The sequence below is a fragment of the Sediminimonas qiaohouensis DSM 21189 genome, assembly GCF_000423645.1.
GTDB lineage: Bacteria > Pseudomonadota > Alphaproteobacteria > Rhodobacterales > Rhodobacteraceae > Sediminimonas > Sediminimonas qiaohouensis.
Genome location: NZ_AUIJ01000004.1, coordinates 109,110 through 165,500, shown reverse-complemented (window position 1 = coordinate 165,500; position 56,391 = coordinate 109,110). Strand labels below are relative to the sequence as shown.

General features: G+C 63.6%; 53 protein-coding genes and 1 tRNA gene (2 of these 54 running past the window's edge). 30 read left to right on the top strand and 24 right to left on the bottom strand.

Annotated features, from left to right (window positions below; all coding sequences use genetic code 11):
* The 3 genes in view from G568_RS0105900 to amaB are tightly spaced (each overlapping or abutting the next) and all read left to right on the top strand, a layout consistent with a single transcriptional unit that may run on beyond the window.
* Positions 1–904, top strand: the final stretch of a protein-coding gene (locus G568_RS0105900; RefSeq protein WP_026757159.1) for a thiamine pyrophosphate-dependent enzyme. The gene continues 1,286 nt to the left of window position 1, outside the view; 904 of the gene's 2,190 nt are visible here — the last part of the coding sequence; the start codon falls outside the window, past its left edge; its stop codon occupies positions 902–904.
* Entirely contained in the window at positions 901–1,950 is a 1,050-nt protein-coding gene (locus G568_RS0105895; RefSeq protein WP_026757158.1) for an ACP S-malonyltransferase, read from the top strand. The genes G568_RS0105900 and G568_RS0105895 overlap by 4 nt, the downstream gene beginning before the upstream one ends.
* A complete protein-coding gene (gene amaB, locus G568_RS0105890; RefSeq protein ID WP_026757157.1) occupies positions 1,940–3,442 on the top strand; it encodes an L-piperidine-6-carboxylate dehydrogenase in 1,503 nt (500 codons plus the stop codon). The genes G568_RS0105895 and amaB overlap by 11 nt, the downstream gene beginning before the upstream one ends.
* Before the next feature lie 87 nt (positions 3,443–3,529).
* Here the strand turns inward: amaB and G568_RS0105885 are convergent, their stop codons facing one another.
* The 3 genes from G568_RS0105885 to G568_RS0105875 are packed head-to-tail and all read right to left on the bottom strand — an operon-like array spanning position 3,530 to position 7,253.
* On the bottom strand, positions 3,530–5,722 hold the full coding sequence (locus tag G568_RS0105885; protein ID WP_026757156.1) for a polysaccharide biosynthesis tyrosine autokinase: 2,193 nt from the start codon (positions 5,720–5,722) through the stop codon (positions 3,530–3,532).
* A gap of 19 nt (positions 5,723–5,741) precedes the next feature.
* The gene (locus G568_RS0105880) at positions 5,742–6,188 is read right to left on the bottom strand and encodes an arsenate reductase/protein-tyrosine-phosphatase family protein (RefSeq protein WP_026757155.1); all 447 of its coding nucleotides are present in this window, start codon (positions 6,186–6,188) and stop codon (positions 5,742–5,744) included.
* A gap of 3 nt (positions 6,189–6,191) precedes the next feature.
* A complete protein-coding gene (locus tag G568_RS0105875) occupies positions 6,192–7,253 on the bottom strand; it encodes a polysaccharide biosynthesis/export family protein (RefSeq protein ID WP_037373745.1) in 1,062 nt (353 codons plus the stop codon).
* Positions 7,254–7,680: 427 nt separating this feature from the next.
* On the opposite strand from G568_RS0105875, the gene neuC reads away from it, so the two are divergent.
* Positions 7,681–8,829, top strand: a complete 1,149-nt coding sequence (gene neuC / locus G568_RS0105865) for a UDP-N-acetylglucosamine 2-epimerase (protein ID WP_026757153.1) — start codon at positions 7,681–7,683, stop codon at positions 8,827–8,829.
* A complete protein-coding gene (locus tag G568_RS0105860; RefSeq protein ID WP_026757152.1) occupies positions 8,826–9,521 on the top strand; it encodes an acylneuraminate cytidylyltransferase family protein in 696 nt (231 codons plus the stop codon). The genes neuC and G568_RS0105860 overlap by 4 nt, the downstream gene beginning before the upstream one ends.
* Before the next feature lie 36 nt (positions 9,522–9,557).
* On the opposite strand, the gene G568_RS0105855 is transcribed toward G568_RS0105860, so the two are convergent.
* Positions 9,558–10,490, bottom strand: a complete 933-nt coding sequence (locus G568_RS0105855) for a hydrogen peroxide-inducible genes activator (protein WP_026757151.1) — start codon at positions 10,488–10,490, stop codon at positions 9,558–9,560.
* A gap of 174 nt (positions 10,491–10,664) precedes the next feature.
* On the opposite strand from G568_RS0105855, the gene katG reads away from it, so the two are divergent.
* Positions 10,665–12,839 carry a catalase/peroxidase HPI gene (katG, locus tag G568_RS0105850; RefSeq protein WP_026757150.1) on the top strand — a complete coding sequence of 725 codons (2,175 nt, stop codon included), beginning with the start codon at positions 10,665–10,667 and terminating at the stop codon, positions 12,837–12,839.
* A 37-nt stretch (positions 12,840–12,876) separates the two neighbouring features.
* Here the strand turns inward: katG and G568_RS0105845 are convergent, their stop codons facing one another.
* Entirely contained in the window at positions 12,877–13,320 is a 444-nt protein-coding gene (locus tag G568_RS0105845) for an Lrp/AsnC family transcriptional regulator (protein WP_026757149.1), read from the bottom strand.
* Between the two features lie 133 nt (positions 13,321–13,453).
* On the opposite strand from G568_RS0105845, the gene G568_RS0105840 reads away from it, so the two are divergent.
* The 11 genes from G568_RS0105840 (at position 13,454) to G568_RS0105790 (ending at position 29,509) form a co-directional block, all read left to right on the top strand.
* Entirely contained in the window at positions 13,454–16,870 is a 3,417-nt protein-coding gene (locus tag G568_RS0105840) for an indolepyruvate ferredoxin oxidoreductase family protein (protein WP_026757148.1), read from the top strand.
* A gap of 78 nt (positions 16,871–16,948) precedes the next feature.
* Positions 16,949–18,124, top strand: a complete 1,176-nt coding sequence (locus G568_RS0105835; protein ID WP_037373743.1) for an amidohydrolase — start codon at positions 16,949–16,951, stop codon at positions 18,122–18,124.
* A 178-nt stretch (positions 18,125–18,302) separates the two neighbouring features.
* Positions 18,303–20,372: a CocE/NonD family hydrolase gene (locus G568_RS18370; RefSeq protein WP_051202787.1), complete on the top strand. Its 2,070-nt coding sequence runs from the start codon at positions 18,303–18,305 to the stop codon at positions 20,370–20,372.
* 59 nt (positions 20,373–20,431) lie between these two features.
* Positions 20,432–21,256: a helix-turn-helix domain-containing protein gene (locus tag G568_RS18365; protein WP_051202786.1), complete on the top strand. Its 825-nt coding sequence runs from the start codon at positions 20,432–20,434 to the stop codon at positions 21,254–21,256.
* Positions 21,257–21,375: 119 nt separating this feature from the next.
* A complete protein-coding gene (locus G568_RS0105820) occupies positions 21,376–22,950 on the top strand; it encodes an ABC transporter substrate-binding protein (protein ID WP_026757146.1) in 1,575 nt (524 codons plus the stop codon).
* 80 nt (positions 22,951–23,030) lie between these two features.
* Positions 23,031–23,975 (top strand): ABC transporter permease, encoded by a 945-nt coding sequence (locus G568_RS0105815; RefSeq protein WP_026757145.1) that lies wholly within the window; start codon positions 23,031–23,033, stop codon positions 23,973–23,975.
* The gene (locus G568_RS0105810; RefSeq protein WP_026757144.1) at positions 23,972–24,820 is read left to right on the top strand and encodes an ABC transporter permease; all 849 of its coding nucleotides are present in this window, start codon (positions 23,972–23,974) and stop codon (positions 24,818–24,820) included. Before G568_RS0105815 ends, G568_RS0105810 begins: the two co-directional genes overlap by 4 nt.
* Positions 24,817–25,788 carry an ABC transporter ATP-binding protein gene (locus G568_RS0105805; protein WP_026757143.1) on the top strand — a complete coding sequence of 324 codons (972 nt, stop codon included), beginning with the start codon at positions 24,817–24,819 and terminating at the stop codon, positions 25,786–25,788. The genes G568_RS0105810 and G568_RS0105805 overlap by 4 nt, the downstream gene beginning before the upstream one ends.
* Positions 25,785–26,780, top strand: a complete 996-nt coding sequence (locus G568_RS18360) for an oligopeptide/dipeptide ABC transporter ATP-binding protein (RefSeq protein ID WP_026757142.1) — start codon at positions 25,785–25,787, stop codon at positions 26,778–26,780. Before G568_RS0105805 ends, G568_RS18360 begins: the two co-directional genes overlap by 4 nt.
* Complete coding sequence (locus G568_RS0105795; RefSeq protein WP_026757141.1) at positions 26,777–28,204, top strand: C69 family dipeptidase; 1,428 nt, start codon at positions 26,777–26,779, stop codon at positions 28,202–28,204. Before G568_RS18360 ends, G568_RS0105795 begins: the two co-directional genes overlap by 4 nt.
* Positions 28,205–28,528: 324 nt before the next feature.
* Positions 28,529–29,509, top strand: a complete 981-nt coding sequence (locus tag G568_RS0105790) for an NAD(P)H-quinone oxidoreductase (protein ID WP_026757140.1) — start codon at positions 28,529–28,531, stop codon at positions 29,507–29,509.
* A gap of 91 nt (positions 29,510–29,600) precedes the next feature.
* Here the strand turns inward: G568_RS0105790 and G568_RS0105785 are convergent, their stop codons facing one another.
* Positions 29,601–31,193, bottom strand: coding sequence for a GMC family oxidoreductase (locus G568_RS0105785; protein ID WP_026757139.1), 1,593 nt, complete (start codon positions 31,191–31,193; stop codon positions 29,601–29,603).
* A gap of 81 nt (positions 31,194–31,274) precedes the next feature.
* Positions 31,275–31,733, bottom strand: a complete 459-nt coding sequence (locus tag G568_RS0105780; RefSeq protein WP_026757138.1) for an Lrp/AsnC family transcriptional regulator — start codon at positions 31,731–31,733, stop codon at positions 31,275–31,277.
* A 149-nt stretch (positions 31,734–31,882) separates the two neighbouring features.
* On the opposite strand from G568_RS0105780, the gene ald reads away from it, so the two are divergent.
* A complete protein-coding gene (gene ald, locus G568_RS0105775) occupies positions 31,883–33,001 on the top strand; it encodes an alanine dehydrogenase (RefSeq protein ID WP_026757137.1) in 1,119 nt (372 codons plus the stop codon).
* Positions 33,002–33,097: 96 nt separating this feature from the next.
* On the opposite strand, the gene G568_RS0105770 is transcribed toward ald, so the two are convergent.
* The 8 genes from G568_RS0105770 to pyk form a co-directional block, all read right to left on the bottom strand.
* Complete coding sequence (locus tag G568_RS0105770) at positions 33,098–33,895, bottom strand: mechanosensitive ion channel family protein (RefSeq protein ID WP_037373742.1); 798 nt, start codon at positions 33,893–33,895, stop codon at positions 33,098–33,100.
* Between the two features lie 165 nt (positions 33,896–34,060).
* The gene (locus G568_RS0105765) at positions 34,061–34,513 is read right to left on the bottom strand and encodes a YtoQ family protein (protein ID WP_026757135.1); all 453 of its coding nucleotides are present in this window, start codon (positions 34,511–34,513) and stop codon (positions 34,061–34,063) included.
* Positions 34,514–34,543: 30 nt separating this feature from the next.
* Positions 34,544–36,943 (bottom strand): phenylalanine--tRNA ligase subunit beta, encoded by a 2,400-nt coding sequence (gene pheT, locus G568_RS0105760; protein ID WP_026757134.1) that lies wholly within the window; start codon positions 36,941–36,943, stop codon positions 34,544–34,546.
* A 112-nt stretch (positions 36,944–37,055) separates the two neighbouring features.
* Positions 37,056–38,129, bottom strand: coding sequence for a phenylalanine--tRNA ligase subunit alpha (gene pheS / locus G568_RS0105755; protein ID WP_026757133.1), 1,074 nt, complete (start codon positions 38,127–38,129; stop codon positions 37,056–37,058).
* A gap of 141 nt (positions 38,130–38,270) precedes the next feature.
* Entirely contained in the window at positions 38,271–38,633 is a 363-nt protein-coding gene (gene rplT, locus G568_RS0105750) for a 50S ribosomal protein L20 (RefSeq protein ID WP_026757132.1), read from the bottom strand.
* Positions 38,634–38,645: 12 nt separating this feature from the next.
* Entirely contained in the window at positions 38,646–38,846 is a 201-nt protein-coding gene (rpmI, locus tag G568_RS0105745) for a 50S ribosomal protein L35 (RefSeq protein ID WP_026757131.1), read from the bottom strand.
* A gap of 114 nt (positions 38,847–38,960) precedes the next feature.
* Entirely contained in the window at positions 38,961–39,185 is a 225-nt protein-coding gene (locus G568_RS0105740) for a hypothetical protein (protein ID WP_026757130.1), read from the bottom strand.
* Between the two features lie 35 nt (positions 39,186–39,220).
* Complete coding sequence (gene pyk, locus G568_RS0105735) at positions 39,221–40,666, bottom strand: pyruvate kinase (RefSeq protein ID WP_026757129.1); 1,446 nt, start codon at positions 40,664–40,666, stop codon at positions 39,221–39,223.
* Positions 40,667–40,922: 256 nt separating this feature from the next.
* On the opposite strand from pyk, the gene G568_RS0105730 reads away from it, so the two are divergent.
* Both G568_RS0105730 and G568_RS0105725 read left to right on the top strand, forming a co-directional pair.
* Positions 40,923–41,096 (top strand): hypothetical protein, encoded by a 174-nt coding sequence (locus tag G568_RS0105730; RefSeq protein WP_211222239.1) that lies wholly within the window; start codon positions 40,923–40,925, stop codon positions 41,094–41,096.
* 18 nt (positions 41,097–41,114) lie between these two features.
* Complete coding sequence (locus tag G568_RS0105725; protein ID WP_026757127.1) at positions 41,115–41,432, top strand: DUF1244 domain-containing protein; 318 nt, start codon at positions 41,115–41,117, stop codon at positions 41,430–41,432.
* Positions 41,433–41,440: 8 nt separating this feature from the next.
* On the opposite strand, the gene G568_RS0105720 is transcribed toward G568_RS0105725, so the two are convergent.
* The 3 genes from G568_RS0105720 to G568_RS0105710 form a co-directional block, all read right to left on the bottom strand.
* On the bottom strand, positions 41,441–42,295 hold the full coding sequence (locus G568_RS0105720; protein WP_026757126.1) for a universal stress protein: 855 nt from the start codon (positions 42,293–42,295) through the stop codon (positions 41,441–41,443).
* A 14-nt stretch (positions 42,296–42,309) separates the two neighbouring features.
* Complete coding sequence (locus tag G568_RS0105715) at positions 42,310–43,800, bottom strand: SulP family inorganic anion transporter (RefSeq protein ID WP_026757125.1); 1,491 nt, start codon at positions 43,798–43,800, stop codon at positions 42,310–42,312.
* Between the two features lie 182 nt (positions 43,801–43,982).
* A complete protein-coding gene (locus G568_RS0105710) occupies positions 43,983–44,444 on the bottom strand; it encodes an Lrp/AsnC family transcriptional regulator (protein ID WP_037373760.1) in 462 nt (153 codons plus the stop codon).
* Between the two features lie 64 nt (positions 44,445–44,508).
* On the opposite strand from G568_RS0105710, the gene G568_RS0105705 reads away from it, so the two are divergent.
* Positions 44,509–45,108: a LysE family translocator gene (locus tag G568_RS0105705; protein WP_026757123.1), complete on the top strand. Its 600-nt coding sequence runs from the start codon at positions 44,509–44,511 to the stop codon at positions 45,106–45,108.
* 97 nt (positions 45,109–45,205) lie between these two features.
* A complete protein-coding gene (locus G568_RS0105700; RefSeq protein ID WP_026757122.1) occupies positions 45,206–46,168 on the top strand; it encodes an acetyl-CoA carboxylase carboxyltransferase subunit alpha in 963 nt (320 codons plus the stop codon).
* A 19-nt stretch (positions 46,169–46,187) separates the two neighbouring features.
* Here the strand turns inward: G568_RS0105700 and G568_RS0105695 are convergent, their stop codons facing one another.
* From G568_RS0105695 to G568_RS18355, 3 genes are read right to left on the bottom strand one after another with little or no spacing between them, the layout of a single operon-like run.
* On the bottom strand, positions 46,188–47,375 hold the full coding sequence (locus tag G568_RS0105695) for a cation:proton antiporter (RefSeq protein ID WP_026757121.1): 1,188 nt from the start codon (positions 47,373–47,375) through the stop codon (positions 46,188–46,190).
* Positions 47,372–48,019: a GntR family transcriptional regulator gene (locus tag G568_RS0105690; RefSeq protein WP_026757120.1), complete on the bottom strand. Its 648-nt coding sequence runs from the start codon at positions 48,017–48,019 to the stop codon at positions 47,372–47,374. Before G568_RS0105690 ends, G568_RS0105695 begins: the two co-directional genes overlap by 4 nt.
* Positions 48,020–48,052: 33 nt before the next feature.
* Positions 48,053–48,745, bottom strand: a complete 693-nt coding sequence (locus G568_RS18355; RefSeq protein WP_037373740.1) for a M48 family metallopeptidase — start codon at positions 48,743–48,745, stop codon at positions 48,053–48,055.
* A gap of 114 nt (positions 48,746–48,859) precedes the next feature.
* Between G568_RS18355 and G568_RS0105675 the strand changes: the two genes are divergently transcribed.
* Both G568_RS0105675 and G568_RS0105670 read left to right on the top strand, forming a co-directional pair.
* A complete protein-coding gene (locus G568_RS0105675; RefSeq protein ID WP_026757117.1) occupies positions 48,860–49,183 on the top strand; it encodes a TIGR02300 family protein in 324 nt (107 codons plus the stop codon).
* Between the two features lie 109 nt (positions 49,184–49,292).
* A tRNA-Ala gene (locus G568_RS0105670) sits at positions 49,293–49,368 on the top strand.
* Positions 49,369–49,450: 82 nt separating this feature from the next.
* Here the strand turns inward: G568_RS0105670 and G568_RS0105665 are convergent.
* Both G568_RS0105665 and G568_RS0105660 read right to left on the bottom strand, forming a co-directional pair.
* Positions 49,451–50,308: a branched-chain amino acid aminotransferase gene (locus tag G568_RS0105665; protein WP_026757116.1), complete on the bottom strand. Its 858-nt coding sequence runs from the start codon at positions 50,306–50,308 to the stop codon at positions 49,451–49,453.
* Positions 50,309–50,327: 19 nt separating this feature from the next.
* Entirely contained in the window at positions 50,328–51,005 is a 678-nt protein-coding gene (locus tag G568_RS0105660; protein ID WP_026757115.1) for a COQ9 family protein, read from the bottom strand.
* Between the two features lie 116 nt (positions 51,006–51,121).
* On the opposite strand from G568_RS0105660, the gene rpsU reads away from it, so the two are divergent.
* Positions 51,122–51,328, top strand: a complete 207-nt coding sequence (rpsU, locus tag G568_RS0105655; RefSeq protein WP_009806335.1) for a 30S ribosomal protein S21 — start codon at positions 51,122–51,124, stop codon at positions 51,326–51,328.
* A gap of 148 nt (positions 51,329–51,476) precedes the next feature.
* Here rpsU and G568_RS0105650 read toward each other — a convergent pair whose 3' ends face one another.
* Positions 51,477–52,085 (bottom strand): TlpA disulfide reductase family protein, encoded by a 609-nt coding sequence (locus G568_RS0105650; protein ID WP_026757114.1) that lies wholly within the window; start codon positions 52,083–52,085, stop codon positions 51,477–51,479.
* Between the two features lie 21 nt (positions 52,086–52,106).
* Between G568_RS0105650 and argH the strand changes: the two genes are divergently transcribed.
* The 5 genes from argH to G568_RS0105625 all read left to right on the top strand — a co-directional run.
* Positions 52,107–53,498, top strand: coding sequence for an argininosuccinate lyase (gene argH, locus G568_RS0105645; RefSeq protein ID WP_026757113.1), 1,392 nt, complete (start codon positions 52,107–52,109; stop codon positions 53,496–53,498).
* A complete protein-coding gene (locus tag G568_RS20485) occupies positions 53,495–53,671 on the top strand; it encodes a hypothetical protein (protein WP_169576944.1) in 177 nt (58 codons plus the stop codon). Before argH ends, G568_RS20485 begins: the two co-directional genes overlap by 4 nt.
* Complete coding sequence (locus G568_RS0105635; protein ID WP_026757112.1) at positions 53,671–53,985, top strand: DUF2834 domain-containing protein; 315 nt, start codon at positions 53,671–53,673, stop codon at positions 53,983–53,985. Before G568_RS20485 ends, G568_RS0105635 begins: the two co-directional genes overlap by 1 nt.
* Before the next feature lie 69 nt (positions 53,986–54,054).
* Entirely contained in the window at positions 54,055–55,320 is a 1,266-nt protein-coding gene (lysA, locus tag G568_RS0105630) for a diaminopimelate decarboxylase (protein WP_026757111.1), read from the top strand.
* A gap of 33 nt (positions 55,321–55,353) precedes the next feature.
* Positions 55,354–56,391: the start of a TIGR02302 family protein gene (locus G568_RS0105625; protein WP_026757110.1), read on the top strand. The gene runs 1,539 nt beyond the window's last position; 1,038 of the gene's 2,577 nt are visible here — the first part of the coding sequence; its start codon is at positions 55,354–55,356; its stop codon lies beyond the right edge, outside the window.

Sequence of the window (56,391 nt, the reverse complement as noted above, 5' to 3'; positions counted from 1 at the left end):
CGTGACCCAGAAGCTGCATCAACGGTTCGGCCCGGACCGGATGATCGACACGCTGCTGGACGAGCAATCGATCCTGGGGCTGGCCATCGGTATGGCGCAGAACGGCTTTGTCCCGATGCCCGAGATCCAGTTCCTGGCCTACCTGCACAACGCAGAGGACCAGATCCGGGGCGAGGCGGCGACCTTGCCATTCTTCTCGAACGGTCAATACACCAACCCGATGGTGCTACGGATTGCCGGCCTGGGCTACCAGAGGGGGTTTGGCGGGCATTTCCACAACGACAACTCGGTCGCGGTGCTGCGCGATATTCCGGGCGTGATCCTGGCGGTGCCATCGAACGGCGCGGATGCGGCGCGGATGCTGCGCGAATGCGTGCGCCTGGCCCGCGAGGAGCAGCGCGTCGTTGCGTTCCTGGAGCCGATCGCGCTCTATCCGATGCGCGATCTGCACGAGGCCGGTGATGGCCAGTGGATGCGCACCTACCCCGACCCGTCCGAGACGATCCCGCTGGGCGAGGTCGGTATCGACGGGGATGGCACAGACCTGGCCATTGTCACCTTCGGCAACGGCGTTTACCTGTCAAAGCAGGCAATGCCGCAGATCGAAGCGGCCGGGATACGTGCCCGTATAGTCGACGCAAGGTGGCTGTCGCCACTACCCAAGGGGGCGCTGAGCGCAGCCGTCGAAGGGTGCAAGCGTATCCTGATCGTGGACGAGACCCGCCATTCGGGCGGGGTCGCCGAGGCGCTGATGGCGCATTTCACCGAGACGTCGCGCGCCGCGCTGTCGCGGCTGACGGCCGAGGACAGTTTCATCGCCACCGGCCCCGCCTATGGCGCCACGATGCCATCGAAAGACAGCATCGCCGCGGCGGCGCTGAAGCTGGCGGAGGGGGGCACATGAAAACCGCTGTTGTAATCTGCCCCGGACGGGGCACCTACAACGCCGCCGAGCTGGGCTATCTGGCGCGGCATTTTCCCGATCCGGGGCTTTTGTCGCGGCTCGACGCCATGCGCCGCGATCTGGGGCAGGAGCCGCTTTCCGCGCTGGACGGCGCGGCGCGGTTTTCGCTGTCGAAGCACAGCAGGGGGGATAACGCCTCGGGCCTGATCTATGCCGCGACTTACGGCGATTTCCTGTCGATTGACCGCGACGATATCAAGGTCGTCGCGGTTACCGGCAATTCGATGGGCTGGTATTCGGCGCTGGCCTGTGGCGGCGCGTTGTCTGCGGAAGACGGGTTTCGCGTCACCAACACGATGGGCACGCTGATGCACGAGACCCTGATCGGCGGTCAGTTGATCCATCCCTGGATGGACGATGATTGGGCGCCGCAACCGGCCCGGCGCGCGGCGCTTCTGTCGCTGATGGCGCAGATCGACGGGAGGCGCGACCATACCCTGAGCCTGTCGATTGACCTGGGCGGGATGCTGGTGCTTGCCGGGAACGAGGCGGGTCTCAGTGCGTTTGAGGCGTCGGTTGACCCGGTGCAGGGGCGCTTCCCGATGCGGCTGGGCAACCATGCGGCGTTTCATACCGCGCTACAGGCGCCGGTGGCCGAGCGTGGCCGGGAAAAGCTGCCGCAAGACCTGTTTGCGCAGCCGGACCTGCCAATGATCGACGGGCGCGGCGCGGTCTGGTGGCCGGGGGCGTCAAACCTTGCCGATCTCAGGCACTACACATTGGGCGCGCAGGTGACAGAGCCCTACGATTTCACCCGCGCCATCACCGTGGCGGCGCGCGAGTTTGCGCCCGATCTTTTCATTGTCACCGGCCCGGGCACGACGTTGGGCGGCGCTGTCGCGCAATCCCTGATCCTGGCCGATTGGAAGGGCATGTCCGACAAGGCTGCCTTCAAACACCATCAAGAGAAACAGCCGCTGCTGGTGTCCATGGGACTGGACGAGCAGCGCGGCTTGGTAACCCAAGGAGAATCTCATGTCTCATAACAAGATACTCGCCGATACCGCCCTGACCGATGCGGATCTGACCGGCGGCAACCTGCCGGTTTTCACGCCGGTGGACGGCTCGGAAATCGCGCGGCTCAAGACCCACTCGCCGGCCGAGGCGGATGCCATGATCGACACCGCGCATCAGGCCTTTCTACATTGGCGCGAGGTGCCCGCACCCCGCCGGGGCGAGTTCGTGCGCCTGCTGGGCGAGGAACTGCGCCGCCAGAAAGACGCGCTTGGCGCGCTGGTGTCGCTGGAGTGCGGCAAAATCCTTCAGGAGGGACTGGGCGAAGTGCAGGAGATGATCGACATCTGCGACTTTGCCGTTGGCCTGTCGCGGCAACTCTATGGCCTGACCATCGCGTCGGAACGCCCCGGCCACGCCATGCGCGAAAGTTGGCACCCGATGGGGGTTTGCGGTGTCATCACCGCCTTCAACTTCCCCGTTGCGCCGTGGTCGTGGAACACGGCGCTGGCGCTGGTGTGCGGCGATCCGGTGATCTGGAAGCCGTCCGAGAAATCGCCGCTGACGGCGTTGGCTGTGCAGAAGATATGCGAGCGTGTGCGCGAGGCATTCGGCAAGGATGCGCCTGAGGGCCTGATGCAGGTGCTGGTCGGTGAGCGCGAGTTGGGCGAGGCCCTGACCGCCAACCCCAAGGTGGCCATCGTGTCGGCCACCGGGTCGGTGCCGATGGGGCGCGCCGTCGCTGCCAGCATGTCGCAACGCCTTGGCCGGACGATCCTTGAGCTGGGAGGCAACAACGCGATGATCGTGGCTTCGTCGGCGGACCTGGAAATGGCGCTCAGGGCGATCGTGTTCTCGGCCGTGGGCACCGCCGGACAGCGCTGCACCTCGCTGCGCCGGGTCATCGTGCACGAGGATATCTACGACGCGCTGATCCCGCGGCTGGTGAGTGCCTATGAGGGCTTGCCCATAGGCGATCCGCTGGCCGATGGCACGCTTGTCGGGCCGCTGATCGACAAGGATGCGATGGCAGGAATGGACCGCGCCCTGGAGCAGGCCAAGGCCGAAGGCGGCACCGTGCATGGAGGTGGCCGGGCGCTAAGCGACAGCTACCCCGATGCGGCCTATGTGCACCCCGCCATCGTGGAGATGCCGGAGCAAAGCGCCATCGTGCACAAAGAGACCTTTGCGCCGATCCTATACGTGATGAAGTATCGCGATCTGGACGACGCCATCGCCATGCATAACGGGGTGCCGCAGGGCCTGTCGTCCTGCATCTTCTCGACGGATCTGCGCGAGACGGAATATTTCCTGTCGGCGGTCGGGTCTGATTGCGGCATCGCCAACGTCAACATCGGCCCCTCCGGCGCCGAGATCGGCGGTGCCTTCGGCGGTGAAAAGGACACCGGCGGCGGGCGCGAGAGCGGTTCGGACGCGTGGAAGGGCTACATGCGCCGGCAGACCAACACGATCAACTACTCGCGCGAGCTACCGTTGGCGCAGGGGATCAAGTTCGACATCTGACAGGCAAGGCGGGGCCCATGGCAAAGTGATATGAGCCCTACCGCCCATTGCTGTCTACATCAGCACGAATGAGCGCGCCGACCGGGGTCAGGTCCGCGCCTTGTACTCGTAGCGATAGTTGTAATTGTAGTTATAGCTGTAGCCCGCCTTGGCCTTGCGCGGGTCGAACCCGTTGAGGATCACACCCGACAGCTTGATCCCGGAGGTGGCAAGCGTGCGCTTCATCGCCTCGACCTCGGCCAGGGGCGTGACGTCGAAGCGGACGATGCCGATCGTGGCGCCGGCGGCACGGCCCAGGATGACCGGGTCGGTCACGGCCAGGGTCGGCGGGCAGTCCAGCAGGGCAAGGTCGAACTGCGCGTCAAGCTGTGCCATCAGGTCGGTCAGCGATTGGCGCATCAACAGCTCTGACGGGTTCGGCGGATAGCGTCCGGTCGGGATGAAGGAGAGGCCATCAACGCCGGTGTCATACGTGGCTTGCTCCAGCGTGATTTCCCCCGCCAGGTATTCCGCCAGCCCCGGCGTGTTCTTCTTCAGGCCGAAATACTTGCGCAACTCCCCGCGGCGCAGGTCGGCATCAATCAGGCACACGCGCTGCCCGGCCTGCGCGGCCACCACCGCCAGGTTGGTCGCGGTAAAGCTCTTGCCGGCTTCGGGGGCGGGGGACGTGATCGCGAGCGAACGGGTGTCGGCGTCCAGCATGCCGAAGTGCAGGCTGGTGCGCAGCGAGCGCATCGCCTCGACCGTGATGTCGGCGGGGTTGGTCAGCGCGACAATCGGCCATTTGCCGCCCGCGCGCGTCTTGCGATCGGCATCTTGCGAGAAGTTGATGGTCGCGAACACGGGCAGGCCGGCGCTTTCAAGCTCCTCGCTGCCCTGAACGCCGCGCCGGAGCCAGTGGCGCACCAGCACGAAGCCGATCCCGAACATGGCGCCCAGAATCAAGGACAGCAGGGCAATCATGCTGCGGCGTGGCGCCACGGGGCTTGGCGCGGTGCGGGCACTGTCCAGAATGCGGACATTGCCCACGGTCGAGGCCCGCAGCACCCGCACCTCTTGTGCGCGGGTCAGAAGCTGCGTGTAGATCTCCTGCTTGAGCTTCAGGGTCCGGGTCAGGTTTAGAACTTCGCGCTGCGTTTCGGGCAGGTTGCCCACCTCGCCGCGCAGCTTGGTCAACTGTTCGTTCAGGCGTGCTTTCTGTGTCAGCAATTGCTGATAGACCGGGTGGTTCGAGGTGTATCGCTCGCTGACCTCGTCCTCGCGGGCTTCCAGCGCGCGAAGCTCGGTTTCCACGCGGTTGATCTGCGTCAGCAGGTTCTCGGTCTCGAAGGTCAGGTCAACGGATTGTTGCTCTTGCCGGTAATCGTTGAGTGCGTTTTCCGCCTCGCGCATTTCCGCCTCGGCGGCAGGCAGCTGCTTCTCGATGAAGTCCAGGCTCTTCTCGGCTTCCGCGGCAGAGCGCGCAATGTTCTGGCGCACGTAGACCTGCGTTACCGCATCAAGGACACGTTCGGCGCGGCGCGGATCGCCCGACTTGTAGAGCACCTGGAGAATGCCGGTCTCGCGCCCCTGCTCGGACACCGACAGCGCCGCGCGCAGGGTGCGGATGGCCTTGTCCTCAGGTGTCTGCGCCAGTGTGAACATGCGTCCCGCAGGCGCCCCGATCCGGCCGACTTTCAGGGAGAACCCTGCATCGGGAACGCCAAGCGTTTCGCCGGTTTCGCCGTCATGCACGCTGCCATCGGGAAGCATCACGCGATAGCTGTTCACGCCGGTCACGATCAGCTCCATGTCTTTGCCAATCCAGCGGGGTGGCACCTGCAGTAGGTCGAGCGTCAGGCGTTCGCCCGGGCGCTCATAGGTGTCGAGATACCCGACTTCCGGCACCGGCAGGTCATAGCGGGCAAGGATCGACCCAATCAGCGGGGCCTGGTGCGGCGTGACCGACCAATCCAGGTTCAGCATCCCCACCACCTGGCCCAGCACCATGCGCGACATCAGGATCTGGCGTTCGGTTTCTCCGCGCGGGCTGTTGCTCCCGATCAGGCCGTCGAGTCCCTCGGGCAGGGCCAGCGATCCCTTGCGCTCTTCCAGCTGCAGAAGCGCATCGGCCTGGTAGGTCGGCGGCGTGCCAACGGCGACGAGGACGCCAATCAGCAGGGCCGCTGCGGAAAACAGCGCGATCCAGAGTTTGCCGGACCAGAGCATGACCAGAAGCTGCACAAGATCGATCTCGTCGTCCTGAGTATTGGATGCAGAAACGCCCGGCTGGTCGGTCATGGTGTCATTTCCATTCTCATCAATTCGCGCCGAGCCTGTCTGCCCAAGCGCGTGCCGCCTTGTGGACCGCGTCGAACGTCGCTTCGTGAACCGCGCGCGACCGCTTGTAGGGGTCGGCGATCCCCGTCGCGCCAGTCCATTGGTCGAACAGCATGACGCGCCCTTGCAGGTGCGGTGCCTCGCGCAAGATTTGCCGGCGGTGCCCCGGCTCCATCACTAGGATCAGGTCCTGCTCGGCGCCCATCTCGGGCGTGAACTGCCGCGCGGCATGCCCGTCCAGGGAAAGACCCTTGTCGCTGGCCACGTCGCTGGCGGTCTCATCCGCGGGGTGGCCGACCAACGCCCCGATCCCGGCCGACGTGACCGCGACGCTTTTGGGGAGCGCCTGCTTGAGCAGCCGTTCACCAAGCGGCGAGCGGCAGATATTGCCGACACAAACCACCAGAACCCGTTGTACCGCGGCCATGGCTCAGTTCGCCACGCTGTCAACCAGATCCACCGCCCGCACCGATGGCAAGAGCGCGCTGATCGTGTCGTTCCAGCGCATCAAGGGCGAGCGCACGACATAGACCACGTCGCCCGGCTCCAGGACGAACTGTGTGCCAAGCAGCATGCCCGTCGGCGACGATGTATCGAGCTGGAACACCGTGATGCCGGGGTGCCGCTTGCGGAACACGAAGATGCCGCGCGCGTCGGCGCGTATCTCGTCCAGACCGCCCAGCCGTGAAATCGCCTGGGTCAGGGTGACCGTGTCTTGCGACAAATCGATCACATCCGGCTTCTTGATCTGGCCCAGAAGGAACGCCTCCTGCGCCTGGCGGCGGGGTACGTTGATCACGTCGCCATCCTGCAGCGTGGGGTTGTTGCGGCGCATTCCCTTGTTGAGAAACCCGGCCATATCAACGCGATAGCGTCGGTTGCCGCGCTGTATCGTGATCTCGCGCGCATCGCCGCGCTCGGTCAGCCCGCCCGCTTCGCTGACGGCTGCCGCAAGGGTCAGCGGCGTCGTCGTCAAGGGCTGCCGATTGGGGGTCTTGACCTCGCCGGAAACGACCACTTTTTGCGAGTTGAAGGCGGCAACCCTGACTTCGAGTTGCGGATCGGGGATGTAGGTGGCCAGACGCCCGGTCAATTCGCCGCGAATATCTTCAAGCGTGCGACCTTCTGCCATCACCTGCCCGACATATGGGAAGAAGAAGGTGCCATCGGCCTGCACGCGAAAGCCGCTTTCCTCGGCGGTGCGCTGCGGCCCGGCGGGCAACGTCAGCTCCGGGTGATCGAACACGATGACGCTGATGATATCCCCCACACCAACGCGGTAATTCCAGCCATTGCCAGAGGGAATGCTCGACTGGACATGGCGCCGCGAGGGCCTGGCGAAACTGGTGATGTTGGTTTCGTCCAGGCGAATGATCTCGACATCCTCGGGAACATCCTCCTGCGCGCTTGACGTGACTGGAAAGCTTACGAACCCTTCGGTGCAGGCGGCCAGGCCAAACGCCATAGCCAAGACAAGAATGAAACTTCTCATAATAATCCTTCGACCGCCTTTGCCTAGTCACTAGCCCGATACAACGGTTCCCGCAACCTGGGCTTGGGCATGGCGCGGATAATACATGCAAATGTTGTTTCTAAATGCTTCAACTTCACTCATTAGCGCTATCAGCTGGCCCAATCAACCTTGCGCACAAAGCCGGACAGGGAAAATAGGCGGGCCGTGGAAACCGCGGCGCGCGATGCGCGGTCCCGGGATGATCCGGCACAGATTGCGGCACAGATTGCGGCAATGTGCAATTGCCCATATATCTGGCCCACAAGACAGGCCCACAAGACAGGCGCGCAAGCAAAAAGGACGCCGGCATGCAGACCGCCCTTCGACTATCGGACGTGAATGACGCGACCGCGATCGCCATGACCGGGAACGCGGCAATCGGTGCCCTGTACCGGACGGCCCAGGCATGAACGGGCAGCGCTCGATCCTTTTCGTTACCGGCACGCGCGCGGATTTCGGCAAGCAGGAGGCGCTGGCCGCGCCTGCGCGCGATGCGGGCCACGACGTGACATTTTTCGTCACCGGCATGCACATGCTGGAACGCTATGGCCTGACCAAGCTGGAAGTGCACCGCATGGCCGGCGTGGGCGTTCACGAGTTTCTCAATCAACGTATCGGCGACGCGCAGGATACCGTGTTGGCCAAGACGGTGCTGGGATTTTCCGACTACGTCGCCGAGCATCGCCCCGACCTGGTGGTCGTGCATGGCGATAGGGTCGAGGCGCTGGCCTGTGCGCTGGTCTGCGCGACCAATTACATTCGCTGCGCTCATATCGAGGGGGGCGAGGTGTCGGGCACCATCGACGAGATGTTCCGCCACTGCAACACCAAGCTGGCAAGCCACCATTTCGTAAGCTCCCAGCAGGCCGCGCGCCGGGTCATGGCACTGGGCGAGGCGCGCGAGACGGTCAAGGTGATCGGCTCACCCGAACTGGATTTTCACGCAGGCCCGTCCGGCGTGACGCTTGCGGACGTGCGCGCGCGCTACGAGATTCCGTTCGACAGCTACGGCATTTGCACTTTCCATCCCGTCACCTCCGAGCAAGACAGCATCGGCGCGCAAGCGCAGGCGCTGTTTTCCGCGCTGGCGGCGTCGGGGCGTGAGTTCGTGGTGATCCTGCCCAACAATGACCCCGGCGCCGACGCGATCACGCAGGTGATCGATACGCTGCCGTCTGATCGGTTCCGGGTGCTGCCGTCGATGCGATTCGCGCATTTCTCGGAACTGATGAAAAACGCCGCCTGCATCGTGGGCAATTCATCGGCCGGTGTGCGCGAGGCGCCGTTCCTGGGCATCCCATCGCTGGATGTCGGCACGCGGCAGACCAATCGCGCGCTCAGCGGGTCCGTGCACCACGCGCAAGCCTCGGACAAGGCCGCGATCACCTCCTTTCTGCGCGATACATGGGGGCAGGCCTACCCCGCCAGCACCGCGTTCGGTGGCGGATCGGCGGCGCAGAATTTCCTGCGCGTGATCGAAGATCCGGCTTTCTGGGATCAACCGTTGCAGAAGACCTTCAACGATCCCGATCCCGATCCCGAGGCCGCAACATGAACGCGCGCGCCACCGTTGCCGTCATCCCGCTGCGGGCGGGGTCCAAGGGTCTGCCGGGCAAAAACACGCGCCCCCTCGCGGGGCGGCCGCTTTATGCCCATGCGATTGCGCAGGCGCATGCGGCCGGGATCACACGGGTGGTGATCTCGACCGATATCGAGGAACTGATCGGCCGCGACCTTGCCCCCGGTGTTACGGTTCTGCCGCGCCCGGCCGAGTTGGCCGGTGATGAGGTGCCGATGGATGCGGTCCTGTCTCATGTCTTGTCGCACGGGGTGACGGGCCCGGCGCAGGTCGTTTTGTTGCAGGCCACCTCGCCGCTGCGGCAGGGGGGCGACATCACGGCGGCGATGGATCTGTACGACACGGGCGAGTTTGACTTGGTGCTAAGCGCCACGCAGGCAAATTCCGGGGTTCTGAAATGGGGCCGACGTGGCGAGGGGGGGCAGTTCGTGCCGCTATCGGACCCCGCGCATTGTTTTGCCAACCGCGCCAGCCTGCCGCCGGTGTATCGGCCAAACGGGGCGGTCTACGTGTTCGACGCCGGTTGGTTCCGCCGCAGCGGCACCTTGGCTGGCGGACGCATCGGCATGATCGAAATGCCACCGGAACGCGCGCACGACATCGACACGCTAGCCGATTTCGAAACGGTCGAAGCCCTTCTGGACGGCGGGTCAGCCGCGGACGATTAACGCAGATACGCCTGGCTGCGGACTGACACGGCCCATCTAGGCGGGCAGAGGGGTGGGCGGCGCCGTACCGGTGCTGCCTTCCAGAATTCCGGCCTGCCGGACGATGTCGGCGATATGGCCCAGCTGTTCGGTCAGGGGGTTTGTCTTGCGCCACACCATGCCGATGGTCCGCGACGGGCGCGGGGTTGGCAGGCGCGCGATCGATACGGAGGCCGAGCGGGTTTCGATCGGGACGGCCATCTCGGGGATCAGGGTCACACCGATCCCGGCCCCCACCATCTGCACCAGCGTCGATAAGGAACTGGCCTCCATCAGGCCGCGCGGCGACGACGATGACAGCTTGCAAAACGATAGCGCCTGATCGCGAAAACAATGCCCCTCTTCCAGCAGCAGCAACCGCATCTCGCGCAATGCATCGGCATTGGGCACCGGATCGCCCGCGTCCTCTTGTGGGCGGACGAGCACGAACTCCTCCTGGAATATTGCCACCTCGTTCAACGCCGGCTCGGAAACCGGCAGCGCCACGATCGCGGTATCAAGGCGCCCTTGCAGCAGGTCCTCGATAAGGGTCTGTGTCACCGCCTCGCGCGGGCGCAGGTCGATCCCCGGATATCGCGCGCCAAGCGCCTTGACGAAACGCGGTAGCAGATAGGGTGCCACCGTTGGAATGACCCCGATCCGCAGCCGCCCCACCAGCGGGCTGTGCGAGGCGCGCGCCAGATCGCCCAACTCGTCCACGCCGCGCAGGATGTCGCGCACCCGCAGGGCGAATGCGTCGCCCAGGCTGGTCAGGCGGATCTGCCGCGCGCCCCGTTCCACCAGCGGCGCGCCCAGGATTTCCTCCAGCTCCTTGATCTGCACTGATAGCGCCGGTTGCGAAATCGCGCAGCTATGCGCGGCGCGCCCGAAATGGCCGTGCCGGGCCAGCGCATCGAAATAGCGAAGATGCTTCATGGATATATCTGTCATAACCACAACCTATCGCACTGTTTAGAAAATTCAATTTTCTTTAATGGCTGCGGTTTGGTAGGATTCAGGAAATGAACATGACGCGCTCGCGGATTCGGCCTGCCGCCCGCGTGGGAACGTGCGTCTTGGACTTGCCGCTCTTGGCCAATGTTGCAGCGATAGGAGAGTATCGAAATGGACGGAAACGATGTGAATTCAGCCGGTAAATGCCCGGTTATGCATGGCGGCAATACCGCCACCGGCGCGGACAACATGGAATGGTGGCCGAACGCGCTCAACCTCGACATCCTGCATCAGCACGATACCAAGACCAACCCGATGGGGCCGGACTTCGATTATCGTGAAGAGCTGAAGAAACTGGATGTTGATGCGCTCAAGGCCGACCTGACCGCGCTGATGACCGACAGCCAGGATTGGTGGCCCGCTGATTGGGGCCACTATGGCGGGTTGATGATCCGCATGGCGTGGCACGCGGCGGGGTCTTACCGCCTGGCCGATGGCCGGGGCGGCGGCGGCACCGGCAACCAGCGCTTTGCGCCGCTGAATTCCTGGCCCGATAACGCCAATCTCGACAAGGCGCGTCGCCTGTTGTGGCCCATCAAGAAGAAGTACGGCAACAAGATCAGCTGGGCAGACCTGTTCATCCTTGCAGGCAACGTCGCCTACGAATCGATGGGCTTCAAGACGTTCGGCTTTTCCTTCGGGCGCGAGGATATCTGGCACCCCGAGAAGGACACCTACTGGGGCGCGGAAAAGGAATGGCTGGCGCCGTCGGATAACCGCTACGGCGATGTCGCGAACCCCGCCACCATGGAAAATCCGCTGGCCGCGGTGCAGATGGGCCTGATCTACGTCAACCCCGAGGGCGTGAACGGCACCCCCGATCCGCTCAAGACCGCTGGGCAGGTGCGTGAGACATTCGCCCGGATGGCCATGGACGACGAGGAAACCGTTGCCCTGACGGCAGGCGGCCACACCGTCGGCAAGACCCACGGCAACGGCAACGCCGATGACCTCGGCCCCGAGCCGGAAGCCGCGGACGTGCACGAGCAGGGCCTTGGCTGGATCAATCACGTCTCGCGCGGGGTAGGCCGCGACAGCGTGACCAGCGGTATCGAAGGGGCATGGACGACGCACCCCACCAAGTGGGACAACGGCTATTTCCACCTGCTGCTGAACCACGAATGGGAGCTTAGGAAATCCCCCGCAGGCGCCAACCAGTGGGAGCCGGTGAACATCCGCGAAGAGGACAAGCCGGTCGATGTCGAAGACCCGTCGATCCGTCTCAACCCGATCATGACCGATGCGGACATGGCCATGAAAATGGACCCGGAGTACCGCAAAATCTCCGAGCGGTTCTACAACAACCCGGCCGAATTCGACGATGCCTTCGCCCGCGCGTGGTTCAAGCTGACTCACCGCGACATGGGGCCCAAGTCGCGCTATTTCGGCCCCGAGGTCCCCGAAGAGGACCTGATCTGGCAGGATCCGGTGCCCGCCGGGGCCACGGATTATGACGTGGACGCCGTCAAGGCAAAGATCGCGCAAAGCGGCTTGAGCCAGAGCGAGATGGTCGCAACTGCCTGGGACAGTGCCCGCACTTTCCGTGGCTCGGACATGCGGGGCGGCGCCAACGGCGCTCGCATCCGCCTTGCCCCGCAAAAGGATTGGGAAGGCAATGAGCCTGCCCGCCTGTCCAAGGTTCTGGGTGTGCTCGAAGGGATCGCCGCCGACACCGGCGCAAGCGTCGCGGACGTGATCGTTCTGGCCGGCAATGTCGGGGTCGAACAGGGCGCCAAGGCCGTCGGCTTTGACGTGACCGTGCCTTTCGCGCCCGGCCGCGGCGATGCCACCGACGAGATGACCGATGCAGCGTCCTTCGACGTGCTGGAGCCCGCCGCCGATGGTTTCCGCAACTGGATGAAGAAGGATTACGTCGTCAGCGCCGAAGAGCTGCTTCTCGACCGGGCGCAGCTCATGGGCCTGACCGCGCATGAGATGACGGCGCTGATCGGCGGCATGCGTGCCCTTGGCACCAACCACGGCGGCACTGCGCATGGGCAGTTCACGGATCGCGTGGGCGCGCTGACGACCGATTTCTTCGTCAACCTGACCGATATGGCGAACACCTGGGCGCCGACCGGCGACAACCTCTACGAGGTGCGCGACCGCAAGACCGGCAAGGCCAAGTGGACGGCGACGCGCGTTGATTTGGTGTTCGGCTCCAACTCGATCCTGCGGGCCTATTCCGAGGTTTATGCCCAGGACGACAACGCCGAAAAGTTCGTGCACGACTTTGTCGCCGCATGGACCAAGGTGATGAACGCGGATCGCTTCGACCTGGCGTAACGCGATACCGGCCGCCCCTGACGTGCGTGGGGGCGGCCTATTCCTTGATCGGGCGCAGGATCAGGTTGGTTTGCGCGCTCGCCACCGCGGGGATGCGGAACAGGAAATCCTCAAGAAACCTGTTATACGCGGCCAGATCGGGACAGACCACGTGCAGGTGGTAATCCGATTGGCCCGTCGTGGCATAGCAGGCGCGCACCTCTTCGCGCTCGCGAATGGCGCGGATGAAGGCCGATACCTTGTCGGGGTCATGCCGCGTCAGTTGCACGTGCACGATGGATTTGAACCCGAACCCCATCTTCTCGTCATCCAGCGTGACCGTATAGCCGCGGATCACGCCGCTATCCTCCAGCGCCCGCACCCGCCGCCAGCAAGACGAGGCGGACAACCCCACCTGATCCGCTAGCTCGGCATTCGATATCCGGCTGTCGCGGCTAAGGATGTCAACAAGACGTTTGTCCGTTTCGGTCAGATCTGACATGACGTTGCATTCAATCTTATTTACTCGGAAAATCGTTTCACATTGACCTGCTTTTGGCAAGTATTTTGGCCGGAATTTTCACTGTTAACATGGTAAATTCGTGCCATCGCCACATGATGGGGGAGGCGCGCCAATGACACAGCATGATCGCAATTTCGCAACCTACGACCTGTCCGACCGCTATGCCCGGCAACAGGGTCGCGTCTTCCTGACCGGCACGCAGGCGCTGGCCCGGATCATGCTGGATCAGGCACAGCGCGACCGCCGTGCCGGGCGCAATACCGCCGGGTTCGTGTCGGGCTATCGCGGCTCGCCCCTTGGCGGGCTGGATCAGGAGCTGTGGCGCATCGAGGAGCGCCTGCGCGACGCGCGCGTCGATTTCCTGCCAGCGGTGAACGAGGATCTCGCCGCCACCGCCATCCTGGGCGCGCAGCAGGCGGCGCTTGACCCCGCCTGCGAGGTCGAGGGCGTGTTTTCCATGTGGTACGGCAAGGGGCCGGGCGTCGATCGCTCGGGCGACGCGCTCAAGCATGGCAACGCTTATGGCTCGCACCCAAAGGGCGGTGTTCTGGTCGTGGCCGGTGACGATCACGGCTGCGTCTCGTCGTCGATGCCGCATCAAAGCGACGTTGCCTTCATGTCGTGGTTTATGCCCACGCTAAACCCCGCCACCATTGCAGAATACCTTGAATACGGCGCCTACGGCATCGCGCTGTCGCGGTTTTCCGGCACATGGGTGGGCTTCAAGGCAATTTCCGAGACCGTCGAGGCGGGCCAATCCGTTGAAATCCCGCCCGAGCGCGAGTTCGTGCAGCCCGATTTCACCGCCCCCGAGGGCGGGCTGCATGTGCGCCGCTCCGACATGCCCAGCCCCGAGATTGAAACCCGCATCGCGCACAAGCTGGCCGCCGTTGAAGCCTTCGCCGAAGCCAACCCGATAGACAAGCGGATCTACGACATTGCCGACGCCCGCTTTGGCCTCGTGACCACCGGCAAGGCGCACCAGGACGCGATGGAGGCGCTGCGCCTTCTGGGGCTGGACGAGGCCGCCTGCCGCCGCCTCGGCATCGACATCTACAAGGTCGGCATGGTCTGGCCGCTGGCCCGGCGCGACGCGTTGACCTTCGTCAGGGGCAAGGAAGAGGTCCTCGTCATCGAGGAAAAGCGCGGCATTATCGAGAGCCAGTTCAAGGAATATTTCTACGACTGGCCCGGCGACAAGCCGCGCAAGATGGTCGGCAAGCACCGCGCCGCGGGCGATCCGCTGTTGCCGTGGACGGGCGAGCTGTCCCCGCTGGAACTGGTGCCGGTGATCGCCGAGCGGCTCGAGGCGTTCTTTCCGGATGAGCGGCTGATGGAAAAGGCGCGCGCGCTAACGCAGACCCCCGCGCCATCGCTGAGCCTTCCGGGTGCTGTGCGCACGCCGTATTTCTGCTCGGGCTGTCCGCACAACACCTCGACCAGGGTGCCCGAGGGCAGCACCGCCGCCAGCGGCATCGGCTGCCACGTCATGGCCAGTTGGATGAATCGCGAAACCTACGGCTTTGCCCAAATGGGCGGCGAGGGGGTACCATGGGCGGGCGGCTCGCGCTATCTTGGCAGCCCCCACATGTTCCAGAACCTGGGCGAGGGGACATGGTATCACTCCGGCTCGATGGCGATCCGGCAGGCCATCGCGGCGGGTGCCAACATCACCTACAAGATCCTCTATAACGACGCCGTGGCGATGACCGGCGGCCAACCCGTCGATGGCCCCGTCAGCCCCGCCGCCATCGCGCACTCAAGCCGCGCCGAAGGGGTGGAGCGCATCGCCATGGTCTCGGACACGCCAGAGAAGTTCGACGCGCGCGACCTTCCCGCCGGCGCCACCATTCACCATCGCGACGAGCTGGACGCCGTGCAGCGCGAGCTGCGCGAGGTGCCGGGCGTCTCGGTCCTGATCTACGAGCAGACCTGCGCCACCGAAAAGCGCCGCCGCCGCAAGCGCGGAACGATGAAAGACCCGGCGCGTTTCGCCTATATCAACGACCTGGTCTGCGAGGGCTGCAGCGATTGCTCGGTCGCGTCCAATTGCCTGAGCGTCGAGCCAAAGGACACCCCCCTTGGTCGCAAACGCAAGATCAACCTGTCCACGTGCAACAAGGATTTCTCGTGCCTCGACGGGTTCTGCCCCAGCTTTGTCACCGTCGAGGGCGGCGCGCGCCGCAAACCTGCCCCGGCGGGCCTCGACCTTGAGGCGATGCGCGCGGACCTGCCCGCGCCCGACATGCCGGACCTTGCGCGCCCCTTCGATCTGCTGGTCGCCGGGGTGGGCGGCACCGGGGTGGTGACGGTGGGGGCGCTCATCACCATGGCCGCGCATCTTGAGGGCAAGGGATCGAGCGTTCTGGATTTCACCGGCTTCGCGCAGAAATTCGGCACCGTGCTGGGCTACGTGCGCATCGGCCGCCGCCCCGACGACATCCACCAGGTCCGGATCGAGCGCGGCTCGGCCGACGCGGTGATCGGTTGCGATGCGGTGGTCTGCTCCTCGCCCAAGGCGTCGGCGCATTTCCGGCAGGGGAGCCGCGTCGTGCTCAACCGCGCCGAAATGCCCACGGGCGACGTGGTGTTGAACCGCGACGCCGACCTGCGCATCGACGCGCGCGAGGATCTGGTCAGGCAAACGGTGGGCAAGGACAACGTCCACGCCTTCGACGCCGGCAAGGTGTCCGAGCAGGTGATGGGCGATGCAGTCTTTGCCAACATCATCCTGCTGGGCGCGGCATGGCAGCAAGGGCTTGTCCCGGTCAGCGAGGTTGCCCTGAAACAGGCGATCATCCTCAACGGCGTGGCGACCGAGAAAAACGCGATGGCGTTTGACCTGGGCCGCGTGATGATGGCCACGCCGGACGCGCTGACGCCCTATCTGCGGCCGGATGACGGCGCGCAGGAAACGCTGGACCAGATGATCGCGCGGCGCGCCGATTTCCTTACCGCCTATCAGAACCGCGCCTATGCCCGCCGCTACCGCGATCGCCTCAATGCGTTCCGCGCCGCCCTGCCAGAGGACGCAGGCGATGCGCCGGTCATGGCCGCGGCCAAATCCCTGTTCAAGCTGATGGCCTACAAGGACGAATACGAGGTTGCCCGCCTGTTCACCCAAACCGGGTTCGAGGATGAGTTGGCGCAGGTGTTCGAGGGCGATTACCGCGTCAAGTACCACATGGCGCCGCCCATCCTTCCGTTGGGACGCGACGGGCGCGGGCGCCCGAAAAAGCGCGCGTTCGGGCCGTGGATGCGCCCCGCGCTATCGGTGCTGGCGCGGATGAAGGGCCTGCGCGGCTCGGTCGTCGATCCTTTCGCCTATAGCGCCGATCGCAAGCTCGACAAGCAACTTCTGGTTTGGTTCGAGGGCGTGCTTGCCCATGTCGAGCAGACATTTGACGCCAACGATCCCGACCCCGCGATGGCCCTGCTTGAGGCGCCAATGGAAATCCGCGGCTATGGCCCGGTGCGTCACGAGGCCGCCGAAAAGGTGCTGGAGCGCACACGCGAACAGATGCGGTGACCCCGGCGCCTTTGGGCTTGGGCCGTGCCGCGCAATCGTGCTACGGCATGGGCGTTTCATCGCGCGGGGGACAAACAGATGCCGGGTGCCAAAACGGGCCATAACACGGGCCTGACGCAAACCGATCTCGAGGAACTGACGACATGGCGGCGCGATCTGCACCGCCGCCCGGAACTGTCGGGGCAGGAGATTGAAACCGCCGACACGGTGCAGCGGATGCTGCGCGCCTTCGCCCCTGATACGCTACTGACCGGGCTGGGCGGGCATGGCGTTGCCGCCGTGTTCGATAGCGGCCAGCCGGGGCCGGCGGTGTTGCTGCGCTGCGAGTTGGACGGTCTGCCCATTCACGAGGTCGGCGATCTGCCCTACCGCTCGGAAAAGGACGGGCACGGACACCTGTGCGGCCATGACGGGCACATGAGCTGGCTTGCCGGTATGGCGCGCGTGCTGTCGCGCCAGCGGCCCGCGCGGGGGCGCGTAGTCTTGATGTTTCAACCGGCCGAAGAGGACGGTGCAGGCGCCGCGCGCGTGGTGGCCGATCCCGCCTTTGCGCAGCTCGCGCCGGATTATGCCTTTGCCATCCACAACATGCCGGGCATGCCGCTCGGCCATGTGGCGCTCGATTCCGGGCCGGTGACATGTGCTTCGGCGGGGATGCGCGTGACGTTGACGGGGCGCACCGCGCATGCCTCGTTGCCGGAAACCGGCATTTCGCCCGCCCCCGCGTTGGCGCGGCTTATGCCGGCGCTGACCGCGCTAGGCCATGGTCAACCAAAGGATCACGATTTCACGCTGGTTACCGTCACCCATGCCCGAATGGGCGAGCCCGCCTTCGGCGTCGCGCCGGGAGAGGCGGAACTGTTTGTAACGCTACGCACCCGTACGGACGACGGGATGGAGGCCCTGCGCCAGCAGGCCGAGGCAATGGTTCGGGACGCTGCCGATGCGGGTGGCCTGGCCGTGCGCATCGGGTACGAGGATGTATTCGTGACCTGCAACAACGATGCCACCGCCACCGACATCGCCCGCCGCGCACTGGACAAGCTAGGCACGCATGTCGATGACGCCGCACTCCCCCTGCGCGGGTCCGAGGATTTCGGGCGCTTCGGCGCGGGTGCGAACCTGGCGTTCATGCTGCTTGGCGTGGGCGAGGGGACGGCGACCATCCACAACCCCGACTACGATTTTCCCGATACCCTGATCGCGCCCGGCGTGCGGATTTTTTCGGCGATCGTGGACGAGATACTGGGCTAATGCCGCTATCGGTCGGTTGAACGGGCATATCCGCCCCGGCCGTGGTAAAGCGGCGTGTGTCCTGACCTTTCTTTAGCGTCAAGCCGCGTCACATATCGCAAGCTGCGCAATTGCCCTGCGCAGATATCTCGGGTGCGATGGCCCAACCGAGACACTATTGCGAAGGCCTCAATACCCGATGAATGCACATGACAACCTGACGCCGCCCGACGAAACCGAGTGCGATATCCTCGATCCGGTCTGGATACCCATGCCCGACGGCACGCGGCTGGCCGCGCGCATCTGGCTACCGCGCGGCGCGCATGACGCGCCGGTGCCCGCGGTGCTGGAATACCTGCCCTATCGCCGCCGCGATGGCACCCTTGCCCGCGACGAGATCACCTATCCCTGGCTGGCCGCGCAGGGCTATGCCGGCGTGCGCGTGGATATTCGCGGCAACGGCGATTCCGACGGGCTGATGGAAGACGAGTATTCCGAGGCCGAGCTGGCCGACGGCGAAGCGGTGATCGCATGGATCGCGGCGCAGCCCTGGTGCACCGGCGCGGTCGGCATGATCGGCATTTCCTGGGGCGGGTTCAACGGCCTGCAACTGGCCGCGCGCGCGCCGGAGGCGCTCAAGGCCGCGATCACCATCTGCTTCACCGATGACCGCTATGCCGACGACATCCACTACATGGGTGGCTGCCTGCTGACGGAAAACATGATGTGGTCGTCGCAGATGCTGGCCTATTCCTCGCGTCCGCCCGACCCCGATATCGTCGGCCCCGATTGGCGCGAGATGTGGCGCACGCGCCTGCACGCGCAGCCGCTGCTGATCGAGCCGTGGCTGACCCACCAGCATCGCGATGCCTATTGGCGCCGCGCCTCGGTCTGCGAGGATTTCAACAGCGTCAAGGCGGCGATCATGGCTGTGGGGGGATGGGCCGATGCCTATTCAAACGCGGTGCCGCGCACGTTGGCCGGGCTGTCGTCGCCGGCGTCGGGGCTGGTGGGGCCTTGGGCGCACAAATATCCCAACACCGCGTGGCCCAGCCCGCAGATCGGGTTCCTGTCTGAGTGCAAGGCGTGGTTCGACCGCTACCTCAAGGGCGACACCGCCGCGCCCGAGGCGCCCGCCTACCGCTTCTTCATCAAGGACAGCATCGCACCCTCGCGCGAAGTCGCCGCACAGCCCGGCCGGTGGGCGGCCGAGCCCGCCTGGCCCAGCCCCCGCATAGTGCCGCGCGACTGGTCGCTTGCCTCTGGTGGCCTGCGCGATGGCGCGGGGCAGGGGGGCGATGTCCTAATCGTCGCGACGCCGCAAACCCTGGGCCACACGGCGCAGCGATTCTGTCCCGGCATGCGGAGCCTTGACGAGTTGGCCGCGGATCAGACGCCAGATGACGCCGCCGCCCTGACCCTCGATAGCGCGCCGCTGCGCGAGGGGGTGGATATCGTCGGCGCCGCGCGGCTGCGCCTTCGGTTGACCCCGGACCAACGCAGCGGTTTTGTCGTTGCGCGGCTATGCGATCTGCGCCCCGATGGCACCTCGGCCTTCATCACGATGGGGGTGCTGAACCTGGCGCACAGGGCCGGGCATGACGCACCCGCGCCGATGGAGCCGGGCGCACCCGTGGATGTCGACGTGACCCTGAACGATATCGCCTATCACTTGCCGAAGGGGCATCGCCTGCGTTTGTCGCTCTCGACCAGCTATTGGCCCATGATATGGCCCTCGGCACAGCCGCTTGGCGTGTCGATCGACGGCGAAAACAGCCTTCTGTCGGTGCCCCTGCGCCCCGAATCGGTCGATGCGGACACGCCCGCGCCGAGTTTTGCCGCGCCGGAACAACAGCGCGTCGGCGGACAGGATACCCTACGCCCCGACCAATCCGAGCGTATCGAAGAGGTGCTACCGAACGGCACTCGCCGCCTGCGGCTGATTACCGATGGTGGCAAGCAGCGGCACCATGCCACGGGCATCGAGATCGGGCGCCACGTGACCGAGACATGGGATGTCCACCCCGACGATCCGCTCTCTGCCCGGACCGAGGCGCACTGGATCTACGAGGTTGGGCGCGGCGATTGGCAAACCCGCACCGAAAGCAACACGGTGATGACCTGCGATACCACGCATTTTCACGTGCGCGCCTGGCTCAAGGCCCTTGATGGCGCCGATGTCGTGGCCGAAAGGGCGTGGTCGTTCAGCATCCCTCGCGATGATTTAGGCATGAGGGTGACGCTGACTGATCCTTGCGGGTCCGGATAAATGACGCGAATCCTGCGCGTTGCCTTGCGTCCATTCCACTTGCTGCTAATGCTTGTGGGATGGACGGAAATTTTGCAAAAAATCTGCGCCTCCTGTGCAGCTACACCACCTCGATTTCCGAGGCGTGCCGCGCCATGGGGATCAATCGGCAGCAATTCACCAAGTATCTGAACGGCACCGCGCGCCCCTCGGCGCGCAATCTGCGCGTGATCTGCGATCATTTCGGTGTCGAAGAGGACGAGCTGGCCGTGCCGCATGGCCAGTTCTCCGAAATGGTGTCGTTGCGCCCGCGCGCGCGGCAATTGATCCGCGCACTGGGACCGGCGGCGACGCACATAGATGCGATGATCAGTAGCTCCAGCGATAGCATGAAGCCCTATTGCGGCTACTATTTCTACTACTACTTCACCCCGTCCAGACCCGGAATGATCCGGCGTTCCTTGTTTAGAATCAACGAGTTCAAGGGAGTGTTCTACACCCGCCTTACCGAGCGCATACAGCCCGAGGAAAGCCCCCTGGGCCGGTCCCATTTCGTGCGCTACGTCGGTGTCGCGGTGATGTTGGACGGGCGCATATTCGTGACCGACCACAACCCGGTCAACCTCCGCTCGCTATCGCAAACGGTGCTGTTCTCGGCGCCGGGGGATGACATCACCTTCCTGACGGGCATGACGCTGGGGGTGCAGGGGCGCAGTGCGCGCACGCCCTTTGCCGCGCGCGTGTTCCTTGAATACCTGGGCGATCGGATCGATGCCCGCCCCGCCTTGCACCAGACCGGCATTTTCGAATCCGGCTCGCCCCATATTCCACGACATATCGGGCGGATGCTGGCCTCTAGCGGGTCCGAGCCGCAAATGCTGACCGCTCTTGAGCTTCCCGTCTGACGCGATGTGACGCGCATTATGCGTCAACATCATACAGGTGACTGCCATCCGCGCAATTGCGTGGCGGCGGGGGGCGCAGCAGGCTGAATGCAACAGAAAAACGAAAACGGGGAAAATACATGACTTCTTCACGCCAACGCCCGCTTGCGGGCATCAATCGCCGTCAGCTTCTAGCCGGCACCGCGGGCCTGTCGGCCCTGACGATGCTGCCGGTGAAGGCATGGGCCGAGGGTACGCAGCTCAATGTACGCGCCTATCTGGAGCCTGACAATTTCGATCCGTTGAATGCCTCCGGGTTCCTTGAAGAGCTGCTTTATGGCTGCATCTACCGCAAGCTGATTCAGTATACCCCCGGCGACGACTGGGGCTATCAGAACGATCTGGCCGACACCATCGAACAGACCAGCCCCACTACCATCGCCTTTACCATGAAGCCGGGGCAGATGTGGTCGGACGGCTATGGCGAGATCACCGCCGAGGACATCAAGTACTCGATGGAACGCCACATGGTCGAAGAGAACAACTCGCGCATCAAGCCCGATCTCGGCCCGTTCAGCCATGTCGAGGTGACCGGCACACATTCCGGCATCATCCACCTGGACAAGCCCTTTGCCCCGATCTGGACCATCGCACTGCCCTACCTGGCCGGCACCGTGGTGTGTAAACGCGCCACCGAAGAGGCGGGCGGTAAACTTGACTCCGCCGTGCCGCCCACCGTCGCGGGCCCCTACCGCGTGGTCGAGCAGCGCCTCGGTGAGCGTTGGGTGCTTGAACGCAACCCTGACTTTTCCGGCCCCACCCCCGATTTCGAGCGCGTGGACCTTGTCGTAATCGTCGACGAATCCGCCGCCGAGATCGCCAAGGAAGCCGGCGATGTCGATTTCACCGCTGTCGGCCCCGGCTCGGTTCAGCGGCTGCAAGACACCCCCCCCGAGGGCACGACGCTGTCGCTGCACCCGTCGCTGGCCTATTACTGGATCGGCCTGAACGTGAACCACCCCAAGTTCGAAGACATCCGCGTGCGGCAGGCGGTTCAGCACGCCATCGACGTGCCCGCGATCCTGCAGGCGGCGTTCTTTGACGTCGCAGACCCGGCAACCGGCATCGTCGCGCCGGGGCTGATCGGGCACCGCCCAGAGGGACTGATCCCCCCGCAGGCCGATTTCGCCAAGGCGCGCGCCCTGCTGGACGAGGCCGGGATCGACCGGCTGGAGATCAACATCGACGTGCTCAACAACGTCACCGCCACCACCACCGCGCAGGTGATGCAGGCGATGATGTCGCAGGCGGGGATCGACCTGAATATCTCGGTCCACGAATCCGGCTCGTTCTGGAGCCTGGGCGTCGAATCCGATGGTGATCGCTGGAAGGATCTGGAACTGACGCTCAAGCGTTTCTCGATGACGCCTGACCCCTACTATGCCACCGCGTGGTTCGTCAGCGACCAGATCGGCGATTGGAACTGGGAACAGTTCTCGAACCCGGAATTCGACAAGCTGCACGAAGAGGCCCTGTCGGAAACCGACACGGACAAGCGCGATGCCATGTATCGCCGCATGCAGGACCTGATGGAGGAATCGGGTGCCTATCGGTTCATCACCCACGGTGCCACGCCGAACCTATATGACACCGACATCGTTCCGGCCACCCGACCCGACGGGCTGCCGCTGGTGCAGTTCTTCCGCAAGGCCTGACAATCGGATATTCCAAACGTGGGGGCGGGCCGCATGACGCAGTCACGCCCCCCCGCATTCCTACCTGCTGGGACGATATCATGCTGCACTATACGCTACAGCGCGCGGCGCTTGCCGTGGCAATTGTATTCGTCGCGATTTCGGCGCTCTACATGGTCATGATCACGCTGCCGGGCGATCCCACCTCGGTGCTGCTGGGGCCGCGCGCCACGCCCGAGATCCGCGCCGAGTTCCGCGCGCAGATGGGCCTGGACGACCCGGTGCTGATGCAACTGGCGCAGTTCTGGGGCCGCGTGTTGTCGGGGGACCTGGGCACCGATTATTACCGCGATCGCCCTGTTGCCGACGCGGTGATGGGCGCCTTGCCGCATACCGTTGCGCTTGTGGTGGGGGCGATCGTATGGTCCGCCACCCTGGGCATCCTGCTGGGCGCATTTTCCGCCGACAATCGCAACACCTGGCTTGACCGGGTTTCGGGCGTGTTGTCCGTGGGGTTCATCGCCGCGCCGTCCTTCGTGGTGGCCCTTTATGCGCTGCTGTTCTTCGCCGTCACGTTGGGATGGTTCCCCACCATCGGCGCGGGCGAGCCGGGCGATCTGGGTAGCCGCCTTTACCACCTGGCGCTGCCGTCCTTCGCCATCGGGCTGGCTTGGGTGGGGTACGTCGCGCGGATCGTGCGCGCCTCCATGCTCGAGGCATTGGGCGAGAACTACATCCGCACCGCGCGCGCCTTTGGTCTGCCGCGCAGAAAGGTTATCTACAGCTACGCCTTGCGCGTGGCGATCCTGCCGGCGGTGCAGGTGCTGGGCGTCGGTATCGGCGGCATGCTGTCCAGCGCCGTGTTCGCCGAGATCGTGTTTTCGCGGCCCGGTATCGGCTCGCTGATCTACGATTCCGTCTCGGGTCGGAATTACCCGCTGGTCATGGGGGCGATGCTGGTTGCAATCGGCTTTTTCGTCACCTGCGCGCTGGTTGCCGACCTGATCAATGCCGCCCTCGACCCTCGCCACAGGAAGCTCTCATGAAACCGTTTCGCAGAACGCTTGCCGGGCGGCTGCTGGCCGATCCGCAGGCCGCCATCGCGATGCTGATCATCGCCGCGCTGGTCCTTGCGGCCGTGTTCGCCGATCTGGTCGCGCCCTATGACTATTCCGCGATGAACCTGGCCGACAGGTTCGCGCGCCCCTCGGCCGACTATTGGCTGGGCACCGATAACCTTGGCCGCGATACCTTTTCGCGGCTGCTGCAAGGTGGGCGCATCGCGCTTTACGTGGCGCTTACCGCCGTGAGCGTTTCGGCGCTGATCGGGTTGGCCCTGGGGATGATCGCGGGCTACGGGCCGCGGTGGCTGGACAATGTGCTGCTGTTTTCCTTCGACACGCTGCGCGCCTATCCCACCATCATTCTTGCACTGGCGCTGGCCGCGCTGCTGCCGCGGGGCCTGTCGACCGTCATCATCGTGGTGGTTATCACCTCATTCTCGGAATACGGGCGGGTGGTCCGCACGCAGACGCTGTCACTCAAACATGCCGAATTCATCCTGGCCGAACGCGCAATGGGCGCGGGCTTTGGCCGGATCGTGTTTCATCACTTGCTGCCCAACGTGCTGGGGCCGTTTTTTATCCTTGCGGCGATGAACCTGCCGGTGGTCATCACCATCGAGGCGGGGATGAGTTTTCTCGGCATCGGTGTGCCGCCGGGCACGCCAAGCTGGGGCGCCACGCTCAAGGACGGGTTCGATCACATCCGCACGACGCCCTGGATCATTATCGCCGGGGGCTTGCCCCTGATCCTGGTCACGCTTGGCTTCACCTTCCTGGGCGAGGCGCTGCGCGATCAGCTTGACCCGAAACTGCGGAGGGGCCGATGACCGATACCCTGACCATTGAACGCCTTTCGGTCCGCTACGACACCGACAAGGGCCCGCTTGAGGCGCTACGCGACGTCAGCATGAACGTCCCCGCCGGGCAGATCGTCGGCGTGGTGGGCGAATCCGGCTGCGGCAAATCCACGTTGATCTCGGCGCTGCTGCACCTGCTGCCGGAAAACGGCCGCGTCAGCCATGGCGCGATCCGGCTGGAGGGCGACAACATCGTTGGCGCGCCGCCCCGCCGCCTGCGCGATCTGCGCGGGCGCGACATGTCGGTCGTGTTCCAGGACCCGATGACCTCGCTCAACCCGGTGCTTAGCATCGGCCGCCAGATGCGCGATATCCAGTACCGCGATGGCGGAAGCCGCACAGAGAAGGATCGCCGCTCAGCCGAGATGCTGGGCCGTGTCGGCCTGCCTGATCCCGATGGCAAGCTGTCCTTCTACCCGCACGAGTTGTCCGGCGGCATGCGTCAGCGAGTTGCCATCGCCATGGCCGCGATGATGCAGCCCAAGCTGCTGATTGCGGATGAGCCGACAACCGCGCTCGACGCCACCCTCGAAGTGCAGATAATCGAGCTGTTGCAAGAGCTTCAGCGGGAGCTGGGCTGCACCATCCTGTTCATCTCGCACCATCTTGGCGTCATTGCCGAGCTGTGCGAGCGGGTCGTCGTCATGTATGCCGGCGAAACGGTCGAGGAGGGGCCCGTCGCCGACGTGTTCCTGAACCCCGCGCATCCCTACACCCGCAAGCTGATTGAATGCGACCCCGGCCGCCTGAAGCAGCGCGCCGAAACCCTGCCCGCGATCGCCGGTAGCCTGCCGGACCTGACGGATCGGCCCAAGGGCTGTATTTTCCGCGACCGCTGCGATTTTGCGACCGATGCCTGCGCTGACCGACCCGATCGGTATTTCGTGGATGATACCCATTGGGCCGCGTGCCACCACACGGACGAGGTGCGCAAATGACCCAGCCAATCCTGACACTCAAGGACGTCGTTGTTGAATTCCCCGGCCTGCGCGGCCTCAAGGGCCTGATGGCCCCGCCCGAACAGCGCCACGTGCAGGCGGTCGCGGGCATATCGCTTGATGTGCAACCGGGCGAAACCGTCGCCATCGTCGGCGAATCCGGGTCGGGCAAGACGACGCTGGCGCGCGCAATCAACGGCCTTGTCCCGCTGGCCGGCGGCGAGGTCTGGTTCGACGGCATGCCACTGCACGAACGTCCCGACTGGCACGCCGTGCGCCGCCGCGTGGCAATGATGTTCCAGGATCCCAGCGGATCGCTCAGCCCGCGCAAGACCGTGCGCGATCTGGTGCTTGAGCCCTTCGCGATCCACGGCATCAAGCTGGACGATCCCGGCGCAAAGGCCGCGGATCTGCTGGCCACGGCGGGACTTGGCCCCGATTTCCTGGCCCGCTACCCGCACCAGCTATCGGGCGGGCAGGCGCGGCGCGTTGGCGTGGCGCGCGCCCTGGCGCTGGACCCGGCGATGGTGCTGGCGGACGAGCCGACGGCGGGCCTTGACGTGTCGATCCAGGGCGAGATCCTGAACCTTCTCAACCGCATCAAGGCACAGCACGGCCTGACCACGGTGATCATCACGCACAACCTCAACATCCTGCGCCACGTGGCCGACAGGGTGGCGGTGATGTATCTCGGCCGCATCGTCGAGTTGGGCGAGGTCGAGCAGATCCTGTCAACCCCGGCGCACCCGTATACCCGCGCCCTGATGGCCGCCAACCCCGAACCGGACCCGACCGCGCGGCACGAGCGCATCACGCTCAAGGGCGAAACGCCCGCCCTCAACGCGCGCCCATCGGGGTGCGAGTTCCACCCCCGCTGCCCGGTGGCCCGCCCCGAATGCGCAGAGCGCGCGCCACTGCTGGGCCCCACGCCCGGAGCCGGGCAGGTCTCCTGCCATTTTCCCATCCACAAAGACGAGATGAATACCGCATGAGCTACGGCATCTATATCGGGCGAAACCACACCGCCGACGGCAACCCCTACCTTGCAGGTTATGGCGATGAGCCGTCCAGCCATTGGCTTGAACTGGTGTCCGCCGCCACCCACGCCCCGGACGCCACGATCGAGGTGGGCGTCACCCCCCGGTCCGATCTTCCGGGCGAGCGGGGCCATATCCCGCAGGCCCCCCAAACAGCGCGACACCTGCGCGTCAGCTATAGCTACTATCTCGGCGTGCCTGCCCCGATCACCAATGGCGGGCTGAATGAGCACGGCGTCGCGGTGCGCGATATCTGGTCCGATAGCCGCGCCGAGCTGATCGCGATGACACCCCCCGATCAGACCGGCCCGAACTATTCCGACCTCGCCCGCCTGGTGGTGGAACGCGCCCGCACCGCGCGCGAAGGCGTCGACCTGATCGCCGAGCTGATCGCCGCGCACGGCTATTCCTGCTACGGCGGCAATTCGCACATCATCGCCGACCCGGACGAGGCATGGGTCGTGATCGAATACCCCGGCGGCAAAGGCCTCTGGGTGGCCGAGCGCCTTGGCCCCGATAGCATCCGCGCCTCGCGCCCCGGCTATATCGGCGTGATCCCCGATGCCCCGACCGATGACTTCCTGTTTCCCGATCACTTCATCGAAACGGCGATCGATCTGGGCTGGTACGATCCCGCGCAAGGGCCGTTCGATGTCAACGCCGTCTATGGCGATGGCAAGGGCCGTTGGGACGGTGTTGCCTGGATCGAGGACGAGATGCACAAGCGCGCCAGCAGCCCCTCCAAGGTCACGCTGGCCGATGTGTTCTGGTCCATTTCCACGGCTACACTCACTGGGGATACGGCGGGGTATGGTCAGGTCGTGCCGCTAACGCATCCGCGCCATTCCTCGCTACGCATGATGTGGCATGCCCCTGTCGGGCCGGTCACTGCGCCGCTGATGCCGGTGTTCCTGGGGCAGACGGATGTTCCGTTGGAATACGGCCCGCATCGCTACCTGACCACCGGCGAAAGCGCCCGGTTCCTTGATACCCGCCACGCCGATCGCCGGCCTGATACCGTTTCGCATGTCAGCCAAGGCGCCGAGGTCACGCGCAGCGCCGCCTACATTTTCAAGCGGCTGATGCATCTTGCCTTTCAGGCGCAGGATCCGCTCCTGCCCGAGGTGTGGGATCATTGGCGCAGCCTCGAATCCGCCCTGACCGCCGAGGTCGCCGATGTCCTGCGCAGCGCCGAGATCCTGCTTGACGCGGGTGCACCGGATCTGGCCGCGCGCCTGTTGACCGAACACAGCCGCGCCCGCCTGATGCAGGCCCTCGCCGATGCCGAAGCCCTTGTCGCCAGCGCCGAGGCGCGCTTGCGCGTCGCGGGCCGGTTCAATCTGTCGGGGCCGCCGATGGCGCCTGCGCAGACTTGGTAGCGTGCGGCATTTGACGCACGTGTGGGGTGGCGGGCTTGAGCGGATATAGGGCGATCAGCTGAGAAGCCGCGCAGTGCCCGCCCGCCACGCCAGAGGATTGCCGACGATACGCCGCGCACCTCTGGTGCGACGGGGGCGGTCGGGCGCTGCGCGGCGGCCTGCGGCCTTGATTCCACCCATTCCCGGCATGACAGGCCAGATAACCAACTGCCGCTGCCGGACAGTAGGACAGGGATCACTGGACGCGCCCCGCCCTTCGGCGCTATGGATAAGACCCGCCGCACCCGATGCGCGCGGCCGACTACGCGACAAAGGGGCGATCCGATGACCGAATCAATGCGCGCCATTGAAATCACCACGCCCGGCGGGCCCGATGTGCTGCAGCTGACCGAAAGGCCCGTGCCCACGCCCGGCCACGGGCAGGTGCGTCTGCGCCTTGCTTATGCCGGGGTCAACCGCCCCGACGCCTTGCAGCGCGCCGGGGCCTACGCGCCGCCGCCCTCGGCCAGCGATCTGCCCGGGCTTGAGGGCGCGGGCGAGGTCGCGGCGGTCGGCCCCGGCGTCGATACCCTCTCGGTCGGCGATCGGGTTTGTGCCCTTCTGCCCGGCGGCGGCTACGCCGAACAGGTCGTCACCCCCGCCGCGCATTGCCTGCCTGTGCCCAACGGAATGGACCTGAAACAGGCCGCCTGCCTGCCGGAAACATACTTTACCGTATGGTCTAACGTGTTCATGCGCGGCGGATTGATCGCGGGCGAGCGGTTTCTCGTCCATGGTGGCTCGTCGGGCATCGGCACCACCGCGATCCAGCTTGCCCGCGAGTTCGGCGCACGGGTCTTCGCCACCGCCGGAAATGACGACAAATGCGCCACCTGCACCGAGCTGGGCGCAGAGCGCGCGATCAACTACCGCCGTGAGGATTTCGTCACCGTTCTCAAGGACGAAGGCGGCGCGAACCTGATCCTCGACATGGTCGGCGGCGATTACATCCCCCGCAACATACGCGCGCTGGCCGACGATGGCCGGCTGGTGCAGATCGCCTTCCTGTCGGGCCCCAAGGTCGAGCTGAATTTCGCACAGGTGATGGCACGGCGCCTGACCATCACCGGATCCACCCTGCGCCCGCAATCGGACCTCGCCAAGGCCCGCATCGCCGAGGCCCTGCGCCGCGATGTCTGGCCGCTGCTGTCCGCGGGCCGCGTCGGCCCGGTGATGGATAGCGAGTTCCCCCTCGACCAAGTCGGCCGCGCCCACGCCCGCATGGAAGGCAGCGACCATATCGGCAAGATCGTCCTGGCTATCTGAGCACCCCCAACGGGTTTCTTCTGGCCCCCGATATCCTCGCCGAAGGCATCCGGCCTTGCGTCCCGCGCAGCGGCCAGCCTCGGCGCGCCACCTATCGGCGCGCGTCCTCAAGGATCATGTCGGCGGCCTTCTCGGCGATCATGATGGTCGGCGCGTTGGTGTTGCCGCTGGTAATCACAGGCATCACGCTGGCATCCACCACCCGCAGCCCGCCGATCCCGCGTAGCCGCAGGCGCGGGTCAAGCGGCGCGGCGTCCTCGGGCCCCATGTGCACCGTGCCCACCGGGTGAAAGATGGTCGTGCCGATGTCGCCCGCAGCGTGGGCCAGCTCGGCATCGGTTTCGGCTTGCGGGCCCGGCTTCATCTCTTGCGGGGCGTAGCGCGCCATTGCCGGCTGCGCCATGATTTCGCGCACCTGCCGGATCGCCGCCACCGCCACCGCGCGGTCGGCGGGCGTTGACAAGTAGTTCGGTGCGATGCGCGGCGCCTCCTGCGGGTCGGGCGCGGTGATCTCGACCACGCCGCGGCTTTCGGGGCGCAGGTTGCACACGCTTGCGGTGATCGCCGGGAAATCGTGCAGCGGCTGGCCGAACGCCTCCAGCGACAGCGGCTGCACGTGGTATTCCAGGTCCGGCGTCGCCAGTTCCGGCCGCGAGCGCGAGAACGCGCCAAGCTGGCTGGGCGCCATCGACATCGGCCCGCCGCGCCGCAACAGGTATTCCAACCCGATTCGCCCCTTGCCCCACACCGAATTTGCCAACGTATTGAGCGTCTTGCCCCACTCCAAACGCCAAGAGCAGCGCAGTTGCAGATGGTCCTGCAAGTTGCCGCCGATCGCCTCATGCCCATGCACCGGCGCGATCCCCGCACGCCGCAGTACCTCCGCCGGCCCGATCCCCGACAGTTGCAGTATCTGCGGGCTGCCGATCGCCCCCGCCGACAGGATCACCTCGCCGTCCGCGCGCGCCGTTTTCACGGTGCCGCCCTGCCGGTACTCGACCCCAACGGCGCGCCCCTCCTCGATCAGCAGGCGCTGCGTATGCGCGCGCGTCTCGACCCGTAGGCCCGCGCCGCGCGCGGCGGTGCGCAAAAACGCCTTGGCGGTGTTCATCCGCCACCCGCCCCGCTGGTTCACCCGAAAATAGCCGACCCCCTCGTTGTCGCCGGTGTTGAAATCGCTGACTTCCGGCAGGCCCCACGCCGCGGCGGCGGCCTTCCAGTCATCCAGAACGTCCCAGTGCAGACGCTGGTTTTCCACGCGCCATTCGCCGCCCGCGCCATGCATCTCGTCGGCGCCGTCCACGTAATCCTCGGACCGCTTGAAATACGGCAGCACGTCATCCCAGCCCCAGCCGGTATTGCCCATCTGCCGCCAGCCGTCATAATCCGCCGCCTGGCCGCGCAGGTACAGCATCCCGTTGATCGAGCTGCACCCGCCCAGCACCTTGCCCCGCGGATATAGGAGCGACCGCCCGTTCAATCCCGGCTCCTCGGCGGTGCGCAGGCACCAATCCGTGCGCGGGTTGCCGATGCAATAGAGATACCCCATCGGGATGTGCACCCAGTGGTAGCTATCCTTGCCGCCTGCCTCAAGCAGCAGCACCTTGTGCCCCGCCTCCGATAGCCGCTTGGCCAGAACGCAACCGGCACTGCCTGCGCCGACGATGATGTAATCCCACGCCATTCATCCCCTCCTGTTTGCGGCAGATTGGGCTATGACGTAGGCGTTGGCAACTCGGTCACGGACGACCCCCTTTTCGCGTCCTCAAACAGGTAGCGCCGTCGTCTTGAACACCGTCCGCAGCGCAAAGCTCGATTGCATCTGCACCACGCCGGGCAGGCGCGACAGGTGCTGGCGGTGGATGCGGGCGAAATCCTCGGTGTTCTCGGCCACCACCTTCAGGATGTAATCCGCCGTGCCCGCCATCAGGTGACATTCCAGAACATCGGGAATGCGTGTCACCGCCCGCTCGAACGCGTCCAAAACCTCGTCCGCCTGGCCCGACAGGGTGATCTCGACGAAAACGGTCGTCGCCATGCCCATCTTGCGCGCGTTCAGTAGCGCCACGTAATCGCGGATATATCCCTCCGACTCCAGCCGTTGCACCCGCCTGTGGCAGGCACTGGGCGACAGGTTCACAGCCTCGGACAGGTTGGCGTTGGACATACGCCCCCGTTTCTGCAATTCCCTGAGAATGCGCCGATCTGTCGGATCAAGGGCCATATGCGCACGAACCTTCTGGTATTTGTCATATCTTGCGAAGAATATTCACATATTAACCCATTTGACGAGGCAAATTTCAAACCTTTTTCACGGCGCATGCGCTAATATGCCTAAAATATAGGCGATTTTGAAACGTGGAGGAGACCCAAATGAAGATTGGATGCCCAAAGGAAATAAAACCGCAGGAATTCCGCGTCGGTATGACGCCGAATGCCGCGCAGGAGGCCGTGAACCACGGTCACGAGGTCCTGATTGAAACCGGCGCCGGCGATGGCTCGGGCTTCGCCGATGACGCCTATATCGCTGCGGGCGCGCGCATCCTTGGCACCGCCGAAGAGGTCTTTGCAACCGCCGACATGATCGTCAAGGTCAAGGAACCGCAAGCGGGCGAGCGCAAGATGCTCCGCGAGGGGCAGCTTCTGTTTACCTACCTCCACCTCGCCCCGGACGAGGCGCAGACGCGCGATCTTCTTGCCTCCGGCTGCACCGCCATCGCCTATGAAACCGTCACCGATGACAATGGCGGCCTGCCCCTGCTGGCGCCCATGTCCGAGGTCGCGGGCCGTCTGGCGCCGCAGGTCGGCGCATGGACCCTGCAAAAGGCCAATGGCGGGCGCGGCGTGCTGATGGGCGGTGTGCCGGGCGTTCCGCCCGCAAACGTCGTGGTGATCGGCGGCGGCGTCGTCGGCACCCACGCCGCGCGCATCGCCGCGGGCATGGGGGCGGAGGTGACGGTGCTTGACCGCTCCCTCCCGCGCCTGCGCTATCTCGACGACGTGTTCGGCGGCACCTTCAAGACCGGCTATTCCTCCTCCGGCCTGGTCGAAGAGTTGCTGCCGCGCGCCGACATGGTGATCGGCGCGGTCCTGATCCCCGGCGCCGCCGCGCCCAAGCTGGTGACCCGTGCACAGCTCTCGTCGATGAAACCCGGTGCCACGCTGGTCGATGTCGCCATCGACCAGGGCGGGTGTTTCGAGACCTCGCACGCCACCACCCACCAGGACCCGATCTACGAGGTGGACGGCGTGATGCATTACTGCGTCGCCAACATGCCGGGCGCCGTGGCGCGCACCTCGACCATCGCGCTTGGCAATGCCACCATGCCGTTCATGCTGGCGCTGGCCGACAAGGGTTGGAAGCAGGCCTGCGCCGACGATCCGCACCTGCTTGAGGGGCTGAATGTGCATGCAGGGCAACTCACCTACTACGCGGTTGGCAAGGCGCTCGGAATCGACGTCGTGTCGCCGCAAAAAGTGATCAAGGGCTGACGCCTTTAACCACTTGTTCACAACGCGCGGGTTCAAGGGCCGAAACGTACGGAGTGTACGTTCCGGCCCTTGACTATTGTACGGCTCGCGGCGCGCCTATTTCGTCTTCTTGATCTCGACGCTGTGCGGATACGGGATGGTGATGCCGCCCGCGTCAAACGCCTCTTTCACCGTCTTGGTCAAGTCGAACTTCAACGGCCAATAATCGCCCGCGTCACACCACAGCCGCGCCGTCAGATCGACCGAGCTGTCGCCAAGGTTCGTCACCCGCACCCATGGCTCCGGCTCGGCATGAACGCGCGGATCGTCGCTGGCAATTTTCGTAATGATTTCCATAGCTTTGTTGGCATCATCATCATAATCGATGCCGAAAGTCAGGTCACAGCGCCGGGTGTCATGGGCCGAGTAATTGGTGATGATCGCGCCCCAGGCCTGCCCGTTTGGAATGATGATCTGCACATTGTCCGGCGTGACCAGTTCGGTGAAAAACAGGTTGAGGTCCTGCACCGTCCCCGCCGTGCCACCGATGCTCACGTATTGGCCAAGCTTGTAGGGCCGGAACACCACCAGCATGACCCCCGCCGCCAGGTCGCTCAAAGTCCCCTGCAGCGCCAACCCTATTGCCAGCGTCGCCGCGCCTATCACCGCGACCAGGCTGGTCGCCTCTATCCCGAAAAGACCAAGCACCGCCACCAAAACCATGAGCAAAATCACCCACTTGACGATGGAGGCGACGAAATTCCCAAGGGTCTGATCGATCCGCGGTGTGGCATTGATCCGGCGCCGCAGCATGCCGCTGATCATACCTGCCGCTGCCCATCCGGCGATGAGAACGACAATCGCCTTGATCACGTTGAATGCAAACGGCGCATAGCCGCCAAGTTGTTCCATCATTGATATGCTCCTCGTGTTCGCGCGCACCTCCACAGAGGTGCCCAAGATCCATATCTGACACGCAAATCCCTGCGGACACTAGAAAAAACCGGTGTTCCTTCTGGCCCTAAATATCCCGGGGGGCCGCGCGGCACGCGCGGCGGGGGCAGCGCCCCCAACTGCGAATCACCCTTGGTCAGGCAGCGCGCCGGTCAATACATAGCGCAGGATCTCGACCACCTCCCGCGGCTCCCGCGCCACGGCCAAGGCGGCGGCATCCACCTCTTTCAGGGCGTGATCATGCTCGGGTTGTTGAAGTATTATCAATGACTTGCCAAGCGCGGCAGCCTGCCCTGCATCAAAGGCGGCGTTCCACTGGCGGTACTTTTCGCCAAAACGCACGACAACGACATCGGCCTCGGCAATCCCCTTGCGGGTGCGGATGGCATTGATCATTGCCCCCTTGTGGTCGTGCCAATACTTGTCCGCTTCGGCGCCCAGAATCGCCACGCCGCAATCATCGCTCGCCGCGTGGTCGGTCACGGGCGCGTCGAATGCCACGTCCAGACCTTTCGCCCCGTCAATGATCTGTTCGCGCCAATCGGTGTGGATTTCACCGGAGAGATATACCCTGAGCATCAAGAATTCCCTTTCGTAACCTCGCCAGCCTTAGCCGCGCAACACGCCGCCGGTGGCCTTCTGAACTTTCTCGACCACCTTTGCGCCTACGGCTTCAATGTCGGCTTCTTTCAGTGTCTTTTCAGTGGGTTGCATGCGCACTGTGATCGCGATGGATTTCTTCCCTTCGCCCAGGCTGCCGCCGATGAACTCGTCGAAAACGTGGACGTTCTCAATCAGGGTCTTGTCTGCGCCAGCCGCCGCATTGACCAGGGTCAGCGCCTCGACGTCCGCATCCACGATAAAGGCAAAATCGCGATCCACCGCTTGTAGGTCGCGCAATTCCAATGCCGGCCGCGTTGTCGCCTTTCGCCGCGCCGCCGGTATTTCAGCAGGCCAGACGCTAAACGCCACGGCGGGCCCCTTCACATCCAGTTCTGACAGGACACGCGGGTTGATTTCGCCGAAAATGGCCAGCTGTTTCTTTGGTCCAAGGCAGATGGCGCCATGCCGTCCCGGATGCCACCAGCCGGGCCCATTGCGCAGCACTTGCGTCTTGGCGGGCGCGCCAAGGGCGGACAATAGCGCTTCGACATCGGCCTTGGCATCGAACAGGTCAACGGGGCGCGAGGCCCCATGCACGTCGCGCGGGCCGGTGCGCCCGACCAAAAGGCCAGCCACCTGCAAATGCTGCTCATCCGGCTCGCCGCCATGAAAGGCGGGGCCGACCTCGAACAGCGCCAGATCGTTCAGCCCCCGCGCCTGGTTGCGCGCGGCGGCCTGCAACAGTCCCGGAAGCAGATCAGGACGCATGTGGCTCATCTCCGAAGAGATCGGGTTTTCCAGCATGGTCGCATCATCGCCGCCACCAAATAGCTGCGCTGCGGTATGGTCAATGAAGGTGTAGGAGACACACTCGTTGTAACCCAAAGCCGCCGCCGTGCGCCGCGCAACCTGTTGGCGCTTTTGCATCGGGGACAAGATTGGTTTGGGCACGCCGATCGTGGCGCGCGGCAGGGGCTTGCCTTCAAGCCTGGTAAGCGACGCGATGCGCGCCACCTCTTCGACAAGGTCCGCTTCGCCCTGCACATCGGGCCGCCACGAGGGCACCCAGGCCATGTCGCCCTCAAGCTTGAATCCCAGCGATTCCAGTGTCTTGCGCTGCTCCGCTTCGGGGATTTCCATGCCCACGAGGCTTTGAACCCGGGCGGGGTCAAGGCGGTAGCTGCGCGAGACGTTGGGCACTTCGCCGGCAACGGTCACGTCGGAGGCAGTGCCGCCGCACAAGTCGATGATCATCTGAGTGGCCAGTTCGACCGCCTCCATGTTGAAGGCCGGGTCGATGCCGCGTTCATTGCGATAGCGCGCGTCCGAGTTGATCTTGAGCGCGCGGCCGGTCATCGCGATCTGCACGGTTTCCCACACGGCCGCCTCAAGGAACACGTTCACCGTCTCCCCGGTGCAGCCGGTCGCCAGACCACCCATGATGCCGCCGATGCTCTCAATGCCGTTGTCGTCGGAAATCACGACTTGGCCCGCATCGAAGGTGTAGTCCTTTTCGTCCAGCCCGGTCAGCGTCTCACCGCCTTGTGTGCGGTGAATGCGCAGGTTTCCCTGCACCTTGTCGGCGTCAAACACATGCAGCGGGCGGTTGCGGTCGAAGGTGAAAAAGTTGGTCACATCCACCAGCGCGCTGATCGGGCGCAGGCCGATGGCGCGCAGCCGGTCCTGTAGCCATTGGGGGGACGGGCCATTCTTCACACCCCGGATCAGGCGCCCGGCGAACACTTCGCAGCCGTCTTGCCGGGTGTCGTCGTCAATCGTCACGGTGATCGGGCAGGGGCCGTCGCCTGCGACATGCGCCGTTTGGGCGGGTTTCATCGTGCCGAGGCCCCGCGCCGCCAGATCCAGTGCGATGCCGCGCACGCCAAGCGCGTCGGGGCGGTTGGGGGTGATCGCGATTTCAATCACCGGGTCCACCTTGGCCGGATCGTTCGCGGCCAGCCAATCGGTGAACGTCTCACCCACCTCGCCCGAGGGTAGCTCGATAATGCCTTCGTGTTCGTCGCTGAGTTCCAGCTCGCGTTCCGAGGCCATCATGCCGTGGCTCTCAACGCCGCGGATCTTGCCGACGCCGATTGTGGTGTCGATGCCGGGCACGTGGACCCCGGGCTTGGCGATCACCACGGTGATACCCTCGCGCGCGTTCGGGGCGCCGCAGATGATCTGCGACATGCCGGCATCGGTCTGCACCTGGCAAACCTTCAGCTTGTCTGCGTCGGGGTGTTTTTCGGCCGATACGACCTTGCCGATGGTAAACTCGGACAACCGCGCGGCAGGGTTTTCGACGCCTTCGACTTCCAGCCCCAGATCGGTCAGGGCATAGGTGATTTCATCGAGGCTCGCCTCGGTGTCGAGGTGATCCTTCAGCCAGGAGAGGGTGAATTTCATATTGCGGCCTCCGAGGACGGACAGATGAAAACGGACGAGCCCGTATGCGCCGCACCAGTTGCGCAGCGACTGCGGAAATGGGTGGGTGCCCCCTGAAAGAGCAAGACAGCATTCACCGGCTCAGCCCCCCGTGCAGCGTGGGCACATCCAGCGCGGCAAAGCCGTAGTGGCGCAGCCAGCGCAGGTCGGAATCGAAGAACGCGCGCAGATCGGGGATGCCGTATTTCAGCATCGCCAGCCGGTCGATCCCGATGCCAAACGCAAAGCCCTGCCATTCGTCGGGGTCGATGCCACCGGCGCGCAGCACCTTGGGGTGGACCATGCCGGAGCCCAGCACCTCCATCCAGTCGTCGCCTTCGCCGATGCGCAACTGCCCGTCCACCCACGAACACTGAATATCCACCTCGGCCGATGGCTCGGTGAAGGGGAAGTGCGAGGCGCGGAACCGTGTCTTGATGCCGTCGATCTCGAAAAAGGCGGCAAAGAATTCTTCAAGCACCCATTTCAGGTTCGCCATCGAGATATCCCGGTCGATCGCCAGCCCCTCGACCTGGTGGAACATCGGTGTATGCGTCTGGTCATAGTCGGCGCGGTAAACGCCGCCGGGGCAGATCACGCGCAGCGGCGCGCCCTCGGCCTCCATCGTGCGGATCTGCACCGGGCTGGTATGGGTTCGCAGGACGTGAGGCGGGCGATCATCACCTTCTGCGCGGTGCATGTAGAAGGTGTCCATCTCGGCGCGCGCGGGGTGGTGCGAGGGGATGTTGAGCGCGTCGAAATTATACCAGTCGGTATCGATGCGCGGCCCCTCGGCCACGGCAAAGCCCATGTCGGCGAAGATCGCGGTCACTTCCTCGGTGACCTGGCTGACGGGGTGCACGGTTCCGCGCCGCTTGTGCCGCGCAGGGAGCGTGACATCCAGCCATTCGCCGCGCAGCCGTTCATCCAGCGCGGCATCGGCCAACGCCGCGCGTTTCGCCGCGATCGCCGAGTTGATCTCGTCCTTGAGCGCGTTCAGCGCCGGACCGGCCGTCTGGCGTTCCTCTGGCGTCATGCGGCCGAGTTCCCGCATCTTCAGGCTGATCTCACCTTTCTTGCCAACCGCCTGCACGCGCAGATCTTCAAGCGCAGCCTCGTCGGCGGCGTTGGCTATGGCGGTGATGTACTTGTCCCGCAGCTGGTCCATGGCTTACTCCGTCAGGTTCCGTGGCTTGCTACCCACAAGCGCCGCAGGGCGCAAGGGTGGGCGGCGCGACTGCCCGCAAATAAGAAAAAACGCGGGCCCCTCGGGGGACCCGCGTCAAATGCGTTGGCGGTGCGATCCGGATCAGTTGAGGGCGGCTTTGGCCTGATCAACGATCGCGCCGAATGCGTCGGGCTCGTGCACGGCCAGGTCGGCCAGAACCTTGCGGTCCACCTCGACACCGGCGAGCGACAGGCCGTTGATGAAGCGCGAGTAGGTCAGCGATTCATCGTGGGCGCGCACGGCGGCGTTGATCCGCTGAATCCACAGCGAGCGGAAATTCCGCTTGCGGTTCTTGCGGTCGCGCGTGGCGTATTGGTTGGCCTTGTCTACGGCCTGACGTGCTACCTTGAAGGTGTTCTTGCGGCGGCCATAGTAACCGGACGCGGCCTTGACGACCTTCTTGTGGCGGGAGTGGGTGACTGTTCCACCTTTTACTCGGGACATTGTGGCTCCTCCTTAGCGGTCGTAGGGCATCATCGACTTGACGATTTTCTCGTCTGCCGTCGACATGACAGTGGTTCCGCGCGCGTTGCGGATGAACTTCTTGGTGCGCTTGATCATGCCGTGGCGCTTACCCGCCTGGGCGTGAAGGACGCGACCGGAGGCCGTCACCTTGAACCGCTTCTTGCAGCTCGATTTGGTCTTCATCTTGGGCATTTCCGTCTCCTCTCAGATCGGTTCGGATTTACGCGACTCGGCATGCCACTTCGGGCCGGCCGCGCAGACGAGTGCGGCGTATACGCCGGGTAGGGGGCGCTGACAAGGGGGAATTCAGCCGATTATCATGGCCAGAACCCGAATGAAGGCGCGCGGAATGTCCTGAACGGTGTACCCTCCCGGGTTCTGCGACAGGGCCCAGGCCACCATTGCGCCCCCGGCCAACATCACTACTGCCGCGCCGCGTGGCGTTTCTCCATCCGAATAAGAGCGTATCGCGGATGTAATCGCGAATACCGCCAGGATCAGGCCGGTGACAAGAAGGACATCATTATCCATTGAGTCATTCCTCAGACAGCCGAGGGTATGCCAGACTACTCCGGATCGGACGCGTAAATCAATCGTTCGGCGCAAGGGGCAACGCGTAGTATGTTCGTCGTGCCCGGTACGTTGAATGGCACCCCGGCGATCACCAGGATCTGATCATCCTCGGTGGCATACCCGCCCTCGCGCGCGGCGTGGGCGGCGCTGACGACGGCCTGCTTGAACCGCTCCAGCTCGTCGGTGATCACGCAATTGACGCCCCATGTCAGTGCAAGACGGCGGGCGGTGCTACGTATCGGGGTCATCGCGATGATCGGCACGCGGGGGCGTTCGCGCGCGATCAATAGCCCGGTCGTCCCGGAATGAGTGAAGCAGCAGATCACAGTGATTTCGGTGGTTTCGGCAATCTCGCGCGCCGCGGCGACGATCCCGTCGGCGACGGTGGTGCGATCGGCGCGGCGGCTTGCCTCGATCACTTCGCGATAGGTCGTGTCTTCCTCGACTTCGCGGGCGACGTTGTCCATCGTCGTAACCGCCTCGATAGGGTAGCTCCCTGCCGCGGACTCGGCCGATAGCATGACCGCGTCGGCGCCTTCGTAGATTGCGGTGGCCACATCCGAGACTTCGGCGCGGGTGGGCATCGGCGATTCGATCATGGATTCCAGCATCTGCGTGGCCACGATCACGGGTTTGGCCGCGGCGCGGCACTTGCGAACAAGGCGTTTCTGGATTGGCGGCACGTTTTGCACAGGCAGTTCCACGCCCAGATCGCCGCGTGCCACCATGATCGCGTCACTGACCGCGAGGATATCGTCAAAGCATTTCACGGCTGCGGGCTTCTCGATCTTGGACAGAACCGCTGCGCGCTCTCCCACCAGCGCGCGTGCCTCTTCGACATCTGCGGGGCGCTGTACAAAGCTGAGTGCAACCCAGTCCACGCCCAGGTCGCAGACGAACTCCAGATCACTGCGATCCTTGTCCGACAGCGCGGCGAGCGGCAGGACGACATCGGGCACGTTGACCCCTTTGCGGTTGGAAATCGTGCCGCCGTTGACCACGACGCAATCGGCGAAATCCGGGCCGCAGCTATCGACCCTGAGGGTGATTTTCCCATCGTTGATCAGGACACGTGTGCCCGGTTCGATAGCGGCGAAAATCTCGGGGTGCGGCAGGCAAGCGCGCGCATTGGTGCCCTCGGCCGGGTCCAGATCAAGGCGAAAGGTGGCGCCCTCTTCCAGTGTTTCCTCGTCATTGGCGAAGGTCCCCACGCGCAGCTTGGGCCCTTGTAGATCGGCCAGAATGCCGATCGTGCTGTTCAGGTCCTGCTCGACCCGGCGGATTATCTCGTGCCGCGCGCGGATCTCTTCGTGGTCGCCGTGGCTCATATTCAGGCGGAACACGTCTGCGCCAGCTTCATGCAGCATCTTTATCGTGTCATAGTCGTTCGAGGCCGGGCCAAGCGTCGCCACAATCTTTACGTTTCGAAAGCGTCTCATGTCGTCATCCCTTGTTGCGGCGGCATTCAATCGCAGTGTTAGCGGTAACGACTGCTCGGCGGCCTTATCGCGTATTTTCGCTGTTTCGGCAATGGTTCCATTCCGGCGCGGTTTGTCCCTAATCCTCGCAAAAAGTATTGGGAATTTCCATGACACAAGATCCGTTTTACATGTTCGGCGCCGATCGATGCGGGCGATGGTTGGTGCCTTGCGATCATGCCACAGTATGGCGCCGCTATTCGTCAGCGGCTGTCCGATGTCGATATGGCGCGCGACATCGCCTATGCTATCGGGGCGGCGAGAGTGGGAGCGGGCCAACATACTGGTTGAACCGCGCTATGACCTGATTGAGAATGCCGCGCACCCAAAGGTGTGGGCCAATCACCTGGCGCCGGTCCTGGCCAAAGCGCTGGTGCGCACGGGGCTGTGAACATAGGGAGGGATACCAATGGACGACGCGACTCGAACGGAACTGGAGGCGGCCGCCTTTCGCCGGTTGCGGCAACACCTGATGTATGATCGCCCTGACGTTCAGAATATTGATCTGATGAACTTGGCCGGGTTCTGCCGCAATTGCCTGAGCCGATGGTACCAGGAAGCGGCCGATGCGCGCGGCATCACCATGACCAAGGATGAGGCACGCAGGATTTTCTACGGCATGCCCTACGATGAATGGAAAGAGCAGCACCAGAGCGAGGCAAGTCCGGAAAAGCAGGCGGAATTCCGTGACGCGTTTGCGCGAAACGTCGGCAGCGAGGGTAGCTGACGCGGGGGTTACCGCATCAGCAAGACGGGCACGAGGCAGGTACGGATCATTTCCGAAGTCGTGGACCCGATGACAAGGCTGCGGATGCGGGAATGCCCGTAGGCGCCCATCACCAGCATATCCATGTTTTCGGTCTTGACGAATTCACCCAATACGGTCTCGGGTTGCCCCTCGACAATGCGGGCCTGCGCGTCGTGGTCACCTGCGGCCAACGTGGCGCGCGCGTCCTCAAGGCCCCGCCGCAACGTGTCGGACGGCGTCCCGACCGTGAGGACAACGACGTCGCAGTCGCTGAACAGCGGGTCGCGCGCCACGTAATCAACCGCTTGCATGGCGGATACGCCGCCGTCAAAGGCGATCAGCACCCGGTGCACCGGACGAAACGCGCGGGAGGCGACGAAAACCGGCTTGTGACAGGCGCGGATGATCCGTTCGAGGTTTGAGCCAAGATGCAGCTTGGCAAAATCCGCGGCCTCTCCGCGTTTGCCGATGACGATCATCTGGGCCTCGGCTTCTTTCTCGGCAATGGTCTCCACGATATCGCCGTGGCGCAGGCGTGTCGCGACTTCGCTTATGCCCTGTGCCTCGATCAGTGCCTTGGCGTCCTCGAGAATGGCGCGTCCCTGGGCCTGGGCCAGCTTGGCGCGCTGTTCGTCCAGCGTGCTGAGTTGCTCCAGCAACCTGCTGCGCGCGCCCAACTTGATTGCCCCGCTTAGGTCACCGGCACTTTGGGCCTCGCGCCGTCCAAGCACGTGGTAAAGCTCAATCGCCGCGTCCGTACGCTGCGCGATCCAGGCCGCGTGATGGCAGACGCTTTCGGAATAGGCCGAGCCGTCAATCAAGGCCAGTATCTTGTCGCTCATTGGATCGTGCTCCTTCAATGGCCCATCAGCTTGTCCATGGCGCCCGGTTTGTCGTGAATGGCGAGGCGGTCGACGATCGTCTCGGATGCCCTGTTCATACCTACAAGATCCACCTCGGCGCCCTCGCGGCGGAACTTGAGCACGGCCATGTCCAGCGCTGCAACCGAAGAGATGTCCCATATGTGCGCGCGGCTGACATCGATGGTGACTTTCTCCAGGGCTTCACGAAAGTCGAATGCCTTCATGAAGTCCTCAGCGCTGGCAAAGAATAGCTGCCCTTCGACTTGGTAAGTGCGGTGGCGCCCGTCCGAAGTGATGGTGCTGTTCACGGCAAAGAGCTGTGCGATTTTCCCTGCAAAGAATATTCCCGACAAAAGAACACCGACCAGCACGCCAATGGCAAGGTTGTGGGTGTAGACCACGAAAAACACCGTTGCCAGCATAACCACCGAGCTTGATCGGGGATGATCACGCAGATTGCGCAGGGATGACCATGAAAACGTGCCGATGGAAACCATGATCATGATCGCGACCAGTGCCGCCATCGGGATCTGTGCGACCAGATCACCAAGAACAACAACCATGAACAACAAGAACGCACCGGCCGAAAAAGAGGACAGCCGCCCCCGCCCGCCGGATTTGATATTGATGATCGATTGGCCAATCATCGCGCACCCCGCCATGCCGCCGATGAACCCGGTCGCGGTGTTGGCAATCCCCTGTCCGATGCATTCCTGGTTTCGATCACTGTTCGTGTCGGTCAGGTCGTCCACGATTTGCTCGGTCATCAGGCTTTCCAGAAGGCCCACAACGGCAACGGCGACGGAGTAGGGGAAGATGATCCTGAGGGTGTCAAACGTCAGCGGCACCTCTGGAAGAAGGAAAACCGGCAATGCGTCCGGCAACTCGCCCATGTCGCCAACCGTTCGCACATCCCAGCCGAACAGCATGACGGCCGCGGTCAATGCCACGATCGCAATCAGGGGGGCCGGCACCGCGCGGGTGATTTGCGGAAACAGGTATATGATGGCCAATCCAGCCGCGACCAACGCATAAGTCAGCATCGGCACGGCGCGAGGGTCCAGTTCTGGCAGCTGCGCCATGAATATGAGGATCGCCAACGCGTTGACGAACCCCGTCATGACCGAGCGCGATACGAACCGCATCACGTAGCCCAGCCTGAGCAGACCCGCGCCAATCTGCAATAGCCCGGCTAGCACGGTGGCTGCCAAGAGGTATTGCAGGCCATAGTCCTTGACCAATGTCACCATCAGAACCGCAGTCGCTGCCGTCGCCGCCGAAATCATTCCCGGTCGCCCACCAGTGATCGCGACCAGCACCGCAATCGAAAATGACGCGTACAGCCCCACCTTTGGATCAACGCCGGCGATAATCGAAAATGCGATCGCCTCGGGGATCAGGGCAAGCGCGACGACAAGGCCGGCAAGGATGTCACCGCGGACATTGCCAATCCACTGCTGGCGGTAGGCGGAGAGCGAGATCATGGCGGTACCCGAATAACTGGCCTCGCGCTCTGCCATGGGCCGGCGAGCGGGGGCTTGTGCTGTTTTGTGGTGTCGCCCGGCTTTGTGTCGGCGTCTTCAAGACCGCCAAACGGCGCGACCGGGCAGTAGTCGACTGCGCGCCGCTGTACATAGCGGAGCCGACTGCTGCAACCGGGAAGTGATCAGGCGCGTTCGTCCTTGGGCGAACCCATCACCACGTAGGAGGTGATCGCGTTCACCTGCGGCAGGGTTCCCAGCACGTCGGTATGGAACCGCTTGTAATCGGCCATGTCTGCGACCTCGATCCGCAAGAGGTATTCAACCGCGCCAGTGATATTATGGCATTCGCGCACCTCGGGGGCGTGATCCATGGCGCGCTCGAACGCCTCTTGTGCGGATTTGTTATGCGCGTTCAGCCCCACAGTGACATAGGCCAGAAACCCCACGCCCATTGCCGCCGGCTCCAGAACGGCGCGAAACCCGCGGATGACGCCGCGCCGCTGCAAATCCTGCACCCGGCGCAGGCAGGCTGAGGGGGATAGCCCCACGCGCTCTGACAGGACGGTGTTGCTGAGTCTTCCGTCGTGTGAGAGCTCTTGCAATATTCGGCTGTCAATGGCGTCTATATCATTCCTAAATTGCATGGTTCGCTTCAAATCCCGCATTTTTGCAATTTCATTCCCGGTAAAATAGCAATAATCCGTCTGCATGACGATAGATGTTTTCTTTGCGCTTGCCGCCTTCGCCTTTGTCTCGGTGATCACGCCGGGGCCGAACAATCTCATGCTGATGACCTCGGGCGCCAATTTCGGGCTGCGCCGTACGGTGCCGCATATGCTGGGTGTGGGGTTGGGGTTCCCGATGATGATCGTGCCGGTCGGGCTGGGCGTGATGCAGGTTTTCGATCTTTGGCCGGTCACGCATGTCGCGCTCAAGGTGCTGTCGGTTGTCTACATGCTCTGGTTGGCATGGAAAATCGCGCACGCAAATGCGCCCGCCGAAGCAACGACAGAAGGGCGGCCCCTGACGTTTTTGCAGGCAGCCGCGTTTCAGTGGGTCAACCCCAAGGCGTGGTCGATGGCGCTTGGTGCAATCACGCTCTACGCCGCAAGCCGCGACATAGGGGCGATTCTGTGGGTGGCGGGCACGTATGTCGCAATGGGGGTCATTTCGACAAGCAGCTGGACGGTGATGGGGCAGCAACTCCGCCATATCCTGGCGAACGAGCGGCGGTTGCGTGTGTTCAACTGGACGATGGCCGGGTTATTGCTGGCGTCACTAATCCCTGTCTTGATGCCTGCGGGCTAAAACGGCGGCAAGAAGTCTGCAACCGAGAGCACGCGATGTTGCATCCCGCGTTCAGGACAGCCATATATCGCGGCATAGCTTTGGCCGGAGTGACGCAATGACCAACTACCTCGATTTTGAACGCCCCCTCGCCGAGATAGAGGGCAAAGCCGAGGAATTGCGCGCCATGGCGCGGCAGAACTCCGAGATGGATATCGAGGAAGAAGCGAAGGCGCTGGACAAAAAAGCCGCCGACATGCTGCAGGATTTGTACAAATCACTCAGCCCTTGGCGCAAGTGCCTCGTCGCGCGGCACCCTGATCGGCCCCATTGCAAGGACTATATCGAGGCGCTGTTCAATGAATACACGCCGTTGGCGGGGGACCGGAACTTTGCCGATGACCATGCGGTGATGGGCGGGCTTGCACGGCTCGGAGATCGCGCAGTCATGGTGATCGGTCATGAAAAGGGTTTCGACACCAAATCGCGCATCGCACGCAACTTCGGCATGGCGCGGCCTGAGGGATACCGCAAAACGATCAGGTTGATGGATATTGCCGACCGGTTTGGTTTGCCGGTTGTGACATTGGTCGATACCCCCGGCGCTTATCCTGGCAAGGGCGCAGAAGAGCGCGGCCAGTCCGAAGCCATCGCGCGCAGCACCGAGAAGTGCCTGCAACTTTCCGTGCCGATGGTAAGCGTCATTATCGGGGAAGGTGGATCAGGTGGCGCTGTCGCGTTCGCCACCGCCAACCGCGTTGCGATGCTGGAGCATTCGATTTATTCGGTCATCAGCCCGGAGGGCTGCGCATCAATCCTCTGGAAAGATGCGGAAAAGATGCGCGAGGCGGCCGAAGCGCTCCGATTGACCGCGCAGGATTTGATCAAGCTGGGCGTCGCGGATCGCACCATTCCCGAACCTTTGGGCGGCGCACACCGCAACCGCGAGACGGTGATAGCGGATGTTGGATTGGCTATTGAGGAGTTGCTGGCGGATCTTGACGGCAAATCCGGCAAGAAGCTGTTGGAAGAGCGTCGCCGCAAATACCTTGATCTGGGCTCAAAAGGCCTCGCGGCCTGATCCTCTCGGCATCTCGCGTTCAACTTCTGCGGTTGTGTCTTAGCGCCCAATAGGTTGCCAAAGGGCCGATCGCTTCGAAAATCACCGTCGTGGCAATCGTCAGGGTCAGGATCGTGTCGCTGTGTGCGGGAAATTCCTGTGTGGCGACAAGGGCCATGCCCACGGCCACCCCGGCCTGCGGTAGCATCGCCACGCCAAACCACGGGCGCTCAGCCGGGCTTGCGCCGCTCACCAGACCACCGAGCCAGCCGCCAATGATGCGGCCCACGATCCGCAGCACCAGGTAGGCAACCCCGATCCCGCCAAGCTCCATCAGTGCCCCCGCGTCCAGGGACGCGCCCGCAAGGATGAAAAACAACAGCAGGAAGGGCCATTGAATGTCTTCGATCTCGTGAAAGGCTCTGTCGTGATGCCGTGCGCGGTTGACGATGACCATGCCTACTACCATCCCGCACAGCAGGAATGATACGTCCAGCCACTTGGCCAAGCCAGCGGTAACAAAGACGATGCCAAGCGCCTCGATGCGTAGTGGCTCGCCGGGGCGCACGCGTCCGGTCAGCTTGGCCGCGGGCCAGCCGATCAGCAAACCAAGGACGACAGCGCCCCCCAGTTCCCAGGCGGCTTCGTGCAGCATGCCCAGTTCCATGCCGGTTCCGCCGATGGCGCGCGCCAGCACCACGGCCAAAGCAAACATGATCAACCCCCAAGCGTCGTCGATTGCAACGATCCCGCGTAGCGTATCAACGAAACCGCCCCGTGCTCTGGATTGCTTGATCGCGTCCTGAACGGCAGCGGGATCAGTGGCCGTTGCCACGGCGGCGAGAAGCAGCGCAACCTCGAGGGGCACTCCAACCAGCCACAAACCTAGCGAGACCACCAACAGCGTTGCCACCACGACCGCGATTGAGATTGAAAGGATGGCGCGGCCGTGCTTTGCAAGGTTCTCTTTGGTCAGGGAGCCACCCAGAAGAAACGCAACCATGGTCAATGCGATTGCCGACAGGAAGCCGTACCAATTCGTCACCGCGTCCGGGATCAGGTCCAGCCCCGCCCCCCCGGCAATGACGCCACAGGCCAGCAGGAGCGTTACCCGGGGCAGACGTGTGCGCCGGCCCAATTCATCCGCAGCCAATCCAGCCAAAAACAGCGCGCCCAGCACGACAAGGGTTAAGGGCTGATCAAGGGAGCCATGCGAGACGTCTGTCATCGTGCCAGCATCTTGAGGCCTTGGGTTACATCCGAGCGAACCGCCAACCGCAACCCCGGCTCGTCACCGGCCTTGAGCGCGGCGATGATAAGCCGATGATAATGCGGCGGTTCCTTGCGGCGCAGCCGACCATACAGCGCTCGCATCGTCGGCCCCATTTGCAGCCAGACCGTCTCGACCATCGCAAGCATCGCAGGCGCCTGCGCGCGCAGGTACAAAGTGCGGTGGAACTCCAGGTTGGCGCGTATATATCCGACCGCGTCGTGGCGTGCGACCATGTTGCCCACGCCGGAATTGATGGTTTGAAGGCGCTCGATAAGGGCAATGTGCGCACGGGGTAGGGCGCGACTTGCCAATTCCACTTCGAGAAGCGAGCGCAGTGCAGCCAGTTCCTCGATCCGCTCGTTGCTCAACTCGGGCGTGGACACCCGGCCCGAAGCGGACAGCGTCAGTGCACCCTCGGCGACCAGCCTGCGCACGGCTTCGCGTGCGGGGGTCATGGAAACGCCGAACTCCTGCCCAAGCCCGCGCAAAGTCATGGCCTGACCCGGTGCAATTTCGCCGTGCATGATACGCCCGCGCAAGCCGCGATAGACGCGGTCATGCGCCGACGGCGCGGGATCTGGGCGCGGATTGATCAGCATGCCGAATGTTGTGATCACAAAATGCCGCGCTGGTCAATCTTCAAAGCGATACCGGTGCAGATCAACGCCGTAATCCCGCAACCATTGGCGGGGTGCTTGGGTGTCGCCATATATCTTGCCAACGAGCGACCAGAACGCAGGGGAATGATTCATCTCGGCCAAGTGTGCCACTTCGTGCGCGGCAACGTAGTTGAGAACGTCATCCGGGGCCATGATAAGGCGCCATGAATACATGAGCGCCCCCGCCGAAGAGCATGATCCCCAGCGTGATCGTGGATCACGTAGGGTGATTCGGGTATAGCTGTGCCCCAATAGAGTGGCATAGTGATCCGAAGCTGCCGCCAGATGATCGCGTGCCCTGTGTCGCAAGAAGGCCAGGGCGCGACGGCCTGCCGTCTCTGTGGGGCCAGGCACCAGAAGTGTATCGCCCTGAAGCTTCGGTGTTCTCAGGGTTCCCTGTACCAGCCGCACGGTGTCGCCGCGAAAGGGCAGTTCGGTTTCCGGCACAACGCGAATTGCTTCGCGGCGTTGTACCATGTGCCCGCGCAGCCAGGCTTCCTTTTCGCGGGCAAATGACAGGGCTTCGCGTTCGCTTATTCCTCGTGGGATTGTCAGGGTAACGCGTCCATCAAGGGACGACACGCGCAACGACAGCCGCCTGGCCCGCCACGAGCTTCGCAGGGTGATTTGTACGGGTGGGTTGCCCGGAAGAACTATGTCGCCCATATGACCTCCTGCGGGCAAGATGAAGCTGGCCTGCGAAAGCCTTTGACACGCCCAAGCCGTTATGGCAGGTGGCGCTGACCTTCGACAAGACATGAGATGCGAGAGGGATTTCCCATGCCCAAGGAAGAATGGGGCGTCAAGCGCGTTTGCCCGACAACAGGCAAACGGTTTTATGACCTTAACAACGATCCGATCATCAGCCCCTACACAGGCGAGGTGGTGGAGCTTGAAACGGGCAAGAACCGCGCCGTGACCCCGGATGCCGAGGATGCCGCGACCAAGAAGCTCAAGGCCACGGAAAAAGAAAGCAGCAGCGACGTCATCGAAGAGGAAGACGTTGATGTTGACCTGGATGATGATCTTCTGGATGACGACGACGACGGCAATGTCTCGCTCGACGAGATTGCCGATGTGTCCTCGGAAGACGAGGAAACCTGATATCCGCACGGGTATCAACACGAGACGGCGCGGGCCGAATTTTTGGCTTGATCCTGCCCGCGCCTTTGCCTAGATAGCGGCAATCGCACCAACAGATATGGGTGCAAACGGGGCCTTAGCTCAGCTGGGAGAGCGCTTGCATGGCATGCAAGAGGTCAGGGGTTCGATCCCCCTAGGCTCCACCAAATACCCCCACTCGAAATGAGGAAAACGGCTCGCCGCTGCCGGATTTTTGTCCGGCAATCGGGGGCGAGACCTCGCATGCGATTAGGTGCTGTGGGCGTAATCCCAGTAGAGTTGCCGTGCGCGGGCGGCGATTGGGCCGGGGGGCAATGTGCGCTCATCAAGGCGCGCGACCGGCATGACCTTGGCGATGTTGCCGGTGGCAAAGATCTCGTCAGCATTGCGGAAATCGTCGACGGTCAGGCTAGCCTCATAGACAGTGATGCCGTCTTCACGAAGCAGGGCGATCACACGCTGGCGGGTCAGCCCGTTCAAGAACATGCCATTCGGGACTGGTGTCCAGACTTCGCCGTCGCGTACCAGGAAGACGTTGGTCGACGCGGTTTCCGCCACATGCCCTTCGATGTCCAGCGACAGGGCGTTGTGGAAACCCCGTGCGCGCGCTTCGGCCATGATGCGCCCGTTGTTGGCATAAAGCGATCCCGCCTTTGCTTCGGTCATCGCCATGTCCGGTCGCGGGCGGCAATAGGGCGATACCGTCAACGAGTAGTCGCCGGGTTCGGGCATGGGCAGCGTCTCGATGCAGACAGAAAAGCCGGTGCTGTCGGGGTCGATATCAATGATGCCCGGGGTGCCTTCGCGCGCCCACATCATCGGGCGCAGGTATAGGGCCGCGTCGGGCGCGAATTTCTTGCAGCCCTCTTCCATCAGCTCTTGCACGGTGTCCGCGTCTACCGGCGGCGTCATGCCCATGGCGCGTGCCGAATTGATGATCCGTGCGCTGTGAAGAGGCAGGTCGGGGCGGACACCTTCGAATTGCCGCGCTCCGTCGAAAACCTGACTTCCGAGCCACGCGACATGATCCGCCGCGCCGATGATCGGCGCGTTGCCCTCATGCCAACGGCCCTCATACCAAGTCCAGATTTCCTTGCCGACGGCCATGTTGCTTCCTCCCGCTTGGTCAGTGCCGGGTCGATCCCGGCATGTTGCGGCGTAAGGTTTGATCCGGTGCGCGGATGCGGTCAAGCAGCGCGAAAGGCCCTTTTCCAATCGTGCGCCCAAACGGAGAGTCGCGAAATTTTCCTTTGAATTTCTCAATCGACATGACGTTTTCGATCCGGCGATCGAGGAACGCCCAGGTTGCTTCGCTCCCCGGCGAATCATCGCCCAGCCAATACAGGACGGTTGCGGAATAAACGCCGCTGAGCGTGGCGCGCTTGGAGTACCAATTGAAATCGTCCGATCCGTCGCCAAGCGTCGTCCAGATCAGATCGCATGTGTTCCAAATCGCGCGGGCGCCATCCGGGACGTATTGCGGGAGGGCAAACAGCGCGCTACCGCGACGGACGGCCTCCTTGTCGTCGGCGGCTTCGATGCGCGCGCGCACCGCGAAGGCGATTCGATCCCGAAATCGCATGCTCTCAAGGTCTGTGGCAACCAGGCGCTCGACCATCAACGCGTCCCCGCGCCGGTGATAGGCCAATGCCATATCAACACCGCCACGCGGGAACAGGGCGCGCGCGGTGCCCATGTCCGTGCCTGTGTCAGTCACCGCAGCGCGAAATGTCGCTTCGGTCCAGCCGTCGAAAGGCACGTGCATTAATGCGGCATCCAAGAGTTTTTCGCTCGTTTCGGTCATCTTGGCGCACTCCTGCTTCTTTGCCCCGTCTACCCTAGACATTTAGGGCACGCGTTGCTATATCGCCACCTCCTGCAAATCTTGCAAATCCAACTTAGAAAGGTGGTGAAGACCACATGCAGGTTAGTGTTCGTGATAACAACGTCGATCAGGCGTTGCGTGCCCTGAAGAAGAAACTTCAGCGCGAAGGCGTTTTTCGTGAAATGAAGCTCAAGCAGCATTTCGAAAAGCCCTCCGTAAAGAAAGCGCGCGAAAAGGCCGAAGCGATTCGCCGTGCGCGCAAGCTGGCACGTAAGAAAGCGCAGCGCGAAGGTTTGCTCTAAGGCAACCTGACCAGCGTTTGCCGATCCGACGGATCAATGCGAACGTCTGCCCGCCCTGCCTAAGATGACTTTGGCAATGGGTCGGGCCATAGCAAACATTACAATCGGGCGTCCCAAATCGTGGGGCGTCCGATTTTTTTATGGCGTTTCATTCGCTAGATGAAGTGGCCGTCAGGTTTGACAAAATCGCGCGGGCGCTGTCGGAGTTCCAGTCGGCCTCGCCCTTCAAGCGCGCCACCTCGCGCCCTTTCGGATCAAGTATAACCGTGATCGGCAGGCCGAGAACGTCCATGTCCCGCGCAATCTTTTGTTGTGGGTCGCGGTGCAAAGGCAGGTTGTCGACTCCGATCTCGTCGAAGAACGCTTTCATGGCCGGAGGAGGATTTCGGCCCGTGGCCAATGTCACGACGGCCAGGTCATCGCCACCCATGCTTTGTTGCAGGGCGCTCAGCGTGGGCATTTCCTTGCGGCAGGGGGCGCACCATGTAGCCCAGAAATTAAGCACGACATGCTTGCCGGCATAGTCTGACAGGCGGCCCTGTTCGCCGCTTTGCTTGGTATAGGGGGCATCCGATGCCGCGCGCGGGGTATCGTGAATGATCAGCTTTTGCATATCGCCCGCTTTCAGCGACTCGAGCGTTGCACGATCGAATTCCTCTGATTGGCCGGCGGGATACTGCAGGACGACAAAAGCCGCCGCTGCAATTGCGCCAAGACCGATCGCCGTATAAACCAGCGCGGACAAAGACAGTTTCATGTTTCCTCCAGGATGACCTCAATGACCGACACAAGTTCGAACCAGATGTGGGGTGGCCGTTTTGCCTCCGGGCCTGACGCGATCATGGAGGCAATCAATGCCTCGATCGGGTTCGACCGGCGCATGGCGGCGCAGGATGTTGCCGGCTCGCGCGCCCATGCCGCCATGTTGGCCGCACAGGGCATCATCACTGATAGCGATGCCGACGCCATTCGAAAAGGCCTGCTCACGGTCTTGTCAGAGATCAAGGAGGGGCGGTTCGAGTTTTCCACCGCTCTTGAAGATATTCACATGAACGTCGAGGCGCGGCTGAAGACGCTGGTCGGAGAGGCTGCCGGGCGTCTGCATACCGCGCGTTCCCGCAACGATCAGGTCGCGACCGACTTCAAGCTATGGGTGCGCGACCAGATCGATGCCGCGGACGAGGGGTTGACCGCGTTGCTGCGGGCCTTGCTGGCGCAGGCCGAGGCGGGTGCCGATTGGGTCATGCCGGGGTTTACCCATCTGCAAACGGCGCAGCCGGTAACATGGGGTCATCACATGATGGCCTACGTGGAAATGCTGGGGCGTGATCTATCGCGGTTTCGCGATGCGCGCGCGCGCATGAACGAATGTCCGCTTGGTGCGGCGGCGCTGGCGGGCACGTCTTTTGACATCGACCGCGAGGCGACGGCGCACGCACTGGGGTTCGACCGGCCAAGCGCAAATAGTCTCGACGCCGTCAGCGACCGCGACTTTGCGCTGGAATTCCTGTCGGTCGCCAGCATTTGCGCCATGCACCTGAGCCGCCTTGCCGAGGAGTTGGTGATCTGGTCCAGTGCGCAGTTCCGCTTTGTTTCGATGTCCGACAAGTGGTCGACCGGATCGTCGATCATGCCGCAAAAGCGCAATCCGGACGCGGCGGAGTTGCTGCGCGCCAAGATAGGGCGGATTTTCGGGGCGAACGTGGCGCTGATGACCGTGATGAAGGGATTGCCGCTCGCCTATTCTAAGGACATGCAGGAAGACAAGGAGCAGGTCTTTGATGCGGCTGACAACCTGTTGTTGGCCTTGGCGGCCATGACCGGAATGGTTGGCGACATGCAGGCCAACCGCGATGCCCTCGCTGCCGCTGCCGGGAGTGGATTTTCGACCGCGACCGATCTGGCGGACTGGTTGGTTCGGACGCTTAACCTGCCGTTTCGCGATGCGCACCACGTCACCGGCACGCTGGTGGCCAAGGCCGAGGCGAAAGGCTGCGATCTGCCTGACCTGACCCTTGCCGAAATGCAGGATGTGCATGCCGGCATCACAGCGGATGTTTTCGAAGTGCTGGGGGTGGATAATTCCGTCGCGTCGCGCACATCCTACGGCGGAACCGCGCCCGCGCAGGTGCGGGCACAGGTTTCCCGGTGGAAGGAAGTGTTGAAATGAAGGTGTTGATTTCCCTGATGATCGCGATGGCCGTGCTGAGCGGGTGCGGCGTGGACGGCGCGCCGCTGCGCCCGTCGCTCAATGCGGGCGTGTCGGTAGGCACGAGCGGAGTGACACCGGGCGCGTCTGTTGGCCTGCGGAAGGGACCGTTTTCGCTAGGGGTGGCGTTGTGATCTCAACGCTACGTACGGCCTATCTCGGGTTAGCGATATGGGGGGCGATCCATCCCATGTGGTGGTTTGTTACGCATATGCGTGAGACGGGTTCGGGGCTGAGCGGGGTGATTGATGCATGGTATGTCAATGCATCGACAATTGGTCTGACGTGGGATTTGACGATCGCGGCGATCGCGCTTTCGCTCTGGATCGTTGCCGAGGTGGCGGCGCGGCGGAACTGGATGGCGCTTGTCGCCATTCCTGCGACCTTTGGGATCGGGGTCAGTTGCGGTTTGCCGCTTTATCTGTTTATGCGAACGCGGCCGGTCTGAGTGGACAAGGGTCAATGAACCGTTCCGGACCTTGAATGCCAGGTGCCGGGGCGGAAACGGGATGGGCGAATGGATCATTTTCTATACAAAGACGGCGTCCTGCATGCCGAAGACGTGCCTCTTGCCGAGATAGCCGCCCAGGTAGGGACACCTTTCTATTGCTATTCCACGGCAACGCTTGAGCGTCACTTTCGCCTGTTCGACGAGGCGCTTGAAGGGCTGGATCACTTGGTGTGCTTCGCGATGAAGGCCGCGAGCAATCAGGCGATCTTGACCTTTCTTGCCGGGCTTGGCGCAGGCATGGACGTGGTGTCGGGCGGGGAATATGCCCGCGCCCGTGCCGCGGGCGTTCCTGGAGAGCGGATCGTGTTTTCGGGCGTTGGCAAGACGCGGTCGGAAATGCGGATGGCGCTTGAGGGCGGAATTCGCCAGTTCAACGTCGAGAGCGAGCCGGAGATGGAGGCCCTTAGCGCCATTGCCAGCGAGATGGGCGTAATTGCCCCGATCACCGTGCGCGTCAATCCGGATGTCGATGCAAAAACGCACGCCAAGATCGCCACCGGCAAGGCCGAGAACAAGTTCGGTATTCCGATATCGCGGGCACGCGAGGTGTATGCCCACGCGGCCCGTTTGCCCGGTTTGAAGGTGGTCGGCATCGATGTGCATATCGGGAGCCAGCTGACCGATCTGGAGCCATTCCGGCAGGCTTATCGCAAGGTCGCGGACCTGACCCGCACATTGCGCGCGGATGGGCACGATATTTCGCGGCTGGACTTGGGGGGTGGCCTTGGCATCCCCTATGAGCACGGAAACAGCGCGCCGCCACTGCCCGTGGAATATGGGCGCATGATTCACGAGGAGCTGGGCGATATCGGCTGCGAGATCGAGATCGAGCCCGGTCGCCTGATCGCTGGAAACGCGGGGGTCATGGTGGCGGGCGTGATATACGTCAAATCCGGCGAAGGGCGCGATTTCCTGATCCTGGACGGGGCAATGAACGATTTGATTCGCCCCGCCATGTATGATGCTCACCACGATATCGTTCCGTTGAATGAGCCAGCCCCCGGCGTTGAAAAGCGGCCCTATGATGTGGTTGGGCCGGTTTGCGAGACAGGCGATACCTTTGCCCGCGCGCGCCAGTTGCCGCCGCTTGAAGCGGGCGATGCGGTCGCGTTCCGCGGGGCCGGCGCCTATGGCGCGGTGATGGCAAGCGAATACAACACCCGCCCCTTGGTCCCCGAGGTGCTGGTGAAGGGCGATCAATTCGCTGTCATCCGCTCGCGCCCCACATTTGACGAAATGATAAATCGCGATACCATTCCACCGTGGGTGTGATGCCAAACGGGCATCCACAAGCAGGGCAAAATGATGCGCGATACATCTTCAATAGCTGAGAAGCGCCTGCGCCGGACATTGCTGCTGACATGGGTAGGCCTTTTGTCAGAGCGTCTGGCGCGCGCTTTCTGGCCTGTTTGGTCCTTGCTGATTGCCGTGCTGGGCGCGTTGATGCTGGGCTTGCAGGATCGCGTGTCCGTCGACATGGTATGGGGGCTGGGTGCGCTGGCCGGCGTGGCCGGGGGCGTGTTGACCCTGTTGGCCCTTTGGCGGATGCGTTGGCCCCGGCGTGCCGAGGCACTTGCGCGGTTGGATGCCACCTTGCCGGGGCGTCCACTGCAGACGCTACGCGATTCACAGGCTGTTGGCGCGCAGGACGAGGCATCGGCCGCATTGTGGGGCGCGCATCTTCGCCGGATGGAGGCCCAGGCAGCGGATGCCCGGCCAGTACGCCCGAACCTGCGCCTTGCGCCTCGTGACCCATTCGCACTGCGGTATGCCGCGCTCCTGCTTTTGATGATCGCACTACTGTTCGGATCGCTGTGGCGCGTCGGATCGGTTCGCGATTTGGCGCCGGGTGGGGGCGCAGCCCTGGCTGCGGGGCCCGCATGGGAAGGATGGATAGAACCCCCTGCCTATACTGGCCTGCCTGCGCTCTACCTGCCGGACTTGCCAGCCGGTGCTATCGAGGTCGCCCAAGGCGCGACGGTTACCTTGCGTGTTTATGGCGATACCAATGATTATTCGGTGACGAGCGAGGTCGCGCCGGCCTCAACTGTTTCGGGTGATGGTCAGCCGCCGGAGCAGGCCGGGCTTGGCGGGGACCATAGCTTTGAAGTGGTGCGGTCGGGCACTTTGTCGATCGACGGGCCGGGCGGGCGTGAATGGGATGTTCGGATGCGCCCCGATACGCCGCCGCGTATTGAGATAGCCGGGGAGGCCGAAACCTCGGCCGAAGGGCAAATGAGCCTGCCGTTCAAGGCCTCGGATGACTATGGGGTCAAGGAGGGGCAGGCACGTATCACGCTCGACATGGATGCGCTGAACCGGCGGCACGGCCTGGCAGCCGAG

What these genes read in the sequence shown, in the direction of transcription:
- lysA (WP_026757111.1), top strand. Translation starts at nt 54,055, where the DNA reads ATGGATCATTTTCTATACAAAGACGGCGTCCTGCATGCCGAAGACGTG.
- G568_RS20485 (WP_169576944.1), top strand. Translation starts at nt 53,495, where the DNA reads ATGAAGGTGTTGATTTCCCTGATGATCGCGATGGCCGTGCTGAGCGGG.
- G568_RS0105690 (WP_026757120.1), bottom strand. Translation starts at nt 48,019, where the DNA reads ATGCTGATCAATCCGCGCCCAGATCCCGCGCCGTCGGCGCATGACCGC.
- G568_RS0105895 (WP_026757158.1), top strand. Translation starts at nt 901, where the DNA reads ATGAAAACCGCTGTTGTAATCTGCCCCGGACGGGGCACCTACAACGCC.
- G568_RS18370 (WP_051202787.1), top strand. Translation starts at nt 18,303, where the DNA reads ATGAATGCACATGACAACCTGACGCCGCCCGACGAAACCGAGTGCGAT.
- G568_RS0105875 (WP_037373745.1), bottom strand. Translation starts at nt 7,253, where the DNA reads ATGAGAAGTTTCATTCTTGTCTTGGCTATGGCGTTTGGCCTGGCCGCC.
- G568_RS0105660 (WP_026757115.1), bottom strand. Translation starts at nt 51,005, where the DNA reads ATGACCGAAACGAGCGAAAAACTCTTGGATGCCGCATTAATGCACGTG.
- G568_RS0105765 (WP_026757135.1), bottom strand. Translation starts at nt 34,513, where the DNA reads ATGCTCAGGGTATATCTCTCCGGTGAAATCCACACCGATTGGCGCGAA.
- G568_RS0105795 (WP_026757141.1), top strand. Translation starts at nt 26,777, where the DNA reads ATGAGCTACGGCATCTATATCGGGCGAAACCACACCGCCGACGGCAAC.
- G568_RS0105665 (WP_026757116.1), bottom strand. Translation starts at nt 50,308, where the DNA reads ATGGCCGTCGGCAAGGAAATCTGGACTTGGTATGAGGGCCGTTGGCAT.
- G568_RS0105730 (WP_211222239.1), top strand. Translation starts at nt 40,923, where the DNA reads ATGTCGATATGGCGCGCGACATCGCCTATGCTATCGGGGCGGCGAGAG.
- G568_RS0105810 (WP_026757144.1), top strand. Translation starts at nt 23,972, where the DNA reads ATGAAACCGTTTCGCAGAACGCTTGCCGGGCGGCTGCTGGCCGATCCG.
- rplT (WP_026757132.1), bottom strand. Translation starts at nt 38,633, where the DNA reads ATGTCCCGAGTAAAAGGTGGAACAGTCACCCACTCCCGCCACAAGAAG.
- katG (WP_026757150.1), top strand. Translation starts at nt 10,665, where the DNA reads ATGGACGGAAACGATGTGAATTCAGCCGGTAAATGCCCGGTTATGCAT.
- pheT (WP_026757134.1), bottom strand. Translation starts at nt 36,943, where the DNA reads ATGAAATTCACCCTCTCCTGGCTGAAGGATCACCTCGACACCGAGGCG.
- G568_RS0105785 (WP_026757139.1), bottom strand. Translation starts at nt 31,193, where the DNA reads ATGGCGTGGGATTACATCATCGTCGGCGCAGGCAGTGCCGGTTGCGTT.
- G568_RS0105710 (WP_037373760.1), bottom strand. Translation starts at nt 44,444, where the DNA reads ATGCAATTTAGGAATGATATAGACGCCATTGACAGCCGAATATTGCAA.
- G568_RS0105840 (WP_026757148.1), top strand. Translation starts at nt 13,454, where the DNA reads ATGACACAGCATGATCGCAATTTCGCAACCTACGACCTGTCCGACCGC.
- G568_RS0105885 (WP_026757156.1), bottom strand. Translation starts at nt 5,722, where the DNA reads ATGACCGACCAGCCGGGCGTTTCTGCATCCAATACTCAGGACGACGAG.
- rpsU (WP_009806335.1), top strand. Translation starts at nt 51,122, where the DNA reads ATGCAGGTTAGTGTTCGTGATAACAACGTCGATCAGGCGTTGCGTGCC.
- G568_RS0105805 (WP_026757143.1), top strand. Translation starts at nt 24,817, where the DNA reads ATGACCGATACCCTGACCATTGAACGCCTTTCGGTCCGCTACGACACC.
- G568_RS0105790 (WP_026757140.1), top strand. Translation starts at nt 28,529, where the DNA reads ATGACCGAATCAATGCGCGCCATTGAAATCACCACGCCCGGCGGGCCC.
- pheS (WP_026757133.1), bottom strand. Translation starts at nt 38,129, where the DNA reads ATGGACCAGCTGCGGGACAAGTACATCACCGCCATAGCCAACGCCGCC.
- G568_RS0105770 (WP_037373742.1), bottom strand. Translation starts at nt 33,895, where the DNA reads ATGATGGAACAACTTGGCGGCTATGCGCCGTTTGCATTCAACGTGATC.
- G568_RS0105740 (WP_026757130.1), bottom strand. Translation starts at nt 39,185, where the DNA reads ATGGATAATGATGTCCTTCTTGTCACCGGCCTGATCCTGGCGGTATTC.
- ald (WP_026757137.1), top strand. Translation starts at nt 31,883, where the DNA reads ATGAAGATTGGATGCCCAAAGGAAATAAAACCGCAGGAATTCCGCGTC.
- pyk (WP_026757129.1), bottom strand. Translation starts at nt 40,666, where the DNA reads ATGAGACGCTTTCGAAACGTAAAGATTGTGGCGACGCTTGGCCCGGCC.
- G568_RS0105880 (WP_026757155.1), bottom strand. Translation starts at nt 6,188, where the DNA reads ATGGCCGCGGTACAACGGGTTCTGGTGGTTTGTGTCGGCAATATCTGC.
- G568_RS0105860 (WP_026757152.1), top strand. Translation starts at nt 8,826, where the DNA reads ATGAACGCGCGCGCCACCGTTGCCGTCATCCCGCTGCGGGCGGGGTCC.
- G568_RS18355 (WP_037373740.1), bottom strand. Translation starts at nt 48,745, where the DNA reads ATGGGCGACATAGTTCTTCCGGGCAACCCACCCGTACAAATCACCCTG.
- neuC (WP_026757153.1), top strand. Translation starts at nt 7,681, where the DNA reads ATGAACGGGCAGCGCTCGATCCTTTTCGTTACCGGCACGCGCGCGGAT.
- G568_RS0105835 (WP_037373743.1), top strand. Translation starts at nt 16,949, where the DNA reads ATGCCGGGTGCCAAAACGGGCCATAACACGGGCCTGACGCAAACCGAT.
- G568_RS0105705 (WP_026757123.1), top strand. Translation starts at nt 44,509, where the DNA reads ATGACGATAGATGTTTTCTTTGCGCTTGCCGCCTTCGCCTTTGTCTCG.
- G568_RS0105855 (WP_026757151.1), bottom strand. Translation starts at nt 10,490, where the DNA reads ATGACAGATATATCCATGAAGCATCTTCGCTATTTCGATGCGCTGGCC.
- G568_RS0105695 (WP_026757121.1), bottom strand. Translation starts at nt 47,375, where the DNA reads ATGACAGACGTCTCGCATGGCTCCCTTGATCAGCCCTTAACCCTTGTC.
- G568_RS0105845 (WP_026757149.1), bottom strand. Translation starts at nt 13,320, where the DNA reads ATGTCAGATCTGACCGAAACGGACAAACGTCTTGTTGACATCCTTAGC.
- G568_RS0105715 (WP_026757125.1), bottom strand. Translation starts at nt 43,800, where the DNA reads ATGATCTCGCTCTCCGCCTACCGCCAGCAGTGGATTGGCAATGTCCGC.
- G568_RS0105780 (WP_026757138.1), bottom strand. Translation starts at nt 31,733, where the DNA reads ATGGCCCTTGATCCGACAGATCGGCGCATTCTCAGGGAATTGCAGAAA.
- G568_RS18365 (WP_051202786.1), top strand. Translation starts at nt 20,432, where the DNA reads ATGGACGGAAATTTTGCAAAAAATCTGCGCCTCCTGTGCAGCTACACC.
- argH (WP_026757113.1), top strand. Translation starts at nt 52,107, where the DNA reads ATGACCGACACAAGTTCGAACCAGATGTGGGGTGGCCGTTTTGCCTCC.
- rpmI (WP_026757131.1), bottom strand. Translation starts at nt 38,846, where the DNA reads ATGCCCAAGATGAAGACCAAATCGAGCTGCAAGAAGCGGTTCAAGGTG.
- G568_RS0105700 (WP_026757122.1), top strand. Translation starts at nt 45,206, where the DNA reads ATGACCAACTACCTCGATTTTGAACGCCCCCTCGCCGAGATAGAGGGC.
- G568_RS0105675 (WP_026757117.1), top strand. Translation starts at nt 48,860, where the DNA reads ATGCCCAAGGAAGAATGGGGCGTCAAGCGCGTTTGCCCGACAACAGGC.
- G568_RS0105815 (WP_026757145.1), top strand. Translation starts at nt 23,031, where the DNA reads ATGCTGCACTATACGCTACAGCGCGCGGCGCTTGCCGTGGCAATTGTA.
- G568_RS18360 (WP_026757142.1), top strand. Translation starts at nt 25,785, where the DNA reads ATGACCCAGCCAATCCTGACACTCAAGGACGTCGTTGTTGAATTCCCC.
- G568_RS0105820 (WP_026757146.1), top strand. Translation starts at nt 21,376, where the DNA reads ATGACTTCTTCACGCCAACGCCCGCTTGCGGGCATCAATCGCCGTCAG.
- G568_RS0105650 (WP_026757114.1), bottom strand. Translation starts at nt 52,085, where the DNA reads ATGAAACTGTCTTTGTCCGCGCTGGTTTATACGGCGATCGGTCTTGGC.
- G568_RS0105720 (WP_026757126.1), bottom strand. Translation starts at nt 42,295, where the DNA reads ATGAGCGACAAGATACTGGCCTTGATTGACGGCTCGGCCTATTCCGAA.
- G568_RS0105725 (WP_026757127.1), top strand. Translation starts at nt 41,115, where the DNA reads ATGGACGACGCGACTCGAACGGAACTGGAGGCGGCCGCCTTTCGCCGG.
- amaB (WP_026757157.1), top strand. Translation starts at nt 1,940, where the DNA reads ATGTCTCATAACAAGATACTCGCCGATACCGCCCTGACCGATGCGGAT.